Raw genomic sequence first — 57,671 nt, 5'->3', positions numbered from 1 at the left:
ATCTGCACCTGCAGGTGTAGCCCAGGCACTTTCATGAGTATATGGTCTCAACACGGCAGATTGTACCTCTATTTTATTCGTAAAAAATTTCCCTGCGTCAATCTGATCGTAAGATTTTTCATCAAGTTTGGTACATGCACTGCTTAAACCTAAGACTGCGATACCTGTATATATAATTGATTTGTTCATTGTTATTAATTTAGAATCCAACATTTAAACCGAGAACGAATGAGCGTGTGCTTGGGTATAAATCCCTGCTGTCCACACCTGCTGCTAAACCAGTATCCTGTATAAAATCAGGATCATTACCAGAGTAACCCGTTATTGTTGCCAGATTCTGACCTGTTGCATATACCCTTATACTGCGTGCCCATTTATTGTCCAGCTTCAAATTATAACCTAAAGTCAGCTCGTCAATTTTCAGGTTAGCACCATTTTCCAGGTAATAATCAGAATACATATACGTATCGTTCAGTTGCGCATTTTTTGTAAAAGTCTCTTTCAGCAGGTTACCACTCCAGGTTTTATTACCATAAGTCAGCGCTGTGGTGTTCAGGATTTTATAACCGAACTTACCACGAAGAAAGATGCGCAGATCCCAGTTTTTATAATTGAAACTGTTGGTCAGCGATGCATAGAATTTAGGAATTGCATTTCCTAAAGGCTGCAGATCCGTCACGTCCTTGTCTTTTGAATTGTTAATCTGGTCATTTCTTACCGCTTCGCCATTTCTGTTATAAAACAACCATTTACCATCATCAGTGAAACCTGCGAATTTTTTACCCCAGAATTCACCTAGCTTTCCGCCTTCAAAAGTGATTACCGCATCACCTAAATCACCCGCACCACCTATAGCAGCAAAAGTTTTATAAGGAACTTTATAAGTATCATTTGAATAGGAGTCCAGCGTGTTCTTCAGCGTACTCGCGGTTGCATCAATGTTCCAGCCGAAATCTGTCGATTTAACAGCTGCATAACTTACCGCCATTTCTATACCTTTCGAAGAAATTGAACCGACATTGGTGATGATCCTTGGCAATACGTTTGACGGTTGCTGCGAAGTATAAGTATCCAGTAAATCTTTTGTTGTACGTTTAAATACGTCAATTGATCCCGTTAACCTGTTGTCGAACATTTTATAGTCCACCCCAATATTGATCTCTCTTTTGGTTTCCCATTTCAGGTCCGGGTTTGGATTTTTATCCGGACCATAGGTCTGATAGTATTCACCATCAGGATATAAATAGGTACCACCCGGACTCATCAATACGCGGGAGGCATTATTAGCTACACCACTGTTACCCGTAATACCATAACCTACTCTTAGTTTCAGGTAATTGATAAATTTGATATCCTTCAGGAAGTCTTCTTCCGAAAGATTCCATCCGGCAGAGATTGCAGGGAAATTACCCCATTTATTATTGGCACCGAATTTAGTCGAGCCTTCACGACGGAAGATGACCTGGGCCAGATATTTGTTATTGAATGAATAATTGATCCTTCCGAAAAAAGCGATGAGTGTGTTATCGAATTTCCCACTCTGCATCAGGCCTTTTCCTTTTGCCAGCAGACTACCTGTTTCCAGCCCATTCTCCAGCAGCTGATCATTCAGAAAACCTCTGTTTTCCATTCTTGATGATTCTTCCAAATGGTAACGGTAACTGTAACCACCTATCGCCGTAAAGTTATGTTTTTCATTAAAAGTTGTTTTGTACTGTAAAGTAGGCTCTACTGCAAAATCCTGAGACAGGAAATTTTCCTTGAAACCGAATCCACCACCAGGTGAATCAGAGTTTTCCTGGGAGTCTTCACTTGCTTTCAGCCTGTATCCCGAATCATTCCTGTCATCCCTCGTTACCGATCCGAAAATAGCGGCCTTCAAACCTTCGGTGATATCCAGTTCCAGTTTACCATCAGCAGAAGTGGTTTGTTGTTTTCTTTCATTCGTCTCCTGGCGTAATCTTGCATATTGATTGGTGCTGGTCCGGTCGAAGCGATAAGTCCCGTCCTCATTAAAATTTGATAAGGTCGGATTTTTTGCCATCTCATCTTCCCATCCGCTCCCGCCCAACAGGTTTGCCGTGTTGAAATTACTCGCCAGATTAAACTGCGCCGTTAAACGGTCATTGAATCCTTTCTGATTTACATTCAAACGCATGGTGTACTCTTTCCTGCCATTTTCAGCAGCAATGCCTTGCAAATCCCTGTAGTTCACACTCGCACGGTAACTGGTTTTATCACCACCACCATTGATTGATAAATTGTGATTTTGGGAGAGGTTGTCATGGTTAATCAGCTGATCATAAAAATCCGTCTGATGTCCGAAATCTGTTTGTTTGATTTCTCCCGAGGCTACTTTCTGACTGAATTCTGCCGGAGAAAGGAAATCCTGCCTGTTCTGCACATACTCTTTCCTTAAGTACGTGGAGTAGTTGAACTGCGGCGGACCAGCCTTACCTTTTTTGGTGGTAATAATAATTACCCCTGCATTGGCACTTGTACCATAAATCGCAGCACCCGAACCATCCTTCAGAACATCAATTGAAGCGATATCGTCCTGTTGCAATAAATCCGGATTACCACCCGGGATACCATCAATTACATATAATGGACTGGAGTTACCCGTAACCGTAATCGCACCCCTTAACTGGGTACTGATTCCTGAGTTCGGATTGGAACCACCAGTTCTGGTCAGCTGTAATCCCGGTACTTTTCCCTGGATCAGATCCAGCGGGTTTCTTGAACCACCCTGTCTGAAATCTTCTGTTCCCACATGCGTAACCGCTGAGGTCACCTCTTTCGAAGAGATTGTTCCGTAACCGATGCCCACTACCTGTACATCTTTCAGGGTAGTCGCGCTTGGTGCCAGCTGGATGTTTAACATGGTCTGGGTGCCTACCGGTACTTCTTTTGGCGAATAGCCGATAAATGAAAATACCAGGATGGCTGTGGCGGAAGGCACTTTAATACTGAAGTTACCCTGACCGTCGGTAGAAACACCTGTCTCCAGCCCTTTGATTTTAACACTTACACCTGGCAGTGGTAAGTTTTTTTCGTCTTTAACTGTTCCTTTGATAATGATATCTTCATTCTGATATCTTTTTAGCTGATTAACGGGACTGATGATACTGTTCAGCCTGGCAGCATTTGCATTTTCTGCGTCGAAACCCAGACTTAATAGTGCAAAGCTGACCATCAACACCGGACCTGGCTTGATTAACTCGGTAATTTTTCTATTCATGATTGTTTGTTAAGGGTAGATGATGCAGCAACAGCTGATAAACAGGTTTTTTCTCCCGTAAAAAGGGCGCCTGCAGGGTATTTATGAGTACATTATTTCTTTTCGCCATTTGGTTAGCTAACAAATACAAATAATACTTTTGTGTAAATTATTACACTCGTAGGGATAGTTATTCCAAACGATTACCTAGATAGTTAATGTAATAGGAACGCTGCATTAGGTAAAATGTTTTAGCAAGGTAAATTTGCGCTATAGAAATAAACAGGGACACGTATAACAATAGTTAAATCTCCTGCACAAATAATCAATAAATATTTTTATTGATATAATTTACTATTCACTATCAGACAGTGACTTATAGTAGGTAATATTTAAATTGCAAATTGTCTGCTCAACCAAATCTGCGGAAAGAAAATAAGGTGATTTTTTATGCAAAAAAAAGCCAGGATCATCATATTTTATGGTGATCCTGGCGCTGATAAGCGCTAACAATTCCGCAAATCTGTGTGTAAATTCTTATTCAGCCGGGAGCTGAGGCGGGAACATCTTTTGCACACTGGTACTAATCGATTTAAGGAATGCCTCTAACTGCTGTCTTTCTGTTAGCGTCAGGTTGAGCTTACGGAGTAAAGGTGATGCCGGGTTACGTAATGAATCCGGCACTACAGCGCTTCTCGATATCCTGATCTGATTGCCGAGGTTATACAATTCAATTACATCTCTTAAAGAAGGAAAGTTCCCGTTGTGCATCCAGGGACCTGTAATGTTGGTCTCTCTTAAAGATGGAGTCCTGAAAGCACCAATATCTTTTAAATTATGGGTCAGGTTATACAATCCGCGGTCTTCCATTTTGGAACCCATCAAAGCCTGCCCGTCATTATGAAACCGGTTATCACTAAATAGCGGCGTATTGTGGCAATTGATACATCTCGCTTTGGTACGGAACAAATGTAAACCCATCAGTTCATCATCTTTCAAGGCGGTTTTATTGCCTTTTACAAAGGCATCAAAACGGGTGGAGCGACTCACCACGCCGCGCTCGAAGGTGGCGATGGCCTGCTGGATTTTATCCAGTGTAACGGTAGCATCGCCAAAGGCCGACTGGAAAAGGGGCTGGTATCCTTTGATACTTTTGATATTTTTCACCATCACCGTCAGGTCCTGGTTCATCTCCACATGATCCTGCACAGGAAAGGCCGCCTGTGCTTCCAACGAGGATGCGCGGCCATCCCAGAATAACTTTTCATAAAAAGCAGTATTCAGAATCGTCATCGCATTGCGCTTACCATTTTGCCGGTCATGACCATAAGCCACCCTCCTGCCATCTCCCCAGCCTAACTCAGGATCATGACAAGAAGCACAGGCAATCTGTTTGGAGAGCGACATTCTTGGATCAAAAAACAGGATTTTCCCCAGCTTTTCCTTTTCCTTCGAATAAGGGTTTGCCGCTGGATATTCCGGTTTACCCAAGGCACCAATATCCCTGAACCCCACTCTTGCCGCCGCATCCAGATGTGCTTCCGGCCATTTTGCAGGATCTCCACTATACAAGTCGCGCAACCGGGCAATTGTATATTCTTTATCCTGCAGAAAACCTGTAGATAAGATAAATGCACAACATACAGCGCTGATCAATAACAATCTCTTCATTCGCTTAGTTCAGGGTTAATGCAACAGTACTGATCTTGAACTTCACTGTCTGACCAGTCCCGCCTATGTCTGTTTCATCATAAACGACCTCCAGATCTATGAGTTTAGCCGTTTCGTCATAGGTGCCACCCCCGCTGATGCCGATCCGGAACGTTCCTGCATTGGCGGTTTTCGTGAGTACAACATCCTGCTTGCGAATCCTGACGATACCCGTTTTTGCGCCATCAAAATCCGGAAAAAACTGCAGCACTTTATCTGCATTGATTCTGGCAGTTTTGATATTCGTTCCGCCCAACTGGCCTGCATATAATCTTACCATATCAAACAGCGGCACTCCACTGTCGGCTACATAAGGATTGGTAAAGCCCATGTAGCTGCTGTCATCTGCTGCTATTGTAGGGTAATGTCCAACAATTCTGCTGGTCCATTTCAACGTAACAGGATCATAACGATAAATGAACAATTGATAAAATGCCGTGTTCTGGTAAAAGGTCGCAATTGCCGAAGATGAGGGGACCGTTACCGGCACATCAGGATACAAATCTTCTTTAGCAGCCGGTTCTTCTTTTTTGCAGCTGGTCAACAGCACCAGTGCACATAATAACATATATAGTGTTTTCATATTACGTTTCATATCAATTAATATCCTGCATTCTGAGCGACGTTTCTGTTTGCGCTGACCGTGATAAATGGCAATGGCATTACCAGACGATAGTCGTCAGGCAATAAATTACAATTTGGTCCCACGCAATCTACCCGGGTTACCCCAAGCTTCTTCCGCGTCAGGTCATACAACAGATTTCCTTCAAAGGCCAGCTCTTTTCTGCGTTCCAGCATAATTGCATTGATCAATAGAGACTTATCAGTAAAATTCAAAGTTGTGGCCGCCGGGTTTGCTCTTTTTGCAATTGTATTCAAATCAGCATTCGCTACTGTAAAATCAGGTGTGCCCTTCTCTGCAGCAGCTTCTGCCCTGATCAGGTAAATCTCCGCTAACCTTAACAGTTTAACCGGCGCAGCACTTCCACCAGTGGCGCTATATTTTTTCGTATACCAATAATTGATTCCATTTGTCGCCAGTCTGTTAAACAATGAGGTACTCCCTCTTACATCCGTTGCAGCATACAAATTCAGTAAATCGTTTGTTGCGGCATAGGCGCGATAGGTATTGTCTTCAATACTGTAATACGATCCTAAACTAGTTCCGTTGTAGATGAGTTCCAGTGGCACCTCAAAAATAGATTCTGATGAGGGCACACGACCAGTCCAGCTGGCTACATAATTCGCATTGGTGAGCAAAGTATATTGATTACTTTTGATGATCTCATCGGCCAGTGTGAACGCTTTCTCCCAATTATTGGCATACAGATATACCTTTGATAATAAAGCCTTTGCCGAATTTGCTGTGAAGTAATTTTGCACATAACCAGAGGACAACACACCGCTGTTAGCCCCGTCAAAAGCAGCAATTGCCTCTTCCAGATCGTTGATTACCGCCTGAAAAGATTGGGCAACTGTCAGCCTTTCCGCAGAAAGGTCGCCCAGCAGTCGCGGTTTCAGGTTAATCACAATTCCCGGGTGCCCCGCAGCTGGGGTATAATTGTAAGGCCTTGCAAAAATCCGCAGCAGATCAAAATGCGCCAGTGCGCGCAAACATTTAGCTTCCGCAATGATCTTGATCTTATCAGCACTCTTCCCTTCCGCTGAAGGGGTATATTGTAAAATATTATTGATATTGTTCACATCCTCATATAACTCGGCATAAGTCGTATTCATTTGCGAGTCGGACGCTGTCTGTATCCCGTTGTAAATACCCTCAAGCCTGATATTTGTGAGCTGACTATATTTGATATTTCCACCATGAAGGTCCTGGTAAACCATCGTGTTCAGCTGATAACGCTCACTCGCCAATAAGGAGCTATATGCCCCTGCAAGGGCAGTTTTTGCACCTGCTACATCCTTGAACAAATCTTCGATGGAAATTTTATCAGTAGGATCTTTGTCGAGCAGTTTTTCGCAGCTAGTTAAGCTTAGCAATGCGAAAAGGAATAATAGTGTTGTATACAATTTCATCTTATTTCAATTAAAGTCCAATTTTGATTCCGGCAATAAATGCCATTGTTTCAGGATAAACAAACCTTCTTTCGGCTACACCATTCCTGCCTTTCGTGCCGCCATCCTTATAAATGTATAACAGGTTATTGGCATTCGTAAAGATGCTGGCACGTGATAAATGGAGTTTTGCAGCTAATTTTTCAGGAAGCTGATAGCTGAAAGCAATATTAGACAGCTTCAGGTAACTCGTGTCATACACAAAACGTGAAGAGTTTGTTACTACATTTCGGTTGACCATCAGTTGCGGAATGTCAGTGACATCACCCGGTTTCTGCCATCTGTCCAGCAGGTTAGCACTCTGGTTCCTGTTAGAAAGATTACGGCCATCACTTTCATCGGCTATATTGAACAATTCGGATGCACCGTAGCTATAAATAAGATTGAAAGTGAAAGTGTAATTTTTGAAGGTGAAACTGTTCACCATCCCCCCTTGAAAATCAGGAAGTCTGTCGCCTAACACGGTTGTACTGGTCAGGGGAAGCGCCTGAATTTCTTTGGCAGACAGTAACGTTCCATCCGGACCATAAAATTGTTCCTGTCCATTATCAGGATTAACTCCTGCTCTTTGGTAACCATATATTGCATTTACACTGTTTCCAACCTTGAAGCCCATTCCGGTATCTGCCGTGCCAAATAAGGAGCCCATATCATTGTTGTAAGCCAGTAAGGTATTTTCATTTGCACCCAGGTTCCATGCAATATTCCAGGCGAAATTACCGCGCTGCAGGGCATTCGCATTTATTGTCAGTTCAAAACCTTTGTTACGCATCTTGCTGGTATTCGCAGAGATCCTGCTGAAGCCGGTTTCCAGGGGCACATAAACCGAAGAAATCAGGTCATGCACCGTATTGCTGTAATATTCAGCTGTTACCTGCACCTTGTCATACAAAGTAAAGTCCAGTCCAAAATTGAGCTTCAAGTTCCTCTCCCATCCCAGATCAGGGTTGGGCGCACCGTTAAGGTCGGGCGTAGAGATCACATTTCCATTATAGGTAGAACCAGAATTGGTACCAAAGCTGTATAAACCACGTGCAGAGTAATTACCTATCCGCGAATTTCCTGTTGCGCCATAAGTAGCCCTGGCTCTCAAAAAGGTCAGTGTTTTATTGTCTTTTAAGAAGTCTTCTTTGGACAGGATATATCCAAAACCGGCAGAACCATTTAAGGCTACCTGTTTATCTCCACCAAAAATGGATGATTTATCTGCCCTGATATTAAATGTTGCATAATACTTTTTGTCAAAGTCGTACCCCAGTTGCGAATAATAAGATACTGTTGCATTCGAAGACTTAGACGAAGACGATGTCCTTACTGAAGCAGTGCTGAGTGTACGCAGCCTGTCGAATGTAAATCCATTACCTCCCCCTCTCAGCAGTTCTGTATTTGTATCCTCTGCCTGGCTGCCTACCAGGAAATTGATGCTATGTTTGTCAAATGTCTTATCATAAGTTGCCTGCAAAAAGCCGATATAAGAAAGGTAATTCCTGTCATAAATGCTTAATCGCCCGTTCACGGTAGCACCAGTTGCATTCAGCGCAGAATTGTACTGTGTTTGTTTGTTTTGGTATGACTCTGCACCCAGCGTACCAGAAATGGTGATGTCTGGCGTAATCTTATAACTGGCATTAGCCCTTGCCATCATCTGCAGCCCCTTATTACTGTTTTCATTCTGTGCAGTTACAGCCAGCGGATTTGCCAATCCTAAAAACTGTGAATAGGTCCCGTCAGTGTAGGGTTCCAGATTGGGTGGCATGATGATAGAGCCGTAACTCGACATCGTATTGCTATTGGTATAAGTCGGACTAAAGTTAAAGCCTATTTTAAATTTGTCATTCACTTTATGGTCCACATTCAGGCGCAGGTAAAACTTTTTTAAATCATTACCCATAGCACTGGTCTGCTGATTTCTGTAACCGGTAGAAAACCTGAAAGTTGTTTTATCAGAACCTCCGGAGATGTCCATATTCGCATTATTGTACACCGCATTTCTTGTGGTCAGATCCAGCCAGTCTGTATCAGTCGTTCTGCTGCCCGACACCTGTGCTGCCTGTGTGGCGGACATCCCGCCGTTGATCAGCGTTTCTCTCAATAAACTGTAATATTCAGGCCCGCTCAGCCATTGATATTTATTGATAAAAGTATTTACCCCGGTATCATAATTAAAGTTAAACCTGGTTTTTCCGGCATCGCCTTTTTTAGTAGTAATGATCACCACACCATTCGCCGCATTGGCTCCATATAAACCTGAAGCCGTGGCATCTTTTAAAATAGAGATACTTTTGATATCATCAGGATTGATATTAGATAAAGGATTCAGGTAATCTTCTCCATTAAATTCGGAACTTTCATTTCCGCGCTGCTGTTCGTACACCGGCACGCCGTCCACTACAAATAGTGGTTGAGAAGAAGTGGTGCGCGATGCGCCAATCGTAGGCAATGAGCCCATTCCCCGGATGTTAATTTTCACAGGAGTATTCAGTGTAGTATTCGTTTCTACCTGCACACCCGCTACCAATCCTTCCAGTAATTTATCAAAACTTTCTATTGGACGGTCTACTTGTAAGGCTTTTGCAGAGACAGAAGAAATACTTCCCACTACTTCCTCACGACGTTTATCTGCCGTATAAGAACCGGTAACGACTACCTCGTCCATACCAAACACATCATTTTCAAGGATGACATTGATGAAAGTCTGACGCCCGAGTATCACTTCTTTGCTTTTCATACCAATATAACTGAATACGAGAACGTTGTCATCAATCTGATCGCCATTTAGTTTTAAGGTGAACTCGCCTTCACGGTTGGTCACCACTGCTTGTCTGGTACCTTTTCTGATCACGTTTACACCAGGAATTGGGTTCCCGGATGCTGCTTCTGTCACTACTCCTGTCACCATCCTGAATGGTCGCAGGCCGGCGGCAGATTTACGTACAGCAATGTATTGTCCGTCTACCTTAAATTCAATACCCAGTTTATCAGATAAAGCTTTTAATAAGGCATCTAACGTCGATGAAGAGCTGATGGTAATACGGTCATTGATATTGATCTGTTTTTCGTCGTAATTGAAATGATAACCTGTCTGGCTTTCTATATCTTTTAATACGTTGCCGAGACTGATCCCTTTTACATTTACTTTTGCCCGGGTTTGCCGGGGACTTTTCAATTGTGCTGAGCTACTATAAGGAAGAGCTAATAAAATAAGGAGGAGGTAGAATAAAAATGGATGGTAAGGTTGCTTCATTATTTATCTGTAAGAATTATGGTGTGATTTGTTTGTTTGTATCCGAGATTTTTAGCAAAACAGATACTTTTGATGATCGTCAGGTAATCTGATTTAGTGAATTGTCCGGAATAGTTCCAGTCCTGTGCGCGGCTATGGTCTTTCAATTCTATGCCATAGCTGTTTTTGAATTTTGAGGCGATGTCTGCAAAGGATGCATGCCGGAACAATACGGTGCCCGATTTCCAGGCGGTGGTCTCTTCTGCGTTAAAGATGCTGCGCTGAACGCGATGGCTGGTTTTTGAATAGGTAAGCATCTCTGAAGGCTTCAATAAAACCCTGTCAGCTTTCGGATCTGCTGCAAATGCAACACTGCCTTCAACCAGTGCCACAGCTGTTTGTTGCGTGGTATAAGCGTTAATGTTGAATTTCGTTCCCAGTACGGTGGTTTTTGTACCGTTGGCCATTACGGTGAAGGGCCGGGTTTTGTCTTTGGCGACTTCAAAGAATGCTTCTCCCGTCAAACTCACGTCCCTCCTGTCTTTTTCAAAATGTTCAGGATAGCTGAGCGTACTGTTTGCATTGAGTGAAACGATGGTACCATCTGCGAGTGAGATGATTTTTATCTTTCCATAATCATTATGGATGCTGACGTATTCAGATTTGATACTTTTGACCGGTTGTTTATAAAAGTATAAACCGCCTAAGGTCAGCATCAACACCATACTCGCCGCTACAGCAGCAAAGATCCAGTTAAATGCTTTTAGGGTCGGCCGCTCTTCACTCGAATCATCTGGATGTACTCCGAGGTGATGATCAGGATGGATCTGTACCGCTTCATGAGCATAGCGCTCATCATCAGCTACCGCCTCCAGAAAATCATCGAACCTGCTAAACGCAATTTCCTGTTCCTGCACGGTAGGTCTCAAATGCGCAACGGCTAGTAAACGTTCTGCAGTTAATACTTCATCCAGTTTTTCCGGATGGCGACTAATCCAGTTGGTCCAGTAAGCAACAGCTTTTTCATCTTTTTTCAAATAATAATTGATGAAAGACTCATCAGCGGCAAACTCTTCTGCGTTAAATAATTGATGATCCATATTCCTGCATTTGTTAAATTGATCCGGCCCTTTATTTGGATCAATTATTAACTAGAGTCAGAAAGCTGAGTTTTTTACCAGTTTTTTTGAAGAAATATTTAAAAATTAGTGATTTAATCGCAAAACCGCCCTGCATATCAATACAGGGCGGTTTCTGTGCTATACTATTATAATCTACCTCTTGCTTTTCCTGACTACCTCAGTGCAGTTCTCAGTGTACTCAACGCGATAAAGATATGATTGTATACTGTTCTCGGTTTCAGTTTCAGCGTAGTTGCAATCTGCTCATAACTCAGCCCATCATAAAACTTCATTTTAACGATGCTGCGCTGCATTTTAGTCAGCTGATCTAATGCTGCACCAATCTTTATCCGGCGCTCCTCACCTTCCTGCGACTGGATCAGGAGAAACTCGTAGGACTGGTCGCCCTCCATCTCTCTGGTCTGCTCCTCATCCCATGCTTCCAGGTTTTTGCTCTCGGCAATTTCTTTGAACAGCCTGTTTCTGACACAAATCTTCAGGTAACTCTTGATATACACCACCTCAGTGATCGTTTTACGCCTGAGCCAGATTTCACAAAATACCTCATGCAAACAATCCTTCACCAGATCTTTATCCGCTATAATCCTGAAACCATAAGCATACAATTCCTGAAAGGATTGCTGATACAACATTTTCATGGCATCAGCATCCCCATTACGTATGTTACGCCATATATCAGGATCCATGAAAGTGCATATGTTTTACTATCATATCAGACAACTATGCAATAATAGCAATTTCATTTACAAATAAACGCCAGCTCTCATTTTCAGGAATGCCTGGTTTACGCTTTCCAAAAAACTGAACAATGATTGCTCCTGTTTCGTCGAACACTTCTATGCTCGTAATAATACCATCGTCGGTTGGCTTTTTAACCAGCCATACAGAGGCGATTGCGTCTTCACGCAAATGCATATTGAAGTCGGGATCCAGTACATTGAACCATGGACCGGTCTGCAATAACTTTTTGATCAGCCCTGTGTGAATCTGGATACAACCGGCACTGCCTGTAAAGACCATGATCTCCAGATCAGTTTCTGCAGCTTTATGCAAAATAGATTTGAGCGAATCCGTAGTGATTTTTACTGCATGCCCTTCCGGTGCCAGTCTTAAACCCTGTGTCCGCGTTACGCCGAACTTTCTCAGCATGCCGTGGAAATCATGCGTATCTTTCAGCGTCATCCAGTTTTCTTTAAAACCTGCAGCATCGATTTCAGTATCTGCTTTCTCTACCATCTCTTTTTTGCTGAGGTCAATCAGTAAAGGTGTCTGCTGATCTTCGGCCCTGAAGAAATCAACCAACACCTCATAAGCCGCCACATCACTTTCTTCCAGCAGGTAGATCTTATGCACCGCTTCACCGTCTTTCGCAAAAAACTGCAGACTTTTACGGCCGTTTTCATCTACTGCGAAGGCAGAAGACCACACGCTCATAAACAATCTCAGGTCAATATCCGGATTCACTGCAAGGCCCATCGGACCAGTAAAGGTTACGTTTTTATACACACCTTTACGCTCATGCACGCAATAGTCGTTGCGCGTCAGTGCCATCACCTTACCTAAAGCTTCCACCCCTTGTAAAATCCCCTGAAAATTGTCCGTTAAACGCGTAACTGTTTCACCCAGACCAGTAGCCAGTAATTCTGCTTCAGTACTTCCCAATGTTTTGGCAGCATCTCTTATTCTTAATTTTGGTTGTTCCGCCCTCAGCGTTTCCCATTGTTTTTTCAATTCTACTATCTTTTCCATGTTATCAATTTATGTTTGATGTCGCCGGAATAACCAGCGGACAACTATAACCTTCACAAGGCATCAACTTCACGTTAATACTAAAGGTCTCATGTATATTTTCACAGTTAATTACTTCAACAGGCGCACCCATCGCCACTTTCCGGCCCTCTTTCAGCATCAGGATTTTATCCGCAAAGCGTGAGGCAAAATTGATATCATGCAGAATACAGATCACGCAATATCCGCGGTCTGCCAAACTCCTGGCCAGCTCCATGACCTGTTGCTGGTAACGCAGATCCAATCCGTTTGTCGGCTCATCCAAAAACAGACAGGCATCTTTGCAATCGTAAATCTGTGCCAGCACCCGCGCCAGCTGTACACGCTGCTGCTCACCGCCGGAAAGGGTATTGTAATCACGACCCGAAAGATGTGTAATGCCCGTTTCTACCATCACCTGTCTGACAATCACCACATCTGCTTCCGAAGGATACTGGTCAAAATGCGGATACCTGCCCATCATTACCAGTTCATGCACTAAAAAAGAGATGGAGATGGTATTCTGCTGCGAAAGTACGGCGCGCTGTTTTGCCAGTTCGGGCAATTTGTAAGATTGCAGATCGCAGCCGCGGAAGTAAATCCGGCCACTTGTCGGATTAATCTCCCGGCACAGCAATTTCATCAGCGTACTCTTGCCTGCACCATTTGCACCAAGGACTGCCAGAAGCTCGCCCGACTTCACTTCAAAACTCAAGTCATGCAGCAATTCTTTTTTTCCAATACGGTATGTCAGTTCCCGGATTCCTATCATCATATCTGTTCATTTATCACAATTGTCTGTCAGGTGATGAAAAATCATCCGCTGCATCCTCATGATGCCCGTTAAGCTTATTATATCTTTGTTTTATTTCGCTCTGTAATAATGATATACAAAAATACAGGTGTTCCAATCAATGCCGTTAAAATTCCGATGGGCAGCTCCGCAGGTACTACCATTGTCCTGGCCAGTAAATCCGCGAGCGATAACAACGCGGCACCCAGTAATGCAGATCCCGGGATTACCAGCCGGTGATCCGAGCTGAAAGTCATCCTCAAGATATGCGGAATAATCAGCCCGATAAAACCGATTACGCCCGCAACAGCTACCGAGGCACCCACAGCAATCGTTGCCAGTACCATAATGATCCGCTTCACCATCACTACATCCACTCCCATGTGTAATGCCTGTGCATCACCCAGGGACAGTGCATTCAGTGATTTAGCTAAAAAAGGAAGGCCAAATACCGGAATCAGGATGAAGGGCAATATCCCCGTCACCGTTTCCCAGCTTGCCCCGCCCAGGCTACCTAAACTCCAGAAGGTAATGGTCCGCAGCTGCTCATCATTCGCCAGGTAAGTCAGCAGTCCGGTAAAAGCTCCGGCTAAAGCATTGATTGCTATACCAGACAGTAACAAGGTAGTAATTATAGTTTTACCATTTCTCATCGACAAACGGTAAACGATGACTGTAGTTAAACAGGCACCCACAAATGCCGCCACTGAAAGCGCGTAAAAACCCAGCATCCCCGTCAGCTTTTTGAAAATACTGATCTCCATCACAATCATGGAGACCGCGAATAAGGTTGCGCCGGATGAGATTCCGATCAGTCCGGGTTCCGCAAGCGGATTCCTAAATAATCCCTGGATTCCTGCACCGGAAACACCCAGTCCTGCGCCGATCAGCATGCCCAGCATCACCCTCGGCAACCGGATGTTCAGCAATACCGCTGCCTGTTGTGATTTGAAACCGGTACCATCTCCCAAGCCTGCCTGGTTTTCCAAAATGGCCAGCAGTTCCGGTAAGCTGATTTTTACCGCCCCTGTGCAGGACGATAATACCATTACCGCTACCATCAGCAGCAGGAGAAACAACAATGTTACACCTGTTTTTTTATTCACTATAACTTACCCGCTAACTCTTTAATTGCAATTCCTAACCTGGGACCAAAGCTGCTCAGCAACTCGCCATCCATTTCAATAATCTTTTTGTTCTTGCCTGCACTGGTTTCTTTAACACCCTGTACTTTAGCCAGTCCCTCTGCCCCACCTAAACTTTGTAATCCGCTGCTGAATAACAGAATCACATCCGGATTCGCTTTTACCAATGCTTCGGCAGTCAGCGGTTTATAGTCGGCAAATTCAGTAATCGCATTGCGGCCACCTGCCAGCTCAATTGCTTTTGCTACCTGTGTGCCTGTGCCGCCCACCATCATTGTGCCCGTACCACGCGCATAAATAAACAGTACTTTTGGCTTCCTTACCTGGTCGCTCGCCGCCGGCACTTTTGCGAAATCAGCGTTTAAAATTTTCACCAGTGAATCCCCTTTGGCCGATTGGTGCAGGCTGTCTGCCAGGGTATGAATTAAAGTTTTTGTTCCCTCAATCGAGTATTCCTGATCCAGCAACAATAATTTAACCCCGGCAGCTTTAAACTGTGCTGCCAAAGCTGGTGTAACTTCTTTTTTCAATCCCACAACAAGATCCGGCTGCAGTGCCATCACCCCTTCAGCGTTGATGTTTTTGTTATGTCCAACCTTAGGTTTCGCTTTCAGGCTTTCCGGATAACTGCTGGTCACGTCAGTACCCACAATATTTTTCTCAAGGCCGATTGCCGCAATCACTTCACTCAGTGCACCGTTCAGGGAAACGATTTTCGTGCTGTCCGGCAAAGCTGCAGATTCAGCGGTTTTGTTTTTGGTATTACAGGCAGATAGTCCCATGACGAGGGCTGTTGCTGCTAATAGGTTCAATTTCATGTTTCGTATTTATTTATATCATTCAGGCAGCGATTGTCTTGCTGGCAGCGATCATCCTGCTCCGATGAGCAAATCCGGGCTATCGCCGGTACGCGGATGATCATTGCATTCAGCCGGCAGGGTTTGAAATTTAAAAGGCGACTCCCAAGAGCAATTGGAAGCCGACCTTTTTCACAACAAAAAAACCAGGTTTTATGCTTTTTTAACTAATTTGTACTCAATAACCGGTTTACCACGCACACCCCCATCAGTGTTGGTGTAGCTCACAAACTTCAGTTTGTATACATTTCCGGAACCATCTTTCACTACGTAAAAACGATCAGATAATACAGTTCCAACGGTAGTTGATGGTGGCGCACCGCCAGTCACTCTCCATTTACTGCCAATTGCTTCTCTTGTATTCAGGAAGGTCAGACCAGCAAGGTTTGCCTCTTTGAAATCGGCATAAGTAGTACCCGAAGCCACCAGTACTTCCGCAGCAGTTACGCCACCAGCAAAGTTGATCAGCACTAAATCTGAGTATGGATATGGTGTTGTTGCATTTGCTTTGTAGGTTGACATTCCCCATACAATGTCCCATTCTGCTTTTACCGGCTCTACATTTAATGCACCGGTCACAAATGAAGCATATTTGAAGTTGTAGTTTGCATCTTTAGCGATGCTTAACGTTTTGAAAGTTGTTTCATTGATTTTAGCATACTGTAAAGTGTATCCGTTTCCGTTTGCACTGCGCAATACGCGGATTTTCTGCCATCCCCTGTTTTCCCCAGCAGCTAAACCAGCAGTACCACGGTTTACGATATAGACTTTGTTTTCTGCCTCTGTAGCTGATATAGGTGCAATCACCGTTCCGCCCAGATAAGTAGATAAACTGCCATCCACGGCATCAACGGCAGTCATTGTGCCCTGACCCTGACCCAGCAATAATGGGGCAATCAAACTTACTGTGTCTGCAGCCGTAACTGTTGTCAGATCTGTTTTGTTCAATACGATAGCCGTGGCACCCACGCTATGGTTCAGGATCACTCTCCAGTCCGCACCACCGTAAAAACCAAGATCCCATGAGCCACGTGCAACAGCAGTCTGTTTGTCCACACTAAAATCTACAAAAACACTATTTCCTGCACTGGATCCTGCTTCAGCACCTATCAGGCCATTTAAAGTAAGCGTATTTCCGTCAGATGCCGGAATTTCAACGATAGGATCGCTATCTTTTTTACACGCGGTGAAAGCAGTAGCGATGCATAACAGGGCGATCAGTTTAGTAAATTTGTTCATGGTTTTTATAATCTATGTTTGTTAATTTATATCCTATATGATTTGTCTTCAATCTCTAAAATTTACCAGTTAATCTTTAGACCAGTTGAAGCTCAGGCCAAGCACGAAGGAACGACCATAACTGGTGGGCACCGGACCAGAGCTACTGTGCGCGGCGCCTGTCGCAACCGCTGTATTGTTGAGCGTAGTTACGTCGAACAGGTTTTTTACGCCCCCGTTTAAAGTGAGCGACTTCATCAGCTTTTGCGTCAACATCAAATCGGCCATATGAAATGACGAGGTCGTACCCAGTCTGACTACTTCCGTACCATCACTCAGCGTCTGTAACTCGTACAGCTGTTTCCTGCCGCTAAATTTGTAAGCAAGGTTCAGCGTTGTGCCCGACTTTCCGAAGGTATAGGTCAGGTTCGTATTCAGTTCCGGCGACCAGACAAATTCATCCGATTCCCCGTATAAAGCTGCCTCAGTACTATATTTATTATAGGTACCGATATAAGACAGACCGACCGATGCCTGAAAGGCGCCCAGGAAAAATGTATTTTCGAATGTCCCCCCAGTAGTTTTATACTTTTCTATATTCATCGGCCTGGTGACCGACGGGTCGGCCGCATCCACCTCAAACATGATCCTGTTCCTGAAATTGTTGTAAAAACCACTCAGTACAGACTTAAACCTTGCACGTTCCTCCTGCTGATCGAACAGGCTCAGCGATGCCGAGAAGCTGTCCGACTGTTCTGCCTTTAAATCCGGATTGCCCAGAATCTTGTGATTGGCATCCACAAAGTCATAATACAGTTCACGTAACGCCGGCGAGCGGAAACCGTTTGCATAACCGAAGCGCAGATCAAGATGATCATTTAACCTGATTTTAGTATTAATGGAAGGGATTACAGGTGGCGCATCATATTTAGAGTTGCTGATGAAACGTAATCCCGGCCTGATCACCACGTCTTTGAGCAGCTTTAGTTCTGAGGAAACAAAAAATGCATAGTCATTGATCGACTGATCGCCCAGAATCCTTGCGCCACTGGAATTGTCCAGGTTGATTTCAACTCCCGGCTGGAAGGAAATCAGGTCCGATAATTTATATTGTAAAGTCGTGCGTAAGGAGGTCGACCGGAATTTAGAAATATCCTGTTCTCCCGCACCGGTCGTCAGCCTATCCGCACCAGTGGCATAATCGTGTAATTTACTTAGGGTACTCCTTTTCAGGTTTGAATAACCTAATAAAGTATTTAGAGACAGGCGATCACTCAGTTTGAAAGCGCCCTGTAATTGTTGTGTATATCTGTCAGTAATATATTGCTGATTAAAAGAGGTATTTGAACCCGGACTATAAGCTCCTTTGGCCAGGATATCTTCATTGACGTAATCCAGTCTGTATACTACATCCAGGTCCTTAGTCCGATAACCCAGTTTTGTATTTGCCAGCCATTGTTCTTTCGGCCTCCAGCGGTTCGGATCTGTGGCGACCTCCACTGCGGTCATTAAAGGCGCAGGCACATTAAATCCGTTAAAGTCATTGTGCGTCAGACCAGCAAGAACACTAAATCCTTTTTTCTGCCAGCCCCCGCCAAGATGTTGCAGATGATTTCCGGATTTGGAAAATGGCGAGTATTCATCCCCCACAGTTTCTTCCTGTAGCCTCGCATTGATAGTTAAACTTTCCTTAGCCGGCTTTTTAGTGATGATGTTAATCACCCCTGCCAGTGCATCCGAACCGTAAGAAACTGATAAAGGTCCTTCTACGATCTCAATGCGTTCTACCGTATTGATGTCGATCTGATTTAAACTCTCCCGCGTATCACTTCTGTCCACCATCGGAACACCATCCAGCAGGATTTTGACATTACGGCCGGTCATGCCCATCAGCTGCACATCGCTTGTTCCCAAAGTCATGTCATTCTGGAAGCGGAAACCCAGTTCAGTGCTTAATACCTGCTGGATAGTTGTGGCAGCCCTGAGGCGGATTCTTTCTGCACTGATTACCCTGGTCTGGTAGACAGAATTGCGGATAGACTGAGGTGCATACTGACCAGTAACTACTACTTCTTTCAGACGGTTGATCGTGGTATCAGCTTTGCGTTTGGGATTAACATTTTTATCCTGCGCATAAGACCTTCCACCAAGAGCAAACACCGTAATCAATAGTAAACCAGCTTTCATCAAACAATCTATTTAGAATCACTTTAAATAACTCTGCAAGTATACAGAGTTATCTAGACTTAATCCAAATAATATTGAATATAAATTGTATTTAGCTGATTTATAGGTAAATCTGCCCTTATGAATTCGCAAAAAAATGGAAGAATTGGATTAAAAATTTTAAACATCCAGATCAGCATCGGTGATGCGGGTCTCATAATCTCCCCCTGCGATGCGTTTGGCCATCTTTTCGATCACGTCAATCTGCTTTTTCGTTTCCTGTTCTTTTCTCACCAGGTCTTCCTGCAGTTTTGCTGCATATTGCGCATCTTTATTCACCCTGTTGAAGAATACAAGCGTTATGATCAGCGCGATTAACGAAGCGATCACGACCAGGATTGGCGTGTAGACGACATATTTATTTAACCTGTCCGTCCTGCTGTGCATCAGCTTCAGCTCACGATTTTTCATCAGCTTCACATGCGCACGCAAACTGTCCATCATTTCTTTGCCTTTGCGCATATCTGCTACGGAGACCATGCCTCCTCCCCGGTTGGTCAGGATGTTCCTGTCCATGTACTGTATGTTTTTGTTTACCAGTGTGCTTAATAGCAGAAAGTCATTTTGCTGAGCCGCATTATCTATAGTTTTTCTTTTTGCCGAGTCGATCGCCGCCTCTACTGCGGTTTGCGCACCATTAAAAGGTTGCAAAAAGACAGTGTCTTTTGTCAGCAGATACCCGCGTTCTCCGGTTTCCGCATCTTTCATGCGCGAAATAATAAAGTCGAGCTGACTGATTACTTTCACCGTGTGGTTTACCCACTTTTCGCTGTCAAGCAAATTTTGGATACTGAACCAGGAAGCAGCTGAACTTAAGATTAATACGATTAAGGAAACTCCGAAACTGAGTAAGATGTTGCGTTTGTAGGCTCGTTTTGTCATGTTTTTCAAAATAGAGCCCAAAAATAGTTTAAATATTGCTCTTTTATTAAAAATATTTAAGCAGACACGCAGCTGCTGTGATCACAATTCCAACTCAAAACCGGTAGCCGATTTCCCTGATATTTATGCAACCAGCCTTCTGCCAGTTATAAAATCAATAATCATTTTTTACGGAACCTCATTATAACAATTCTATTACTTATTTTTGGCCAGCTGATCTGTTCGTTTAAGCGACGAACAAGCCTTATTTCCCGATATATAAAATGATAAACAACAATACTTTTATCCTGTATTCCCGTAAGACGGTCCTTTTTTCACTATTAACCCTATGTGGTTTTACCGCATTTGCGCAAAAGAACAATCCCGTTGAAAAAGGTCCGGATATGACTTTCCTGGCAGATTCGAACATCTTAACTAAAAGTGATTACCTGTTCAGCCTGGAAAAAGTATTTGAGGTGGTCAATAAAGTGCCGGTTACCGTGGCTTCCTTTACGAAATTACCACCAATTACCACTCACCTGGCACAGGATGAAGCGGCACTGGCACTATTAAAAAGTCGCTTAAGTCAGCCCAACAGAGCGCTCAACCTGCAAAACCTGCAGATGAACCAGACTTTACTGGACGAACTCGAGAGCAATAATAAAGAATGCCTGGGCGATCTTAAAGAATATGAGCAAACGCTCAATGAACTCAAAACAAAGATCCTGAACCTCAGAAAGGATTCTATCCTGGTGAAGATCTTTACCACTCCATCCCTGCGCGTACAGTTTAAGGAGCAGTTTGTGGAGTTGAAAAAGAAACGTATTGTCATGGACAGCCTCATTAAAGGCACGACACTGCAGATCAATAACCTGCAGGCGAGAACCTCCTCCAACCTGATCAATATCAAAGAGCTGATGTACCTGACCGATACGCAGATGAAGTCGGTCAGCATCAAGGCTTTTGGCAAAGAGCGCAGATACCTCTGGGAAACCGTGAATCAAAAAGCCAACGGTGCAGTCGGTTTCCGTAAGTTCATCAACAGTGAGCAGCAGATCTCCGGTTATTACTTTGTTTATACCCGCAGCAGCAGGGCCTTACTCCTGTTCACCAGTCTTGTCTTTTTCTTCTGGGTCTTCTTTAATTACAGAAGCCTGAAATTACGCGACAAACTTGATTCGGTAGAAGAATTCAACTTCACTTATATCAGGCCAACGCCTTACCTGATTACCCTGATCTTTATTTTCACACTTGCTCCGGTATTCGATTTACGCGCACCGGCTTTATATATAGAAGGTGTACATGCCATACTCGCGATCCTACTGACCAACTTATTTTACAGGCGATTGTCGAGAAAGCTGTTTACCCAGTGGTGCATCTTCGTGCTGTTCCTCTTCGCGCCGGCTATCCTGCGCTTACTTGGTATGCCACCGCGCTTCCAGCGCTGGTTGTTATTCTTCCTCAGCATTGGCGCTACAGGTTATGGTATACTCGTCTTAAAAACACTGGATGAGAAAGTGAAACGCTACCGGGTGCTGATCACTGTCGGCATTACCGTAGTGGTATTTTCACTGGTTTCGGTATTGTGTAACTTATTCGGCAGGTTCACGTTAACACAGATCTTCTACACTACAGGTGTAAGTGCATTCCTGCATGCGGTGTCGCTCACTATACTGGCGACCATGATCGTGGAAGCCTTCCTGTTACAAATGAAAAGCAGCCGGATCCGCAAGGGATATCCGGAATATTTCGACTGGAAACCGGTCATCAATGGGGTGAAAAGAATTACCGGGATCGGCGCGATTGTCATCTGGGTGGTCATGTTCACGACCAACCTAAATATCTTTAACGGCATTTATGAATCCATCATGGAACTGCTTACCGAAAAAAGAGTAATCGGCAGTTTCTCCTTCACCTTTGGTGGTATTGTGCTCTTCCTGGGGATCATCTGGATGGCCAACTTCCTGCAGAAATATATCGCTTACTTTTTTGGAGATACCGGCGAAGATACGCTGGATGACAATAAAGGAGAACGCTCCAAACTGCTTGTGACGCGACTGGTGTTACTGATTGGTGGTTTTCTGATCGCGGTTGCCGCTTCCGGACTGCCTATTGATAAGATCACCGTCATCCTCGGTGCTTTAGGTGTAGGTATCGGATTGGGCTTGCAAAACATTGTCAGCAATTTTGTATCCGGTATCATCCTGATTTTTGATAAAACCATACGCATTGGCGACGTAGTCGAGTTAAGCAATAAAAAAGGCAGGGTGAAAGAAATCGGTGTCCGTTCCAGTACTTTGCTGAGCGATGACGGTGCGGAGATTATCATTCCTAACGGCACGATCTTATCTAATAATATTATCAACTGGACGCTGAGCAATAACCATATGCGGATAGATATGGTATTTACTATCGCCAAGCCCTTTAATGGCCCCGAAGTCATCACCATGATCAAGGAAGTGATCAAGACCAATGAGAACATATTCGTTAATAAAGAGCCTATAGTTATCATTAGTCCGGTCAACAAAGTCAACAGTACCATCAAAATATACTTCTGGTGTAAGGACATCTCCCAGGCGGAAACCACAAGGAGCGACGTCAATGAACAAATATTTGACCTTTTAGAGGAAAAGGGCATTGAAATTTTATAATTTGCGCAATCAATTGACAACATATTTAACACCATAGATGAGAACAATCATACCGGTAAAATCCAAAAAAGAGCTGAGTGCCTTTATTGATTTTCCACACGACTTGTATGCACATGATCCGAACTACGTGCCGGAACTGTGGATCGCACAAAAAGACCTGCTCACTACCCACCCCTTCCATAAACACTCTTCACTGCAGACTTTCCTGCTGTATGACGGGGACAAGATTATCGGTCGGATTGCAGCCATCTTAAATAACAGTCACAATACGATGAACAATGCCAATGACGGTTTTTTTGGCTTCTTCGATTGTATCAATGACCAGTCCGCAGCCGATCTGCTTATAGATACTGCAGTGAAATGGTTAAAGGAAAAAGGCGTGACGGGTAAATTAATGGGTCCGGTGAATTTCTCTACCAATGAATCATGCGGCCTGCTCATTGAAGGATTTGATTCTCCACCAGTGGTGATGATGCCTTATAACGCGACTTACTATCCTGCCTTGCTGGAAGCGACGGGTTTATACAAACAGGTAGATCTGATCGCCTGGATCTTCCGCGGTGATAACTATGATGACCGTTCCGTGAAACTGATGGACAGACTGGAGGAACGTTTAACCCGCCAGAACATCACGATCCGTAAGATCAACATGAAAAACTTCAAACAGGAAGCTGAAAGCTTAAGGGAAGTTTATAACAAGGCTTGGGATAAAAACACAGGTTTTGTGCCTTTGAATGATGAGGAATTTGATTACCAGGCGAAAGACCTGAAACTGGTACTCGATCCTGATTTCTGTTTCGTTGCGGAGCAGGATGGTAAGATTGTCGGTTTTGGTGCAGCCATTCCGGACATGAACCAGATCCAGATCAAAATCAAGAAAGGACGTTTACTGCCGACCGGTATCTTCAAATTGTTATTGGGCAAGAAGAAGGTAAAGGGAATCAGGATCCTGTTACTCGGTGTAATTGACGGTTACCGTAAGATGGGCATCGAAGCCTGCCTGTATGGAAGCATCATTAAATCTTACCGCAGGAAAGGATTTGAATATGCAGAAGCGGGATGGACTTTAGAACATAATGACCTCGTGAATAATGCAATTATCGCCATTAAAGGTGAGCCGTACAAGAAATACAGGATCTACGAGAAACCGATTTAGGTCAGAAAAACCTCTTGAACTCAAATCACACAACCAGTTGTGATAAAGCAATTTATGACAACTGGTTTAAAACGTTAATTCAGCCCGAAGCTCAGGAAAAAGGTAGTCCCGGATCCCTCTTCGCTTTCAAACCAGATCTTACCATTCTGCAGTTCCACATAGTTCTTCGACAAGACCAGACCCAGCCCCACACCTTTCTCATTGTTCGTTCCGTAGGTCGACTGACTCTTTAAGGAGAAAACCTGTTCATGGTTCTCTTTCGCTATGCCAATCCCGTTATCACTGATGATGATATAACATTCTTTTTCGCGCTCCTCGTAACTCACGCTGATCTTTCCTCCTGCAGGTGTAAACTTGATCGCATTGCTGATGATATTCCGTACCACCAGCTGCAGCATATCCGGATCTGCGGTGACGATCATCTCACTGGGCTCCGGACAAATCAGCTCGATCCCTTTTTCTTTCGCCATGTGCTGCTGCAAGGCTACGGTAGGGTTTAGCGAGCGTTCCAGGTTGACCTTCACAAAATTGAGCGACATCCCGTCCATCTGTGCCTTAGACCAGGAAAGGATATTCGTTAACATCTCTGAAGTATGTTTCGTAGAATTGAGGAGGTTGTCCTGTATATGCGATTTCTCTTCTTCGGTCAGATAAACCTGCTTCAGCAATTCCAGGTAATTCTGTACCGATGCCAATGGTGCACGCAGATCGTGCGCAACGATAGAGAACAGCTTGTTTTTCGCTTCATTTGATTTGATCAGTTCCAGCTCCCGCAGGTCCGCCAGCCGCTTTTCCGTATAATAATTGCTTTTGATCAGCATAATGATGATTACCAGCAGCACAAAAAAGATCAGGTAAGACTGCGCCTGGTCCATCAGCCGGATAGCCGGATCATCATATAGCGGGACCACCCATTCCGGATGCAGGTATTCTGCGAAGATCAATCCGACAAGAATGGCGCAGTTCAGCGGAATCCAAACTTTCAGTTGCTTTTTAGGTGCTACTGCCAGCAGGATAAACGTTATAGCTGTCAACATCAGTAAATTATCGCCGTTGGATCCGCCAGTTAAAAAATACACACCGATGCATTCCGCATTGCCTAAGGCCCCTAAAATGATAATACTTAAACCCGGTTTACCTTTATAGCGCGACAAATAATACATCAGCCACAAGACCGGGATAAACGCGAAGGCATAAACAGATTCGGCTGCCATACCGATGATACAGGTCGTTAAACCATTGATCGTCAACAGCACGGTCGCAATAATTACGATTGCGTGGAAGATTCTTGCCTCAATATCAAAACTATCCGAATCACCCGTAAAGGTATTCCATAGTTTTGCGATATGTTTATAGAGCGGTTTCAAGGTCAAGGGTGACACAAATATAACAATTAAACTGAATTGTATAAGGTTGAATAACAGGTAAAATCACCCGTTTTCACAGAAAATAAAGCAAATCGTTAACTATTCTTCGTAGCCCATGCTATACCAACTCAACTCTCCCGCACCGCTAACTGTAATACCTGTACCGCTTCTTCCAGTTCTGCGGTCGTCAGGTTCCCAAATCCCAGTCGCATCGCGGTGAAACTATCTGTCTGGTATAACAATTCCTGCGGCAGATACAGGTTTCTTTTCAAACAATTTTTACTGATCCGCATCAGGTTGAGTTTAGGATTCCATTTGGTCCATACCGATAATCCGCCCGGAGGAGAAATAAACGAAACCTCCTCACCCAGATGCTGTTGCAGTAATCCAGTAAAAGTATCCCTTCGCTCCTGGTAGATCTTTACCGCCTTCTTTAAATGACGCTGAATTTCCTTTTCCTCCAGCAGTTCCGCTAAGGCCTGCTCCATCAGCATGTCGCCCTGGCGGTCGACCAGTCTTCGGAACTTCGCCATTTCCCGGATCAGGTTTTCGGGTGCAACCAGGTAACCCGAGCGGAACCCCGGTGCCAGCGATTTGCAAAAAGAACCGATATAGACCACCATACCATCCGTATCTGCACTTGCCAGCGGCAAAACCGAATTCCCGTTATAATGGAAATCGTAATCATAATCATCCTCCAGGATAATAAAACCATAAGTCGAAGCCAATTGCAGCAGCTCCATGCGGCGTTCGGCAGACAAGGTTACCGTCGTGGGATAATGGTGATGCGGCGTCAGGTACAGTAACCTGATCTTTTTCTTTTTACACAGCTCCCTGATTGCCTCCACAGAAATGCCCTCTGCATCTACCGGTACGGAGATGATTTTCCCACCGCATTGCTGGAAACACATGTTCGCCAGGTAGTAACTTAAGTCGCCCACAATCACATGATCTCCCGGCGCAATCAACATGCTTGACGCCAAGTAAATACTCATATGTATTCCCCTCGTAGTTAATACATTAGACTTATTGATATGAAGTCCCCGTGTATTATTCAAATACGCAGCCAGCGTCTCCCGGAAGAACTCATTTCCTTCCACATGCGAGTAACCAAAATGCCGGTAATTCGTCTTGCTCTTCAGGATGCCCCCATACACCTTCGATAAGCGGTCCAGCGGCAACAGCCGGATATCCGGCAGTCCGTCGTTGAACTCCAGACCGGTCCCGCTGTGTACATTCGCTGCATCCAGCAACATACTCTGCCTGAAACTATAGCCCGTTTGCGCCGGATAACTCGTCAGGAAGCCCTGATCGTATTCCTTGAGTGCTGTGCTATCCTCAGGCGTGTTCTGCCGCACAAAGGTGCCCTTATTCGGCCTGATCTCTGTCCATCCCTGCGCGTCCAGCTCATCATAAGCCGCGATGATGGTTTTGCGGTGGACTTCCAGTTCATCCGCCAGACTCCTCGTGCCTGGCAACTGTATGCCCGCGACCAGCACGCCGCGCTGAATCGCATTGATCACCTGGTGTGCCACCTGCAGGTAAACCGGCCTGTCGAGCCCCCTGTCTATTGCTATAACTGTTTTAAAAGGAATTTTAACCGGACTACTCATAAACTGAAAACTGGTACCATTGAACTATCCGGCAAGGTAATACTTTTGGCGAAATATCAGACCAATGGAGCTCACACAACTTTTAAAACGTATCGTTGACAATAACGATTTTCATGCCCGCTTTCTCAATACGCTCTCCCTTCAGGAAAATATCGGCGCCAGGAAAATATCTGCCAGCGAGCAGCCCGAGACCACTTCTTTCATGGTACTGAAACATGCTGCCGAAGAACACCGCCATGCCTTTTACCTGAAAAAACAAATCCATAAAATTGCGGCAGAGGCTTGCCCCACTTATGCACCTCAATACCTGCTCGCGCCGCACCGCAGCAAGTATTACCTCAACAAATTAGACCTGGAGACGAGCCGCTACCTAAAATACACCCTGGGTCTTTCCGGAGCCGGATTAAAGTACGGCTGCTACCTCTTTGTTACCTATGCTATCGAAGTACGTGCAGATATTTTATACCCTGTCTACCAGCAGGTTCTGAATGAATCAAAAAGCAAGGTCAGTGTCAAAAATATCATCATTGAAGAACAGGGACACCTGGAAGAAATGATTGCGCAGCTGAACTTATTTTCCCCACAATGGGAAATTCACGCCCAATCCATCACTACTATAGAGCAAAGATTATATGACAGCTGGATCCAGGATCTGGCGAATGCATTATAAGCAGCAAACAGAAATAATCCACCTAAACTAAAAACACCTGCTGATGAATTCCTCTATCCAATTAATGCTTGCCCGTCTCCAAAAACGTCACGAAGAAAATGCCTACCGAAGTCTGAAAGTAACCGAAGGCATGGCCGATTTCTGTTCTAATGATTACCTCGGATTATCCCGTTCCACGCTGCTTAACTTAGTCATTAAAACGACTATCTCCTGTAATACTTTAAGTGTACTGGGCTCTACCGGTTCAAGGCTACTCAGCGGAAACTCTGGTTATGCAGAGCGTCTGGAGCAGGATATTGCCCTCTACCATGAAGCAGAGAGCGGACTGATCTTTAATTCCGGATATGATGCCAATCTTTCCCTGTTCTCTTCCCTGCCGCGCAAGGGCGATACGGTGCTGATGGATGAATATATCCATGCCTCGGTGATTGACGGCGCGCGATTAAGCTTTGCCCATCGCATGAAGTTCAGACACAATGACCTGGAAGACCTGGAAAAGAAACTGAAACGTGCCAGAGGCATTTGTTATGTGGCGATAGAGAGTGTGTATTCCATGGATGGGGACATTTCAGATATCGTGGGTATCGGACAGCTCTGTGCCCGATATGGCGCCAACCTGATCGTCGATGAGGCCCATGCTTTTGGTGTGCTCGGTATGGGGCTGGTTTGTGAGCTGGAGGCGACTGACCTGGTCTTTGCACGTGTGGTGACCTTCAGTAAAGCCCTGGGTTTACAGGGAGGAATCGTTCTGGGGCCGAAACTGCTTAAAGATTACCTGGTCAACTTCGCCAGACCCTTTATCTACAGCACTGCGCTATCGCTCCACTCCCTGGTATCTATCCGGCTGGCCTATGATCATCTCCTGGAAAATACCGACCTCGTTGCCCAGCTGGCAGAGAAATCTATCCTCTGGGTACAACATATGCCCCCACAAAGCATGCTGCAAAGCACCCAGAACCCGACCGCTATTCAGTGTGTATTTGTCAACGATAATTCCAAAGCCATTGCCTATAGCAAATACTTACAGGAACGCGGTTTTGATGTCAGGCCCATACTCAGTCCCACAGTACCTAAAGGCACAGAAAGGCTTCGGATCTCTTTACATATTCACAACACTGATAGAGAGATACAAAATCTATGTAGAGTTTTTCATCAACTGGTAAACGACTTTAGTCCCGTGCAATAATGTCCAATAAACCACTTTTTGTTACGGGTATAGGCACCGATGTGGGGAAGACGATTGTCTCTGCCGTATTGGTAGAACAGCTGAAGGCCGACTATTGGAAACCTGTGCAGGCGGGCGACCTCCACCATACCGACAGCCATAAAATCCAGCAGCTCATTGTCAATATGGAAACCGTGGTCCACCCCGAAAGGTATCGCCTCAAAATGGCCGCATCACCACATAAAGCCGCCAGGGCAGAGGGGATTCACATCAGTTCCGCCGATTTTAGCCTTCCAAATAGTCGCAGGCCCTTGCTGATCGAAGGTGCAGGCGGACTCTTCGTCCCCTTATCAGATACCTTTCTCATGATTGATCTTATGGAGCAATTTGATGCAGAGATCGTTTTGGTGGCGCGCAATTACCTCGGCTGCATTAACCATACTTTGCTCAGTATCGATGCCCTGACCAGTCGCGGTTTGAAGCTCAAACATATTGTTTTTAACGGAGAATTTGATCCGGACACGCTCGAGGTCATCATTAGTCATATCCCCCTTAAAACCACCTTCAGCGAGTTGCCAGAATTTCAAGCATGTACCCGCTATGCCATTGCAACGGCTCCTGTTCAGCTAACTAGTCTATCATAATCAATACTTTATCATCACCAACTCAACAATCACATGACCGAACAAATAGAATTACGTAACGACTGGACCATTTCCGAAATTAAGGCGATTTATGATCTCCCTCTGCTCGAATTGGTCTACCAAGCAGCCACCGTTCACCGCCTCTACCACAAGGCCGGCGAAGTGCAGGTATGCACCCTGCTTTCCGTAAAAACCGGAGGCTGTCCCGAAGACTGCTCCTATTGCGGACAAGCCGCACGTTACCACACCGGGATCACCGTCAAATCATTGATGTCCAAACAAGACGTAGTCGCCATTGCCCAACGCGCAAAAGATGCCGGCTCATCCAGGTTCTGTATGGCTGCCGCCTGGCGCGAAGTAAGAGATAACCGCGACTTCGATACCATCCTCGAAATGGTCGCCGGTGTAAACGAGATCGGACTGGAAGTTTGCTGTACACTCGGCATGATCACCGAATCACAGGCAGCACGTTTACAAGCAGCCGGACTCTATGCCTATAACCATAACCTCGATACTTCCGCAGAGCATTACGAAGAAATTATCACCACCCGTACTTTCGACGACCGACTCTCTACCATCAACAATGTCCGGAAAGCGGGGATTTCCGTTTGTTCCGGCGGCATTATTGGTCTCGGTGAAACCCATGAGGACAGGATCAATATGCTCCATACCCTTTCCACTATGCCACAACATCCCGAATCCGTGCCTGTCAATGCACTGGCCAGGGTCAAAGGAACACCATTAGCAGATTTACCTAAAGTAGACAGCTGGGAAATGGTAAGGATGATTGCCACTGCAAGGATCCTGATGCCAAGAGCCATGGTCAGGTTAAGCGCTGGTCGTGCTGAAATGACTACCGACCAGCAATCCTGGTGTTTCATGGCCGGTGCCAATTCCATCTTCACCAGCGAAAGCGAAGAGCTGCTCGTCACCCCAAATCCAAGATTAGACGACGATAAAAAGATGTTCGAGCTGCTGGGACTGAAACCAATGGTTAAAACAAGATGAGCTTAGCAGAAAGAGATGCCCAAATCATCTGGCATCCCTATACCCAGATGCAAACTGCTGTCATGCCGACCGGGATCACCAGCGCTAAAGGAGCCTGCCTCTACGATGAAGAAGGGAACGAGATCATCGATGCGATCTCCTCCTGGTGGGTAATTACCCATGGGCATTGCCATCCCTATATCACCTCCCGCGTTAATGCCCAGATGCAAAAACTCGATCAGGTGATCTTTGCCGGTTTTACCCATGAACCCGCAGTCGTTCTCGCAGAAAAACTGCTCCGCATTTTGCCCGGCAATCAGCAGAAAGTGTTTTATAGCGACAACGGATCTACCGCGGTGGAAGTCGCCCTCAAGATGTGCCTCCAGTTCTGGTTCAATTCCGGCGCCCCGCGTAAAAAGATATTGGCCTTTGAAAATGGTTACCATGGCGATACTTTCGGCGCCATGTCCGTCAGCAGCCGCAGTGCCTGGACTGCTCCTTTTGACCAGCTCCTGTTTGAAACCATGTTCATTCCGCTGCCCACTGCCGGCAATATTCATTTGCTGAAGGCTAAGATCCAGGAATACGAAGACGAGCTCGCCTGTTTTATCTACGAGCCCCTCATCCAGGGCTCTGCCGGGATGATTATGTATGAGGCTAGCGCACTTGATCAACTGCTCGAATTTTGTAAAGGCAACCAGATTTTATTGATACAAGATGAAGTGTTTACTGGTTTCGGCAGGACCGGCAAACACTTCGCCGCAGATCATTTGATTCAGCAAGCCGATATCATGTGTTTCAGCAAGGGCCTTACAGGCGGTCTAATGCCCTTAGGTGTTACTACCTGCACAGATGATATCTATAACGCTTTTTTGTCGCAGGACAAGCTAAAAACGCTTTTCCACGGCCATTCTTTCACTGCCAATCCATTGGCTTGTACTGCTGCCGCTGCCAGTATAGATTTATTGCTCCAACAAAATACTCAGGATAACATAGCAAGGATTTGTCAGCAGCATAGGTTATTCCGGGAAAAATTAGCAGGACGTCAAGGCGTTAAAGACATCCGGCAAACCGGAACTATCCTCGCCATCGAATTTTATACAGCGGAAAGCAGCGGTTATTTCAGTAATTTGAGAGATGCTTTGTATAGCTATTTTCTGGAACGCCAGATCCTGCTCAGGCCTTTAGGGAATATCATTTATATCCTGCCGCCCTATTGTATCGACAACCAGCAGCTTCAATACGTATATGATGCCATTGAAAGCGCTTTGGCCGAATTCTCTCCCCACCATCGCTGATCAAATGATAAAAACAAAACCCCGGGTTTCCCGAAGAAACACCGGGGTTTGAATCCCATAGGCAGGATAAACTATTTGAGGTCAGTACTCGGGCCGTTTATACTAAACAAAAATAACACTTTTGCTTCAAATAACAAATTTATAATCAACTGAATTACAATAACTTTAGCTAAATCATTTTAATCAAAAATCAGCCCGTAAGGAAATTAATCCAGAATAATTTCCTTCAGTTTAGTGTACAAATTCCGCTCATGCCGGTAGATCTCCCGGTTCACATGCGAGCGTTCTGCCGGACGTTTAATGATCTCCCTGATGTCATCTATGATCGTTGGGCTGTCCAGGTTAATCGTCCTGAAAAAACGTTCATCATAAATATCCCCTACATTCGGCGCACCATTGTAAATCGGGATCGTATTACACATTGCACAGTCCACAAATTTCTCCGTCACATAGTTTTTCTCATTGCAGTTCTCCAGCGCAATTGAATATTGGTATGGCAGCAAACCTGTGTATTTAAAATCCAGCTGTCCCCTAAATCTTTTGTCCTCGATCTCTAACCTGCGACCATAAATATCGATCTCCAGATCTGAATCCAGGATCTTCTCCAGTAAAGCGATCCGCTTCCGGTAATTCCCCTGCTCGCGATTGATATGCGAAACGATGATCGATAACTTCTTTGGTTTATCCACCGCCTGTACAAAGTCCCAGAAAGGATTCATCACCCTGTCATGGTAAAACATGTAAGACGGGCATTCAATTACTTCCCCCCCCAGCTCTATGCCCAGTTTCTCCCGGAACAAACTCGCATCGTGCACCAGCAGGTAATCGCTGCCCGTTAAAAAATCCGTACGCTCAAATGCCGGGCTCCAGGAAGGTTCCTGCACCACCGTGATAATTCCCGCTGTTTTCTTGATCGGATCATTCGTCCGGTTAAACACTACTGCAAAATCATAATCCCGCCGCGTTGTAAAGGTAATCTGCTTGTCGTTCACCGTATAATTTGCAAGAAAACGGCCCAGGAGTCCGTCTGAGGAGTCATAGTTGGAGAAAAATCTTACCTTCATGATAGCGGGATTAATGGTTCACCCTAAGTTAAGCATAGGCCATTCGCCTTCATATACACAATTAATTATGAGACAATTGACCTTAAATATGATACCGATCTTATAAAACCGAAAAATCCGCAGCCTTTTACGGTCTACGGATTCTCTAATCATGTTTTAACAGTCTTATCAGATATAAAGTACGATTCGTTGATGAAATCTTGTATGACTATCAATTAATGATCCCACCAGTAAAAAAGAAAGGCCGCATTTATTGAGAGATAAGATGGCGGCCTTTCAGGAAACTGGCAATTGGTACTGCTGTTTTAAAAATACAGATATAAGTTGTCCCTCCCATTCTGTCATTAGTATAGTATATTGTTTTTCATCAGTCTCCCATTTTAAAGGGAAATATTTTAAAGAGAGATCAGCAATTCAAATTAAAGGGAATAAAAGGAGCATCAACTAAAACTCAGCCGGGGCTTGGCAAACCCGTAGTATCCGCTTCCTTTTTCTATTCCCAGTTATAAGAAAAGTGCGATATTTTGTGGTACTCTCCCAATTCGACATAAAAATAATTTCAAATGATGCTATGGCGTTACCGGAGTAAGGATCGCAGTATATCCGCCACCCGCAGCCATTTCCATTGACAGCACATCAGCAGCCGAGAGTTCCTTGTTAATGATCTCATAGTCGGCAGCATGTTTAGCTACATTTATTCCATCTTTTAATATCTCCACCTTATACTTTTTGCCATCCAGGAATTTCAACGGAATAGAAAATGTTCTGGATTCCCAGTTTGTCATACCAGCGATATACCATTTATTTCCATTCTTCCTCGCTACGGCTGCATATTCTCCAATCTTTCCTTCCAATGCAATGGTTTTGTCCCATACCGTCGGAATGCGGGAGATGTAGCGCGTGTAGACCGGCTCTCTTTTATAATTTGAAGGGTTATCACAAAACATTTGTAACGGAGAATCGTACATCACATACATCGCTGTCTGATGTGCTCTTGTTCCCCTGCTCATTGGCGAACCAAAATTCACATAAAACTCATCTTTGTTGGTATTGATCATGGCACCCGGTGTATAATCCATAGGCCCCGCTACCATCCTCGTAAATGGCAAGGTCGTATTGTGGACCGGTGTGATCGTTGCTTCCCATTTGTTATTTTCCATTCCCCTTACCCCTTCATAGTTGATCAGGTTAGGGTATTCGCGGTTCAAACCCACAGGTTTATAAGCACCATGCATATCCAGTAATAATTTACGCGCAGCCGTAGCTTTAGCCGCCCGCTCGTAGAAATTTACCATATACTGATCTGCTCTTGCCATAAAATCTACTTTTACGCCTTTTACACCCCATTTCACATATTGATCCAGGATTTGATCCATGTTCAGATCCAATGGCTTCCATAAGGCCCATAAAATGACGCCGATTTTTTTGCTGCTGGCATAGCTGATCAGTGACTCCAGATCCAGCTCTTTATTAGGCGCCATCAGATCAGTGGTGGTGCGCGACCAGCCCTCATCTAATATGATATATTCCAAGCCATATTCAGCGGCAAAGTCTACATAATACTTGTAGGTTGCTGTATTGACACCCGACTTAAAATTCACCCCATACACATTGTTGTCATTCCACCAGTCCCAGGCTACTTTGCCTGGTTGGATCCATTTCGTATCTTCTAATACATTTGGTTTGGCCAGCTTATAGACCAGTTCATTTTCCAGTAATCCCTTATCGTCCGGACTAATGACCATAACCCTCCAGGGATAAGACCTATTGCCGCTGGTCTTCGCATGGTAATCTGCTTTTTTGACAATGACCTCTGCCCGATCAGAATTCTCTTTTGGTTTGGCTTCCAGAATCACCTTAGGGAAACGTCCGGTCAAATTATTCCCCTCCGTTCCAAAAAGAAATAAGTTAGGGTAGTCTGTCAGATCAGATTCCGTGATCACCATTTTAGTTCCCTCATTTGTAGCCACATACAGCGGCAGATAACCATAAGTTTCAGCGGGAATTTCTGCCAGTTTGGTTACCTTAAAATCAGCCTCATAATGCGACTGCAATTCGGCATTATCCTCTTTTGGCCAATAAATGTTACAATTTTCATTAAAATTGAATGCAACCTTTTCGTTATTGACTTCGACAGGCTCTTTACCAAAACTTGTCACGAATCGGTAAGCCACACCATCATTATAAGCACGAAACTCAACTGCGTAATTTCCTTGGAAAGTCAGCTTTATTTCATTGTAATTATTTGTAATCATTCGGTTCTTTACCGGAACTATTGCTATAATGTTTTCATTGACAGATTTCACCTCAGATTTTAAAGCCTCGGGAGAAATCCCTGCATTTTTCCCGTCACTTAAACTCAGACTCATCTGACTGGGCTTAATCAATAATTCCGCCCCTCTGCTGACCGACCAGCTGATCGTTTTGTCGATCGTAATCCTGATCGTGTTTTTTTTATCAGGCGAAGTCAGCGTATAATCTTTTGCGTATACAGCCGTGCAGCTTGCGAAGGCAATTAAAAAGATTTTAATCGTTTTGTTTATCATAAATTTATATCTGGTTTCAATCTTGTATTGGCCTAACAAAAAAAAGTGCAAAGCTTCCCAGCTTTGCACAAACAATCACAATAACCAATTTTTATTTAAAAAATCTAAACAGCACACCTCACCAGGTAAAATCAAGTTTTTCGAACACCTTTGGAATTCCCATTCTTTCAGGCAGATCTATCACATTGATAAAGAAATTTTTCTCATCCAGATAGATGGGTATCTGGAATTCTGACAAATCCTCTTTCGCATTAGTTTTCTTACACTGTGTCACATCGAAGGTGATTCTCCCATAAGTCAGCTGAAATAATAATTTACTATGCCCGTATTCTACTGCCACTCCCTCTATTTCGCGCATCACCTCCGCTAAATTGGGGAGCACCCAGCGAATGGGATTGAAATAAATCAGGTAAAACTTCTCCGGTATATACCTGAACTGACAGTTGAAGAATTTACTCAGCGATTTACCAATTGGCAGTCGCCTGGGCATAAAATAAATATATTCAGGAATGGCTGCTTCAGTAAGGTGGTACATCACTATACCGTCTAAAGTTTTCAGCACAAGATTCTGCGCTTCAGCATACGCTAAAAATGAATTCAAACTGCTCATAGTTGAGGATTGGAGTTAATTGGACTTCTTGAACAGAAACAAGTTACAAAGATTATAAACGGAGATATTAGCAAGTTATAATTTGGGTCATCTGCCCCGTGGCTTACAACTTATATCTACCTGAATAATGAAGATTGTGGCCTTCGTAAATAACTTCATTTCACGTAAATTTAATCAAAAGGGAGAAGTCGAAAACCCTGAAACGAGTAGATGTCACCTAAAGTTTTTGATTTTTTTTGATTTACAAAAAAATCTTTGATATGGCACTAGCATGGTATGCATATATAGGCGGAAATCCAAATGCTCCTGCAAGTTATGCACTATTACTTGCACAACCAGGATGCGTTAATGGACCTATTCTATGCGCAATTCTGGCACCCTCAGCAGGAGGACCGATTCCAACATCTATTCCTGTAGCTTTACAAGGAGAAATTGCAAACGCGTTAGCCACCGGACTGGCTCAACCAAACCCACGGCCACCGTTTGTACCTGAAGTATTAATGAGACCATAAATAAATGTAATTAACATTAAGTCAAGACATTATTCATATGGTGGCTTGACTTAATCGTATAATATTAATCCATCTATGCACAAACCCATCCTCCACCAAGCCGCATGTTCCATTTTTTCTCCAGATAAAAAAACTCATTTGATGTGATGGCTCTATTATGATCGTCGGTTCTCATATCAATTGTACGGTTTTCCAAATGGTCTACTACAGATGAAGAAACTAAAGCATGTCTGATACCCAATACATCCAATGTGTTCGCATAATCATTGTCAGCGCACCAGAATTGGTAGTTTTCATCTAGCTTCCCAGTAATCCTGAGTACATCACGTTTTAAAAACAAACACCAGCCAGCAACTTCATAACGAATCCGGTAACCTTCGTAAATTCCGTTGTTGTATTCAAAACCCATTTTAGGATGATGTCTGGAGCAAAAAGGAGAAACACTGCTCAGGTCATGATATCGGCTGAAAGCTTTTAATAATTCAGTTGCCCATTTAGGATGGAAGCGGATGTCATTATTGCAAAGACAAATATATTTAGAAGAAGAGTTGGCAATCCCCAGATTCATAAACCGGTGATAACCGAACTCCTCCTCAGGGTAAATAGTTTCGGTTTGTTCATATTGGAATGGCGCTAAACTCTTTTCAGATTCCATCACAATCACATTAAACTTGATCTTCGTTTCATCCTCAGAAATCATCAGAGAACTCAGACAATGCTGAGTGATCAGTTGCAATTCCTCATTCTTCGCATAGCTTAAAATGATGATATCAATTTCTGTTCTGCCTTCCATAGCTAATTTATAAAATGTATCAATACAATCCTAATGTAATTTCAATTTGATTGTTATCAATTAAATCCAGCTTTTCGAGCTGTTGAGCCATATAGATACTGGTAAGCCTGCCATTTCCTTCTACCGCAACATAGGGACCGATTTTATCCACAGCAAGTAATGTAATCCCTTCCAGCTTCACTTCTTTTTTTTGCAGGGAATCATAAATTGCGGCAACGCGTTTATCAAGATAGGGGACTTTCTGAATTTTACGTGCGGCGTCGGCGATCAGGTAGGAACCGCCGGTATTTCGTTCCCAACCGGGCAGCTGCAGTGTATATACCATATCCAGATCAGACTTGTTAATCTCCAGAATGGCCTTGTACCATTTAATGTATTTCGATAAGGAGTCTACCAGCGACTGTTTTACTTCCAATACCTGGTCAATTCCTTCCCGTTCCAGATAATGATTGCCGGAAAGCAACATGTCCAATGTTTTCTCCCGCTGTGATTCATATAAAGGAATAAAAAATTCAGAATAGACTTCGCCTATCGCCCATCTTTTCAGCACCTCATGCCGGTCAATTTGTTCAATCAGTTTCATAAGCTCGTTTAGGTAAATGGAACACCATATTTGGTCATTCAATTTACAAAGAATATGAGCTGAAGTCTGGCCAGCCGGCATTATGAGACTTTTGACCGCTATCTTTAAGCAGAAGGTAATCAGGCAAGCTGAAATTTTAACGGGCTATCTTTTAGACGGCGGATAAATTAACTTTTAGGTTTTATTTTCAGGATTTTAGATCCACCCTTCCAAATTACTTTTATGGTCACGGGCGTGCTGGCGTGAATCCTGATGACCGGCTTGTCTGTAGTACTCTTTCTTCTACCACACCAGAAATCTACCAATCCACTTCCCGCAACCGGATAGTTTTTCAAACCAAATTCATCCGTTAAACGAATATCCCAAACGATCATCCCTTCATCCTTATCTGCCGAAATCCCAAATACGTATTCAAAGAGTATAGATATCGGTGTCAGGCCAGACCATCCTACCATGTCCTTTCTGTACTTCCCCTCTGTCACGTCAGGCGCATAATTCTCCCAGAGCGTACCCGTCTTTTCATATACCTTCACCACATTATCCAGGTGGTTCCGTGCAATTTCGTATGCAAGACTATCCTTTCCGCAAAGAGACAAACCACGCAAGACCATATAATTCGTTGGTGCCCAGACACCACCCTGCCAGTAATTGCCATCCGGTTTGTAATCTTTATTATCCGCAGACAATGCAGGTATGCGATGCTGGCGCTTAAACTCTCTGGGATTTTCCAGATGGGCAATAAATCTTTCCAGACCATTAGCCGGCACTACTTCAGCTAACAGCGCCCAATAAGAGCCTATACTTTTCACATCAGACAAGGTGCCATCACGAAAACGGTCGTATAAATACCCGGTTTCATTATCCCACATTCGTGTCTGAACATAATTACTTAGTTCCGTCACTTCTCTGTGTAAATCTGTAACCTCAGTTTCCCTGTGCAGTACTTTCGCCATTTTCAGGAGCAGCTTAGCCGCAAATACCTGCTGTAAGGTTGCATCAACCCATGACATCATTCCAGTCGAAAACTCGAGATGATATCCTTTTGGCACGCGGGGCTGATTGTCCATGCCACAACTCCAGCCACTGGCAAAGTAAGAACCGTCCTGCCAGGTCCTGTTTTGCTGAAGCCATTCGTAATAAGCCAGCAACACCGGAAATACCTTAGCTAGACGTTGCTGATCGCGGTAAAACTGATAGTAATCCCATTCTGCCCAGGGCATCAGGTTGGGGCCTGTGCTTGAAGGATCAAATTTCTCGAAAATCGGAGCGCCGTTCAGCTCAGAGATCTCTCTCGTGATATAGCCGTCTTTATGCTGATTGCTGTAAAAGTTATCAAGACTGCCCTGAAAGTTGAATGCATTCCGGCCATAGCGGCCAAACATGACCATAAAACTCGTATCCCACATAAAAATATGATCATTAAAAGCCGGACTGATATAAGGCTGTACAAAACGATTTGCTGCCGTTGCTTTCTTCACATTCCGGAAAGCCAGTTCCCAGGCTTTCCAGTAACAATCAATTACCTCTTTTCTGCCCGACCAAAATGGAACTGGCAACTTGGATTTTACCAGCTGATAGTCCGGCACCTCATCCAGTGAGGGTTTTTGTTTAACAAATCCATTTTGCTGGTATAAAGGATTAGGAATGGAGGTATCGTAATATACCTGCGCAGCTGCCTGATTCACCGCAGTTGAGAAAACAAGCGCAATCAGACAGATAGAAATTCTTGTCTTCATATATAGAACTTAAAAAGGCGTATGATAGTACTTATTGGGTTTCAGAAAAATTTTGTGGTTGGGATAGTCAATGATCACATTAAATCGCCTGATGATGTCAAGCCCTAGTAAACCCAGGTAGCCATCCTTTTTTTCTGCCTGATCATCCACAGCCAGACTAATGCCCATCTGACCAAAATGAAAGCCGTAAAAATGCATAGATTTGATTGTAGCTTTCTGATCTGTTGTGCTCTCGTTGAGTCCTCTCCCTTTCACCAGTTTTGAGGGACCAATTTCAGTATTCAGGTGGTGGAAATTCTTGAATGGTGCACTGATGAATAACGTGAGTGAAGCACCCGAATCAAACATCACCCTGCCCGTAAACTGCTTATTCCCTTGTGTGGTAATCGTCACAGGAAACCGGGGGATCTGAATGCCTTTACTAAATTCAAAAGGAATACCGGTGTAACCAGTAGTGTCCACTTCCTGTATCTGATGAAACAGCGAGATACATTTGCGGTCAAAATCAAAACTCGTGACATATTTACTCAGCAGGTCATAACCTATAATCCCCTTCATTTTCTTTCCGGTGGCCGACTCCAGCTTCGAAAAGTTCATGAGGATCACATCTATGCCGGACAAACGGATGTGTTGCGGCAGCTGCAATTCCTGCTGCGTAGCCATCAGATAATTGCGCGACCCTCCGGAGCCCACAGTCTCTACTACCTGCCGGTTTTCTTTACCAATCCCAAACTGCTCTGCAGTCAGCGAATCAATCAGCGTAGCTGTAGACCCGGTATCAAATATCAGGTCCAGACTATCACTGTTATTGACCTTTGCTTTGATCAGTATATTTTTATCCTTCAGCTGAAAAGGAAAAGTCGCCAGCTGCGCATACCCCGACAAGCTGCTGCATAAACAGAACCCACTAAGGAAAAAGAAGTTAAACATTACCTTGCTCATTCAATCGTGAACCAGTTATAACTTTCAGCAGCAATCGTGAATGTAAGTGGGATACTGTAATCACGCTTCAACTGGTAAACCCGCGGTTTACCCTCCTTTTCCCTGACCGTAGCAGATGTTGTGAGTCCCGTATAGTATAGCGGAAGATTGATCGTTCGCGTGATACTCTTTTTTGTGGGATTATACACCATGACCAGCCCCTTGGTTTTCAGTCCCGGGTTAACATGCAGGATCCCGTCCCAGTCTCTGCCATCTGCTCTCCGGAGATGGATGATATCAGAATTGAGGATCTCACGGTACTTTTTGTACCAGTCTATCACCTTAATTACCAATCCCTTCGTTTTTTCTGTATCATATAACCTTGGTCCACGGTAACAAGCCTGAATCCCTGCTCCATAATATTGCATCATCAATTGTTCATAATCATTGAGATGATCAGACAAGGGCTCCAGTGTTGCTTCCGGACCTCCTCCTCCATATTCAATCAGCGGTACGAAACCCCAGCTCATCGACGGTGTTTTTTCCCAGGTCGCATCATAAATATTCTGACGGTTCAGGATTTTCTGCTGTGCTCTTGGCAGTTTGAAATTACCTTCCCTGTAACCCAGTGCAATTTTATTGGTACCGTCCAGGAAATACCAGTCCGGCGCATTGATATAGATTCCCCTCCGGTTTAACCAGTGGTACAAATCCTTTTGTATTTCCATCTGTCGCCATTGCGAGTCCTCCAGTCCTTTATGCCCCGGATGCGTCGTAGAGGCACACTGATCTCCCGGATATGGTCCGTCATTCTCCCAGATATCAAACCCGGTTTCCGTAAAAAACGTTTTGATCGCGCCGCTGTACCACAAACCCCATTCACTGCCAAAACATGGCGCATTCCCAAAAAAGGCACCGCCCGGTTTTCCCGTCTTCGGATTAATCACGTCATTTTCAGGATTGATGCTCCTGGAGCTGAATAAAGAATATGAGCCAATGCGCACATTTTTACGATGTGCGTAATCAGCTATAGCTTTCCATTTCGCCAGATATTTTTCCTCTATATTTTCCATGTGCAGGTGACTTCCGAAACTCAATATCAGCGCTTCATAGCCCGTTGCCGCGCACTGATCAATAGCTGTCTTCACCTCATCGTCAGTGCGACTTACCAGGTGCATAAAAATCGGATTAGCGGCAGTCCACGGTGCCACGGCCTGGTACATCTTTCGTACAGCCAGACCTCTTCTTTCCCTGTCGTAACTGTCCATCAGCATTTCATGTGTCCTTACCGAATTGAAGGTTTCTCCCGGTTTCAGCGCGATTCCCGGTGCTTTATCCGCATAGATTTCCAGTACTACAGGCGTTTGAAATTTAGGATTCACCTGTGACGTGTAGGTCGTATCCGTTTTCCAGTGCGTAGTCTGGTCACTCAATCTGTACTGCATGGAATTATTAAACGCATAGTTCGTTTCAAAATAGACACCCTGCGGTTTTTTCATCTTTTCGAAAGTGCCGTCTACAGCACTTTCCTCTTCCACCATGCCCAATACTTCATTCACTACACTGTCTAATTGCAGCACTTCACTGCCATTGTTCTTGATCTCCATTGATTTGACCAGCAAAGGCATACCATCAAACAGTTCGTAATTGACACGGACATCTACTCCCTTAAGCAAATTCGCATCAGACCTGAATAAAAAGGAGATCATCTTCCCTGAACCTCCTTTGGCGTTGAGCATCCAAAAGTTGCTCTTCCATTTCAGCTGAGGTTTTATCGGTGAAACTTCGTAATTGATATATTTAAAGTCTTCCTTTCCGGCCGTCAGCTGGTCCACCCACTCCGGCAGCAGGTAGGCTTTTTCCTGCTGACCATTCAAGCCACCGACAAAATATTTTTTCCCGTTGATCGCAATCCTGGCTTCTTCCCTGATGGCCCTGACTAGCTGCTGTCCTGTTTTTACATTCGTGAAATCAATACAGGCCAGGTTCGGGGTAATCGTAAACGTTCTTTTTAGCAGGCCGTTATATAAAATAATTTGTTTACCATCATTGCTCCGCCACATCTCTGCTTTGCTGTTTACAGGAGCAACGAGCCAGTCGGCTGCTGCGGGTAATTGCTGTTTGTCATTCCATATGGGTAATTGCTGAGCGGCACAGTAGTTAAAAGTTTGAAGCAGGATTGATCCTGCCAGCAGGCATTTTTTAAAAATCATCAGGTATCCAGTTTATCCTTATAGTGAGCAATCCAACATTGATGTCCTAACGCATGCCAATATAATGCCTTCACAAGTGCGGGAAAGATCACGAAAGCTTTTGGGACATCTGTCCCTACACCCGAAAAGTCCTTTAAGTAACTTACAGGAAAATCCTCAAGATGAATCTACCCTTAGTTTCCTGTATCATGCCTACGGCCAACAGGGAAAAATACATTCCCTATGCGATCCGGTATTTCCTGGATCAGAACTATCCCAATAAGGAACTGGTCATTGTCGATGACGGGCATACATCCGTTGCCCCCTTTATTCCCGAAAAAGACACGATCAGCTATTTTTACAGCGCTCCCATCGGTACTATCGGTTTAAAAAGAAACTATGCCTGTGAAAAAGCCAAAGGAGAGATCATTATCAATTGGGACGATGATGACTGGTATGCGCCGGACTGGATCAGCTTCCAGGTGAACACCCTTTTCGAGACCGGCGCTGATATCTGCGGCATCAGGCACATCCATCACTACTCTCCCATCGTCAATATATTCTGGCAAGGCGATGCCCATAACAGGAATAACCCAAATTCAAGGGTCTGGCTTGCCGGTGCGACCATGGCGTACTGGAAATCATTCTGGAAAAAACATCCTTTTAAAGACCTGCAAAAGGGTGAAGATGAGGATTTTGTACAGAATCCCGGCGCAAAAGTTTATGCCCATGATTATATCGACGGTTTTGTTGCTATTCTTCATCCCAATAATACCACATTCAAATCCTTCGAAAACCGCAGACATAAGAAAAAACACTTTGATTAATCATCAATGAAATAACACCTTCACTACAGTTCAGGGCAGCGAACGCGCCCTCCAAACCGCTCAAAAAGAAAAGCAGTATGCAGAAAGTCAGAATCATCGAAGCAGGAAATGAATTAGGCCTGGGCGGTACAGAATATACGATCCAGTTGTTCAGTAAGTACCTCAATCCTGACCTGTTCACCGTGCAGGTGGTTGGTCTGCACAAAGGCGGAGAGCGTGCTGAACTGATTCGTCAGCTGGGCATCACGGTACATCTTCTAGAGGGCGATTATACCCGGCTCGGTCAGTTGCTCGATGAAACTGACGTGATTCACTGGCATGGCGACGGTACCATGCATCCTTCATTAGTCACCACCCTGACTGCACACAGGCCAAAAATGATTATACAAACCAATATATTCGGCAGTTATGATTACTCTCCCTTTTATAACCTGATTGACTATGATCTCTATGTATCCCAAATGATCCTGATCCGCAGAATGTGGTACGATCGAGATCTTGGCATTGATTTCAAAGCCAAAAGAAAAGTTTTACCCAATCCTGTTGATATACAGCAGATCAGAAAGCAGCTGCCATCAGCTGCAGCAATTGCAGCATTTAAAATCAAACATCAGCTCCGCGATGCTTTCATCGTTGGCAGGGTTGGTCGCGCAGACGATGCCAAATTCGATCTGATTACCTTAGATGCCTTTGCGCTCTTCTCCGCACAACATCCGAAGGCCAGATTCCTGCTTGTGGGCGCGACCACCAGAATGCTCCGCCATGCCCGAGCTTTGGGTATTTATCATAAAGTGATTGTCTGCGAAAATACACCCGACCTGCATCAATTGCTTATCTATTATCAATCCATCAGTATCTTTCTCGCAGCCAGTGCCATGGGGGAAAGTTTTGGGATGGTCATGGCCGAAGCCATGGCAGCCGGCACACCAGTCATCACCATCAGTACTGAAGACCGGGACAATGCCCAGGTGGAAGTCGTGGATAACGAGGTGACTGGTCTTGTTGTTGCCCCCCGGGCAGATCAACTCGCTGCAGCCCTCCATTTCCTCTTTGAAAATCCTCAGCTGAGGGCCGGACTCTCCGCTGCCTCACAGGAAAAATCCACCGTAGCCTATGATGCCAAAAAGGTTGCCCAAAGCCTGAGCAACCTGATATTTAAACATTTAGCTATTCCATTGCACTATCCTGAAGGCAATTTGATCACTGATTACAGTGAGCAGATGGTGAACGATTACCATTACAGGTGTACCCATTTGTGGGAGCCGTCCTCACCTAATCCTTCAAAATGATCTCTTTCAGCTTCTGATATAAATTATACTTTTCCTGATAAATCCGTTTATTCGGACCAGCACCAGGTGCCGGTAAGGCAATAATTTTCCTGATGTCTTCCACTATATCCTCACTATCCAGGTCTATCGTGCTGAAATAGTTCGGATCATAGACCTCTGCAATATTCGGTGCACCATTATATATGGGTGTAGTATTACATAAAACACAATCCACGAATTTTTCTGTGATGTAATTTTTTTCATTAGAGTTCTCAATCGCAATCGAATACTCATAAGGCAGTATTCCCCTATACTTTTCCTCCAGCGGCCCTTTATACCGCCTGTCTTCAATATTTAATTTCCTGCCATACACATCAATATCCAGATCAGACTTTAAAATATTGACGAGTACTTCAACCCTTTTCCTGTAATTTGCACGGTTAAAATATAAACCAGATACTACCATAGACAATTTTTTCTCCTTTTTTACCAGCTCCTTCCCCTCAAAAAAACTATGGTCCACATGGTCATGAAAGAACATGAAAGCAGGAGATTCTATAACCTTTCCACCTAATTTCACGCCGTTGGCCTTTTCGAAGCGCTCCGGATCGTGCACAATCAGGTAATCACTTCCGGTCAGAAACTTCTTGTTCTCGTGCGCGTCGCTCCAGGATGGTTCCTGGATCACTGTAATGATTTTTGCATTCTGCCTGATTTCCTCATCAGCCCGGTTAAATACAATTGCAAAATCATAGTCATCCGTCGTCGTAAAAGATATATCATTATCATTTATACTGTAATTAGACCTGAACCTTTTCAACAAGTTTTCAGATCCTTCATAATCGGAGAAAAATTTAATCTTCATACTTTTATTATTAGCTGAACTAAGTTAAAAATTAGCCTATGAATCAACCATAAATCCTGCTTTATGCGTCAACTGGCCCTGTTATAAACTTATTATCCTCTTTAAATTGCTTTCCTAAATCAGAGCAGATGAAGCCTTCACAACCTTTAGTTTCCTGCATTATGCCTACAGCAAACCGGGAGCAATACATTCCCTTTGCCATTTTTTACTTCCTTCACCAAACTTATCAGCATAGGGAATTGATTATCATTGATGATGGAAAATACTCCGTCCGGGACCTGATTCCTCAGCATCCCGCTATACATTATTATTACACAGCTCCTGTAGGTACTATAGGAATGAAACGTAACTATGCCTGTGAAAAAGCTAAAGGTGAAATTATCATGCATTGGGATGATGATGACTGGTATGCTGCCGACTGGATCAGCAGGCAGGTCGATTTCCTTACCCAATCCGGCGCCGACATGTGCGGGATACAGCATGTACACTATTATACTGCGTTGCAGGATAAATTTTTTACAGTTGTGCGCAAGTATGAGGGTATGCCTAACCCCAACAACTGGGTTACCGGTGCTTCATTAGCCTACTGGAGATCATTCTGGCAGGCCCATCCTTTCCAGGATCTGCAGAAGGGCGAAGACGACAATTTCATTCAGCAGTCCGGCGCCAAACTTTTCATACATGACTATATCGACGGTTTTGTCTGCCTGCTGCATCCCCATAATACTACCATTAAAAATTTCGAAAATCCCAAGCATAAAGTTATCAGACCATGAAGATCAAAATTACCCATCCACTTATTTCCTGCATTTGCGTTACCGCCAAGCGTCCGGATGATCTACTCAAATCTATCATCTCCTTTGACAGGCAGAATTATCCCAACCGGGAAATCGTCATTTCCTATCCCGAAGATGACCAGATCAGTGCTGCACTTGTTGAAAATATCATACAACTTTCAGAGATCAGGATTGTCACACTCACCAGACCTGCAACACTATCTATAGGTATGGCGAGAAACCAGGCCATACAGGCCAGTAAAGGAGATTATATCTGCCTGTGGGATGACGATGACTGGTACCATGAAAAACGCCTGGCCCATCAGTACAATACCATGAAAATGAAGGCCAGCTTTAAAGAAGCCAGTATGCTCAGTCATGTACTGTTATTTGATGCGCTCAGACAGCGCGCCTTCATGTCCCTTGATTATCCCTGGGCAGGCACGCTCCTCTGCAGAAAAGACATCCTCCTGGAGCATCCATTTTCCGATACCAATGCGGCAGAAGATGCGCCTGTGTTCAGTTTCCTGCAGAGCAAAAAACTGGTGCATTTTGTCGCCGACAGTGCTTTTCTCTACGTATACGCCTACCACGGGCAGAATGCAGGCGATTACTACCACTTTAACTACTTCACCAGGAAAAGCGAGCTGCTGGATAAGGAAAGTACCGCCTGGGTAAAAAGTCTGTTTGAGTCCAAAGTATCACTTGCGCCATCCTGAGCTGGCCTGAGTTTACCTTAGCCTGGTCGCCCATAATGGATATAACTGCCCTTCCCGTACAAAATCCAGGAAATATGTTTCATCCGGGATCACAATAGAGCCGAACTTTTTACGGATGATACTGAAAATGCTCTGGTCATGCCGATGATCGATAAATGCAGCAGCCTGTCCCTGTTCATCCATTTCATCAGTAAACAGTTCGCGGTGTTTGACCAGAGTATTGTACCAAATGTCGACCAGCATCTGCGTATGCGCACATTTTTTCAGTATCACAATAGTGGCCATCAATTGATTCGTATTCTCCAGTTCAGCCTGACCACCGAAATAATCAAACACTTCCTTTTTCGTATACGCTGCTTCCAGGTGAGGCAGTTCAAAACTGATGATGCCCAGTTCCGATTCCTCCACCATCCTGACGTATTCCTTAAATCTTTCGTGACCTCTGCTATTGATCATGCAGCCCCCGTCACAATAAATTACCACGTCCCCCTCTTCTATTTCTTCCAGCTTCCTTTTAATAAAATAAGGTTTCCAGATCCAGTAACCACCTCCACGCCTCAGATTCAGTACATCCTTGAATTTACGGTAAAAGTCCGGACCTATATCTGCCGCACTATAAGCGTCTATCTGGTCAAAGAAACCCGCATGAACTGCTGTTTCTTTAAAAAAGCGGAGCTGCGCGTTATACTTCGCGTCGCCATAAGTAATTAAATGTGTTTTCATAGCTAACTGGTATTAGAGGTGATCAATGCCTCACTAATTTACATAAAATTGCCCTGTTGCCTCTTATGCGCCGCAAAATGAGGCATTTGTCCCAATTAGCAGCATATATCTTTTTTAAATTAGTTATGATCAAATTCTATGCTATGAAACAGCCAAAAGTATCCTGTATTATGCCAACCGCGAACCGGGAAAAATATATTCCTTTTGCCATCAATCATTATCTAAATCAGGATTATCCTGAGAGAGAACTGATTATTGTTGACGATGGCAAAACATCCATTCAGGACCTCATTCCAAAAGATGACACCATCAAATACTATTACACTGAGCCTATAGGTACTGTAGGTTTAAAAAGAAATTACGCCTGTGAACGCGCACAAGGTGAAATCATCATGCATTGGGATGATGATGACTTTTATGCCAGTGACTGGATCAGCCGGCAGGTGGAGTTCCTCCAAACCAGCGGTGCTGACATTTGCGGCATAGAACATACCCATTTCTTCTCCGTAGTGACCGATACGCTCTGGACCGGAACTGCCCTGAACCGGAACAACCCCTCCAATCCGTCACAGTGGCTTAATGGTGCAACATTAGCCTATAAAAAGGAACTCTGGGAAAAACATCCCTTTAAAGATTTGCAGACCGGGGAAGACGATGACTTTATCAAATCTTCCGGCGGAGAAGTATTCGCCCACGACTATATAGATGGTTTTGTCGCTATTCTCCATCCCAGGAATACCACAGTGAAGTACTTTGAGCAGCACCACCACAAAAGGGTATCGCCATGATTACATGGCGATCCAGTTTTCCTTATCCCGGTGTTTCCATTTTTTATCGTAATAAATACATTCCTGCTCAGTCAGTTCCAGTTGCCTTTCCGGCGTCTGGCTGTGTAATGTCTTATTCTCTAAATGATCCACAATAGCGCTTGTTACCAATACATGGTTCAGTTTCAGTGTCCATAAGGTATTTGCATAATCATTGTCCGCGCACCAGAAGATATAATTTTCATCCAGCATGCCCGTCAATTTTAAAATATCCCTTTTGAAAAAGATGCACCAGCCAGCCAGTTCTTTTCTGATCCGGTAACCCAGTTTAATTCCATCATTCACCTTAAACCCTTCAGCCGGGTGATTGATCGAGCAAATCGGCGAAGCACTCGACACGTCACTGAATTGGGTAAATGGCTTTAATATTTCTGTTGCCCATTCTTTGTGAAATATTAAATCGTTGTTGCAGATACAGACATAATCAGCAGTTCCCATTTTTATACCGATGTTCATATACCTATGGTATCCGAAAGGCTGATCCGGATATATGGTTTTGCTATGCGGGTATTGATAAGGCGCGATTACTTTTTCAGATTCAATTACGATCGTTTTGAAATAAATGTGCTTTCCTTCCGATTCTGCGAGGGAATTCAGGCAATTGATCGTCATTTGTTTTAATGCTTCCGTTTGGGCATAGCTCAGCATTATCACATCAATGGTTACTCTATCTTCCATCTTATCAGGGTTAGGTGCCCAATTTACAAAGAATAGAAAAACGTCTTTTACTGCGGTTTGCTTTTGGGACAGATGACCCTAGGCCCATCTTACCTTTTACCTAATTTTAGTCCACAAATAATAGAGTTATGTCAAAATCATGGTATGCTTTTATATGGGGAGATGATCCCACTGATGTTCAACATTATCATAAAATTGAACTTAAACACGACTGCCTCTGTGGCGATAAAATTTGCGCTATTTACGCCGATACGGGAGAGGCATCCCATCCCAGCAACCCTTTATCCAGAAACTTGCTCCAGTATATCAATCAGGCACTCCTTACAGGTCAGTTGCAACCTGCCTTTCCCGAGGGTACTAAAAAATACGTGTACCTGAAATCATCTCATTAAATAAATATCAGCACGATGAATAGATATCCACTGATTTCGTGTATTTGTATCACGAATAACCGGCCTCAGCATCTTAAAAAGGCAATACGCTGTTTTGAGACGCAAAACTACCCTAATAAAGAACTGGTTATTTCTCACCCAAAAGAAGACAAAATTACGGAAAAAGTTATCCGCGAATTCAATCCCGATGACAGCTTAAAAATCATTCGCATTGAACGAGATAATGATGAGTCACTGGGAAACGCCAGGAATACCGCAATAGCCAAAAGTTCAGGTGATTATGTTTGTTTATGGGATGATGATGACTGGTATCATATGAGCAGACTCTCCTATCAGTTTAACAGCATGCAGGTTGTTGGAGAACATTTTCAGGCCAGTGTCTTATCCAGAATCCTGCTATACGATACCACTACCGGGAAAGCCTATCTCTCTTTTTCTTATACCTGGGATGGCACTATCTTGTGTCGCAGGGAAATGTTAATGCAGAACCAATATGCAAATGCCAATAAGGGAGAAGACACTCATGTGATCACATTTTTGGCCAACAAGAAGCTACTCCATAAGATCACCGACACCCCTTTTTTATACATCTACGTTTATCACGGCGGAAACACATGGAATTATGCACATTTCGAATATTTTATCAATAAAAGCGATTTACTCGATATGGAAGCAACAAATAAAATAAAAGAATTAGTTGGAGACGCTTTATAGGTCAACTGGCCTGCCTACTATTTTCTTCTTTAACTAATTTTAATCAAAGATGGGGTAATGTCGAAAACCCGGAAAAGAGTAGACAATAACATTAAAGTTTTTTTACGCTTTTTGATTTAAAAAGTAAAATATTATGGCAGAATGGACCAGTTATGAAAACAAGGCATGGTATGTCTATAATGGAATAGGCGACCCTTATCATCCTACCAGCTACCGCAGGGTAAACTCTAAACCTAAGTGTGAACAAGGCAAGCGTATTTGTGCAATTTACACAGGATCAGGGGATATCTTTCCAGATTCGCCTCTTTCCGGCAATATCACTCAATACATTGCAGAAGCTATGGTGACCAATTCTACACAACCCCCATGTATTAAAAAGCGTACTAAAATATTTGTTTATCTGAAAGACTAATACAATCATTTCTATCTTATGAACCAGCCACTTGTATCCTGTATCACACCTACTGCCAACAGACAAAAGTATCTGCCCCTGGCAATTGATTATTTCTTAAAACAAGATTACCCAAACAAAGAACTGATCATTGTAGATGATGGTATAAAAACATCAGCACCCATTATTCCTGATCATCCTCAGATTAAATATTTTTTTACTGATCCCCTGGGCACAATCGGTATCAAAAGAAATTTCGCCTGTGATCAAGCGAGTGGAGAGATCATTTTGCATTGGGATGATGATGACTGGTACGCAGGTGACTGGATCAGCAGACAAGTTGAGGCACAACAGAGTTCCGGTGCTGACATCACCGGATTGAACAGAGTAATCTTCTATTCTCCCTCAGTAGATAAAAAATGGATGTACGAAGATACAGAAGAAGATAAGCCATGGTTATGCGGAGCAACAATGGCTTATAAAAAATCATTCTGGCAAGCCCATCCCTTCATAGATTTACAAGTCGGGGAAGACTATGACTTCGTTTGGAATTCCGGAGCTAAGATCTTTGCATTAAATTACTTACAGGGTTTTATCGCGATCCTGCATGCACATAATACCAGTATCAAACCTGTAGAAGATCCAAGACATAAAAAACATGCTACAGGGTGGAAAGAACCTAAACCAGCAGCAGAAAATGAATAAACATCTGGTATCCTGTATTATGCCTACAGCAAACCGCCCAAATTTCGTTGAGCTTGCTGTTGAAAACTTTCTTAATCAGGATTTCAGAGATGCAGAACTGATTATCATAGACGATGGTAAAGTCTCAGTACAATCGGTTATCCCAGACCATCACCGCGTGAAATACACTTACACGGCACCTATTGGCACAATTGGTATGAAACGCAATTATGCAATTGAAAAATCATGCGGTGAAATTATTATGCATTGGGATGACGATGACTGGTACGCCCATGATTGGATGACCAGACAGCTGAAAGTGATACAAAACAATCAGGCTGACATTATCGGATTAAATGAAATTCTATTCTTCTCCCCTGCTCAGGGAAAATATTGGAAGTACGCTGACAAAAATACAGACAGACCATGGCTCTCGGGAGCAACGATGGCCTATAGAAGAAAATTCTGGGAGCAACATCCTTTCAATGATCTGCAGATCGGTGAAGACTATGACTATATCTGGAATACAGGAGCAACTATTTATGCTCATGACTATTACGATGGTTTTGTCGCGACCTTACATAATGGTAATACCACTTTAAAACCATTTGAAAATCCAAGATTAAAAAAACATGCCGTCAGCTGGATGGATGTACAATATAAGGGAAAAGCCGAAAACCCTAAACAGAGTAGGTACAATTCTTAAATACACTATTATGCCTTGGTATCAATTTATAAATAATGATCTGGATATTTGCGATCCGGACAGCTATCTTGTTTTAGACAAAGCACCAGACACTGTAGACGGCCCCTACCTTACGGCTATTTTTGCCGATGAAATTCCTGAAGATCCCGAAAGACGGCCTGATCTGGAAGGGACACCAGGATTGTTGTTTTATATTATTCGTGCGTTAGCCAAACAAAAAGGTCAGCCGTATTCTGAATTTCCGCCGGTTCCGCTGGAAGTGAGGATGTCTGCGACGCCGGCGAATGGAATTCCAAGAGTGAATCCATTATTGGAGCGTATGCCGCAGGAATAAGTTAGTATTTGCATCGTCTGGCCTACCCATTTTGTTTGATTAGCATTAACTTTATAATAGTAAAGGGAATGCCGAAAACCTTTAACAGAGTAGGCCGAATTAAGTTTTTGTTGCTTTTTGATTTTATAAAAGCGTTTAATTGTATGGCTAGATCTTGGTATTCTTATGGAGCAGGCGATGTTAGAGTTGCAAGTTCCTATTATTTGTCTCTCGCTAAACCAACATGCGTGAATGGCCCAAATATCTGTGCAATATATGCGTTTGGTTTATCAGAACAACCACTGGATCCATTGAGTGCTAACCTTCAACGTTATATTAATGCAGCTTCGATTATTAAAATCGCCCAGCCACAAGGATTGGGTGTTAAGAGATATATTTATTTGAGAGAGTAATAAGAAGAAATCTCTAAAAATTCTACATTCTATTGTCCGACAGATAGAGTGCTGGTGATTTAAATAAATATCTGCAGATATTCTATTTCTTTCGCTATTCCTCAATCAGAGGAAGGGGAAGCCGAAAACCTAAACAGAGTAGGCACAAACTAAAGTTTTTAATACTTTTTGATTTATAAAAGTACTGAATAAAATGGCAAGATTTTGGTATTCGTACGTTGCTGGAGATGCTAGGGAAGCGAGTTCTTATAGTCTCGCATTAACTACACCAACGTGTATTAATGGACCTGTAATGTGTGCAATTTATGCTGGTAGTGGTGGAGAAAACCCTGATGGGCCACTTAGTCAAAACCTCCAAAGGTACATTGCTGCTGCATTAATAACAAAAATAGCACAACCGCAAGACGCTAGCGCATTTAAAAAATATGTTTATGTTAAAAGTTAGTTAAGTGTAAATAAAACTAATCTGCCTTTGATGGCAGATTAGTTTTATACTATTTTTTAAATAAAGTATTAAATACTTTAAAAACGTTCACTATTCCTCCCGAAAGACTTAATTCATCGAAACTAATTGATTCACCAGCAGCATTTACATTTTGGTCTAACTTAATGACTGATTCTAACATCAATTTTTTAACAGCTACTGCTCCCATAGTCGAATTATAAGCCATTATTAACGCAGCTGCACCAGAAACAACGGGTGCCGCCATACTTGTGCCATTTAAGAATTTATATCGGTTATTTGGAAATGTTGAGTATATATCCACGCCAGGAGCAAATACATCCACTATCTGTTTACTATAGTTTGAAAACCATGGTAAAACTTCGTTACTTTTTTTTGGGCCCGATGCGCCAACTTCAATCCAAGCTTGGGCCAATCCGCCCTTTTGATAATAGCGATTAGGGAATACTGTTTGCTGCTCTATTTTAATACCAGCATTTCCAGCTGCATGTACGATCAGTACATCCTTCGACATTGCATACCTTACAGCATCATCAACTGCCTCTTTGTTCATTGATAAAGATTTACCAGTACTCATATTTATTATCCTGGCACCATTATCTACTGCATAACGTATCGAAGAGGCTACATCCTGATCTAATGGATCACCATCGGGTATAGTTCTGATTATCATCAGCTTCGCATTTTTACATACACTTGGAATTATCCCGGCAACGTGAGTTCCGTGACTTGGTTCGAGCCCTTTAACATTATTATTACCATATTTTTTTTTAGAAAATGCTGTATTTCCACGTCTAGGATCGTAGCTAACGTTAAAATAGTAGTCAATTTGATTTTTATAGGTGTTTCGCTTATCCGTAAAGTTTTCTATATATTCCGGATCAGATTGCAGTCCTCTGACCAGATGAACTAATGCAATCTCCTGAAATTCACTTTTATATTTAAAGGAACGCAGCTTTTCTAAAGTTGGCTCTTTACTGCCAAGTTCTTTTAGAATTTCCATTAGCGCATCATACTCAGGTGAAATAAGCGCAAATTGACTTTTTAACGCAGCTACCTTATTGCCAATTTCAGACTTAAGTGTTCTCGTTTCAAGTGAATTTGAATCAGCTTTATAAGCAGCCCTAAATTTCCTGACGATTTCCTTGTTATCGTAATGAAAAGTATATTTGCCGTCTCCCAGAAAGTTCCATCCGTGAATATCATCGACAAACCCATTATGGTCATCATCTATGCCATTTCCTGGAATCTCTCTCTTATTGGTCCATAGATAAGGTGAGATGCCGGGATGATCAATATCTACCCCCCCATCAATGATAGCCACAACTATCGGAACCGCAGTCTTTCCATTTAATAGTGTTTTTTCAGCTTTATAAGTACTGATTCCTAAATAGCCATCCTGTTCTAAATCTAAATTTTGCCAACCTTTTGTAGGCTTCGCATCCTGTGCGAAACTAGGAAGGCTAAGGAATAAAAGTAATGTTAAGAGATTTATTATTTTGGATGTATTCTTCATTTTGATTTTGTTGATGACAGAATTTGTAATAATTCAATTTCGAAAATAAGTGTACTATTAGGAGGTACCATGCCACCGGCAGTATGATCTGCATATGCCAAATTTGCAGGAATATAAAGTATCCATTTAGAACCAGCTGGCATCAATTTTAACGCGTCCTGCCAACCTGCAATAACGTCTGCAAATTTAAGAACAGCAGGTTTTCCGTTTTCCAATGAACTATCGAAGATGCGACCATTCACCAGCATACCAGTGTAATTTACACTTACACGGCTGATGGAATCTGCTATGCTCCCATTTCCCATTTTGATGATCTTATATTGAAGCCCTGATGGTAAAGTATAGACATCAGCATTTAATTTATTGCGATTAAGGAAGTTTAAATTATCAGCAGATTCCGGATTGTGCAGATCTTTCTGGGCATCTTTTCTCTTTTTAATTTCTGCCTGCATTTTTGGATCTATTAATAATCCCCCATCAACTTCAGTGAAGACTAATTTATCAACCAGTTTCTTTTCTTTTTTTAATTCATATCCAATCAGATTCAGCTGACGCTGTATTTCAGGAATATTAGTCCAGTCACTGATATTGATATCAATTTCTTTTTCACCTTCCTTTGTCTCATCAAATATATAGGGGTTACTTGCATATTGATTTAATTCATACACCAAATTTGACCGACGTATTTTGGTTCCGGTGATTTTATCACTGTGCTCTATTGTTTCTTTTTTCGTCAAAATCAGCACATCCAGATCACGCTTCTCCCAGCGTACGTTTAAGCCGAGGAGCCCATTCATGTCATTTATAATCGACCGGTAAACCTGCTGATCTGTTTGCCCTTTATCCACCTGTACAGATTCAAAGCAGATACCATGTTCCCTGATCCAATTTTGCTGGTAGCCAAATTCCTTTTCATGGGTATACCATGACCGGTCAGCAACCTCCCAGATAATCTGGTTTGGGCTGAATAAAATTTGTGGTTTAACTAGGGAATCTGGTTTAACAGTATAATTTAGTAATGTCAGGTACGAATTAAAGATTGGCTGATTAAGAAAGTAGGCACGTATCGTTTTATTTACCTCATTTTTATTTATACCCATTCCTCCACTTAAGCCTTCAGAATTTACGCCTTCTTTGTAATCTGATATCGCTGAATAGCTAAAATCGGTAGTACTGGTATCTATTTGCTTTTCATCCAGTTTGAATAAAGATTTAGATCTATCAAATACATAATAATCATATTTTACTGGCCAATCTATTTCATCACCACTGATCACTTTTTCAATGTTATGTTGATCAACATAATCTGCTGTCGTGACAGCTATTGTCTTACCCTTATATATCCAAACTTCGTGAGGCATGCTCGCATGTTTAAAATAATTATGCAAGATTTTGTCGTTGACAACTGAGGCTATTGCCAGATTTTTCGTGTATTTATTATTTTTTAGAAACGGACTTACAATTGAAGCCGATTCAAATGTAACCGGCAAAATTTTCAATTTCTGACCAAATTTCTTTTGCAGTTCCTCCATTTTTGGGAGTGCTGCCACACATCCGCTACAGGTCGTTGCCCAGAAATCAAGTATTAACAGTCTGTCTTTATAAATATCCAGATTTAACTTTGGCGATTTCCCATTTAATAAATTTAACGCTTTAAAATCAGGTATCTTGATTCCAATTTTACTCTCCATTCTCGCACGGTCCTGGCCTTCAGCTATGTTTATAAAAAAACACAGCAGGATTATATATATATATCTCATTTATTATAGCTCCTTAATAACTAACATTTGTATTTCTCGCTTTTCTTCTACTAAATCTAGGTCATACTTTTTTAGGGCCTGCCGGAAACTGGTCAAATTCTTAACTGAATTTAGTCTAAGATCCAAATCAACTGGGCCTTTATAGTTGGTTTCATCAATAAAAGGAGGAAAGTCTGACCGATATAATAAATCTCCAATACGATCAAGTGTTATATTATTAAAATACCCCTGCTGATCATATCTTGGTTCTCCCTCTCCTTTTGATTTAATTTTATCACGACTAGATGTTCTGACTAAAATCAGGGCATTTACAAGACGTTTTTCGTAACTCCAACTCAGATTTAAGATTCGTGACAATTCAGCTCTGATAATTTCATTTTTATCTGTACGGCCAATTGGTAAAACCAATTCAAAACAATGCCCATTCTTCCTCATCCACTCTAATTTAGAACCTTTAGCAGAATCATAACGATATTGTTCAGGATGCGCTACTTCAAAAAACACTTTACTTGACCTGTCCAATCCCTTAGTAAACATGTCCTCAACAGACAAATTATACATGTAGATTCTTCTTGTACCATTTAATTTGTTATCCGTAACAGCAAAGTTAACCCCAAACTGTCCTTGAATAGGATCAACTCCCTCCCTATAACCAGTGAACAGGCTATACCGCAACATTCTGTGGGAATTTTCTTTTTGTTCTTTTACGAATTCAAATGTTGGTTTTGAGGGTTCAAAATCAAATAATGGCTTTCGGTAAGCTACTTTGGACGTGTCAGAAACCTGACTATAAGCTGCTTCTGCAAAAAAAACGAAAATTAGATTTAATAATACAATTAATCTTCTGAGGCTCTGATGTTTCATGTATGAGTAGCTTTAAATTTTATGGATTA

At 43.3% G+C, this 57,671-nt stretch carries 51 protein-coding genes (1 of these 51 running past the window's edge); 20 read left to right on the top strand and 31 right to left on the bottom strand.

Translation table 11 applies throughout. From position 1 onward, the window contains the following. The 15 genes from OQX62_RS07995 to OQX62_RS07925 all read right to left on the bottom strand — a co-directional run. Nucleotides 1-189, bottom strand: the 5' end (the start) of a protein-coding gene (locus tag OQX62_RS07995) for a RagB/SusD family nutrient uptake outer membrane protein (RefSeq protein WP_265830942.1). Its footprint begins 1,440 nt before the window's first position; 189 of the gene's 1,629 nt are visible here — the first part of the coding sequence; the start codon lies at nt 187-189; the stop codon falls past the left edge of the window. Nucleotides 190-199: 10 nt separating this feature from the next. Continuing rightward, complete coding sequence (locus OQX62_RS07990) at nt 200-3,241, bottom strand: SusC/RagA family TonB-linked outer membrane protein (RefSeq protein WP_265830941.1); 3,042 nt, start codon at nt 3,239-3,241, stop codon at nt 200-202. A gap of 516 nt (nt 3,242-3,757) precedes the next feature. Continuing rightward, the gene (locus OQX62_RS07985; protein ID WP_265830940.1) at nt 3,758-4,891 is read right to left on the bottom strand and encodes a cytochrome-c peroxidase; all 1,134 of its coding nucleotides are present in this window, start codon (nt 4,889-4,891) and stop codon (nt 3,758-3,760) included. Between the two features lie 4 nt (nt 4,892-4,895). Further along, a complete protein-coding gene (locus tag OQX62_RS07980; protein ID WP_265830939.1) occupies nt 4,896-5,513 on the bottom strand; it encodes a hypothetical protein in 618 nt (205 codons plus the stop codon). Nucleotides 5,514-5,530: 17 nt separating this feature from the next. Then, the gene (locus OQX62_RS07975; protein ID WP_265830938.1) at nt 5,531-6,964 is read right to left on the bottom strand and encodes a RagB/SusD family nutrient uptake outer membrane protein; all 1,434 of its coding nucleotides are present in this window, start codon (nt 6,962-6,964) and stop codon (nt 5,531-5,533) included. A gap of 10 nt (nt 6,965-6,974) precedes the next feature. Continuing rightward, nucleotides 6,975-10,247, bottom strand: a complete 3,273-nt coding sequence (locus OQX62_RS07970; protein ID WP_265830937.1) for a SusC/RagA family TonB-linked outer membrane protein — start codon at nt 10,245-10,247, stop codon at nt 6,975-6,977. After that, complete coding sequence (locus OQX62_RS07965) at nt 10,247-11,326, bottom strand: FecR family protein (protein WP_265830936.1); 1,080 nt, start codon at nt 11,324-11,326, stop codon at nt 10,247-10,249. The genes OQX62_RS07970 and OQX62_RS07965 overlap by 1 nt, the downstream gene beginning before the upstream one ends. Before the next feature lie 194 nt (nt 11,327-11,520). Further along, a complete protein-coding gene (locus OQX62_RS07960) occupies nt 11,521-12,054 on the bottom strand; it encodes an RNA polymerase sigma factor (RefSeq protein WP_265830935.1) in 534 nt (177 codons plus the stop codon). A gap of 34 nt (nt 12,055-12,088) precedes the next feature. Continuing rightward, on the bottom strand, nt 12,089-13,117 hold the full coding sequence (locus OQX62_RS07955; RefSeq protein WP_265830934.1) for a hemin-degrading factor: 1,029 nt from the start codon (nt 13,115-13,117) through the stop codon (nt 12,089-12,091). 4 nt (nt 13,118-13,121) lie between these two features. Continuing rightward, nucleotides 13,122-13,910 carry a heme ABC transporter ATP-binding protein gene (locus OQX62_RS07950; protein WP_265830933.1) on the bottom strand — a complete coding sequence of 263 codons (789 nt, stop codon included), beginning with the start codon at nt 13,908-13,910 and terminating at the stop codon, nt 13,122-13,124. 77 nt (nt 13,911-13,987) lie between these two features. Further along, nucleotides 13,988-15,034, bottom strand: coding sequence for a FecCD family ABC transporter permease (locus OQX62_RS07945; protein ID WP_265830931.1), 1,047 nt, complete (start codon nt 15,032-15,034; stop codon nt 13,988-13,990). Beyond that, complete coding sequence (locus tag OQX62_RS07940; protein ID WP_265830930.1) at nt 15,034-15,891, bottom strand: heme/hemin ABC transporter substrate-binding protein; 858 nt, start codon at nt 15,889-15,891, stop codon at nt 15,034-15,036. The genes OQX62_RS07945 and OQX62_RS07940 overlap by 1 nt, the downstream gene beginning before the upstream one ends. A 192-nt stretch (nt 15,892-16,083) precedes the next feature. Then, nucleotides 16,084-17,169 carry an HmuY family protein gene (locus OQX62_RS07935; protein WP_265830929.1) on the bottom strand — a complete coding sequence of 362 codons (1,086 nt, stop codon included), beginning with the start codon at nt 17,167-17,169 and terminating at the stop codon, nt 16,084-16,086. A 69-nt stretch (nt 17,170-17,238) separates the two neighbouring features. After that, nucleotides 17,239-19,335, bottom strand: coding sequence for a TonB-dependent receptor plug domain-containing protein (locus OQX62_RS07930; protein ID WP_265830928.1), 2,097 nt, complete (start codon nt 19,333-19,335; stop codon nt 17,239-17,241). A 159-nt stretch (nt 19,336-19,494) separates the two neighbouring features. Then, entirely contained in the window at nt 19,495-20,256 is a 762-nt protein-coding gene (locus OQX62_RS07925) for a CHASE3 domain-containing protein (RefSeq protein ID WP_265830927.1), read from the bottom strand. A gap of 263 nt (nt 20,257-20,519) precedes the next feature. On the opposite strand from OQX62_RS07925, the gene OQX62_RS07920 reads away from it, so the two are divergent. Together OQX62_RS07920 and OQX62_RS07915 are read left to right on the top strand one after the other, a co-directional pair. After that, on the top strand, nt 20,520-22,886 hold the full coding sequence (locus tag OQX62_RS07920) for a mechanosensitive ion channel family protein (protein WP_265830925.1): 2,367 nt from the start codon (nt 20,520-20,522) through the stop codon (nt 22,884-22,886). A gap of 37 nt (nt 22,887-22,923) precedes the next feature. Then, nucleotides 22,924-24,042, top strand: a complete 1,119-nt coding sequence (locus OQX62_RS07915; protein WP_265830924.1) for a GNAT family N-acetyltransferase — start codon at nt 22,924-22,926, stop codon at nt 24,040-24,042. A gap of 74 nt (nt 24,043-24,116) precedes the next feature. Here the strand turns inward: OQX62_RS07915 and OQX62_RS07910 are convergent, their stop codons facing one another. Together OQX62_RS07910 and OQX62_RS07905 are read right to left on the bottom strand one after the other, a co-directional pair. Continuing rightward, entirely contained in the window at nt 24,117-25,424 is a 1,308-nt protein-coding gene (locus OQX62_RS07910) for a sensor histidine kinase (protein ID WP_265830923.1), read from the bottom strand. Nucleotides 25,425-25,537: 113 nt separating this feature from the next. After that, complete coding sequence (locus OQX62_RS07905; RefSeq protein ID WP_265830922.1) at nt 25,538-27,022, bottom strand: PLP-dependent aminotransferase family protein; 1,485 nt, start codon at nt 27,020-27,022, stop codon at nt 25,538-25,540. Nucleotides 27,023-27,086: 64 nt separating this feature from the next. On the opposite strand from OQX62_RS07905, the gene OQX62_RS07900 reads away from it, so the two are divergent. From OQX62_RS07900 to bioA, 5 genes are read left to right on the top strand one after another with little or no spacing between them, the layout of a single operon-like run. Next, nucleotides 27,087-27,692 (top strand): hypothetical protein, encoded by a 606-nt coding sequence (locus OQX62_RS07900; RefSeq protein ID WP_265830921.1) that lies wholly within the window; start codon nt 27,087-27,089, stop codon nt 27,690-27,692. Nucleotides 27,693-27,735: 43 nt separating this feature from the next. Next, nucleotides 27,736-28,878 (top strand): aminotransferase class I/II-fold pyridoxal phosphate-dependent enzyme, encoded by a 1,143-nt coding sequence (locus tag OQX62_RS07895; protein ID WP_265830920.1) that lies wholly within the window; start codon nt 27,736-27,738, stop codon nt 28,876-28,878. Next, a complete protein-coding gene (gene bioD, locus OQX62_RS07890; protein WP_265830919.1) occupies nt 28,878-29,501 on the top strand; it encodes a dethiobiotin synthase in 624 nt (207 codons plus the stop codon). Before OQX62_RS07895 ends, bioD begins: the two co-directional genes overlap by 1 nt. A gap of 33 nt (nt 29,502-29,534) precedes the next feature. Then, a complete protein-coding gene (bioB, locus tag OQX62_RS07885; RefSeq protein ID WP_265830918.1) occupies nt 29,535-30,509 on the top strand; it encodes a biotin synthase BioB in 975 nt (324 codons plus the stop codon). After that, on the top strand, nt 30,506-31,786 hold the full coding sequence (gene bioA, locus OQX62_RS07880) for an adenosylmethionine--8-amino-7-oxononanoate transaminase (RefSeq protein ID WP_265830916.1): 1,281 nt from the start codon (nt 30,506-30,508) through the stop codon (nt 31,784-31,786). The genes bioB and bioA overlap by 4 nt, the downstream gene beginning before the upstream one ends. Nucleotides 31,787-31,992: 206 nt before the next feature. On the opposite strand, the gene OQX62_RS07875 is transcribed toward bioA, so the two are convergent. From OQX62_RS07875 to OQX62_RS07865, 3 genes are all read right to left on the bottom strand, one after another. Continuing rightward, nucleotides 31,993-32,850, bottom strand: a complete 858-nt coding sequence (locus tag OQX62_RS07875) for a glycosyltransferase family 10 domain-containing protein (protein ID WP_265830915.1) — start codon at nt 32,848-32,850, stop codon at nt 31,993-31,995. A 569-nt stretch (nt 32,851-33,419) separates the two neighbouring features. Next, nucleotides 33,420-35,396, bottom strand: coding sequence for a glycoside hydrolase family 97 protein (locus OQX62_RS07870; protein WP_265830914.1), 1,977 nt, complete (start codon nt 35,394-35,396; stop codon nt 33,420-33,422). A gap of 118 nt (nt 35,397-35,514) precedes the next feature. Continuing rightward, a complete protein-coding gene (locus tag OQX62_RS07865) occupies nt 35,515-36,006 on the bottom strand; it encodes a hypothetical protein (RefSeq protein WP_265830913.1) in 492 nt (163 codons plus the stop codon). A 260-nt stretch (nt 36,007-36,266) separates the two neighbouring features. Between OQX62_RS07865 and OQX62_RS07860 the strand changes: the two genes are divergently transcribed. Further along, the gene (locus OQX62_RS07860; RefSeq protein ID WP_265830912.1) at nt 36,267-36,518 is read left to right on the top strand and encodes a hypothetical protein; all 252 of its coding nucleotides are present in this window, start codon (nt 36,267-36,269) and stop codon (nt 36,516-36,518) included. A 73-nt stretch (nt 36,519-36,591) separates the two neighbouring features. Here the strand turns inward: OQX62_RS07860 and OQX62_RS07855 are convergent, their stop codons facing one another. The 5 genes from OQX62_RS07855 to OQX62_RS07835 form a co-directional block, all read right to left on the bottom strand. Next, entirely contained in the window at nt 36,592-37,311 is a 720-nt protein-coding gene (locus OQX62_RS07855) for a glycosyltransferase family 2 protein (protein ID WP_265830911.1), read from the bottom strand. A 19-nt stretch (nt 37,312-37,330) separates the two neighbouring features. Beyond that, nucleotides 37,331-37,894 (bottom strand): hypothetical protein, encoded by a 564-nt coding sequence (locus OQX62_RS07850; RefSeq protein ID WP_265830910.1) that lies wholly within the window; start codon nt 37,892-37,894, stop codon nt 37,331-37,333. Between the two features lie 167 nt (nt 37,895-38,061). Beyond that, nucleotides 38,062-39,630, bottom strand: coding sequence for an MGH1-like glycoside hydrolase domain-containing protein (locus OQX62_RS07845; RefSeq protein WP_265830909.1), 1,569 nt, complete (start codon nt 39,628-39,630; stop codon nt 38,062-38,064). A gap of 9 nt (nt 39,631-39,639) precedes the next feature. Continuing rightward, nucleotides 39,640-40,572, bottom strand: a complete 933-nt coding sequence (locus OQX62_RS07840) for a retropepsin-like aspartic protease (protein ID WP_265830908.1) — start codon at nt 40,570-40,572, stop codon at nt 39,640-39,642. Beyond that, nucleotides 40,569-42,764 carry an alpha-galactosidase gene (locus OQX62_RS07835; RefSeq protein WP_265830907.1) on the bottom strand — a complete coding sequence of 732 codons (2,196 nt, stop codon included), beginning with the start codon at nt 42,762-42,764 and terminating at the stop codon, nt 40,569-40,571. The genes OQX62_RS07840 and OQX62_RS07835 overlap by 4 nt, the downstream gene beginning before the upstream one ends. A gap of 161 nt (nt 42,765-42,925) precedes the next feature. On the opposite strand from OQX62_RS07835, the gene OQX62_RS07830 reads away from it, so the two are divergent. Next, nucleotides 42,926-43,570 (top strand): glycosyltransferase family 2 protein, encoded by a 645-nt coding sequence (locus OQX62_RS07830; protein WP_265830906.1) that lies wholly within the window; start codon nt 42,926-42,928, stop codon nt 43,568-43,570. A gap of 77 nt (nt 43,571-43,647) precedes the next feature. Continuing rightward, complete coding sequence (locus tag OQX62_RS07825) at nt 43,648-44,859, top strand: glycosyltransferase family 4 protein (RefSeq protein ID WP_265830905.1); 1,212 nt, start codon at nt 43,648-43,650, stop codon at nt 44,857-44,859. Here the strand turns inward: OQX62_RS07825 and OQX62_RS07820 are convergent. Then, entirely contained in the window at nt 44,843-45,703 is an 861-nt protein-coding gene (locus OQX62_RS07820) for a glycosyltransferase family 10 domain-containing protein (protein ID WP_265830904.1), read from the bottom strand. The genes OQX62_RS07825 and OQX62_RS07820 overlap by 17 nt on opposite strands. Before the next feature lie 128 nt (nt 45,704-45,831). On the opposite strand from OQX62_RS07820, the gene OQX62_RS07815 reads away from it, so the two are divergent. Together OQX62_RS07815 and OQX62_RS07810 are read left to right on the top strand one after the other, a co-directional pair. Beyond that, nucleotides 45,832-46,479 (top strand): glycosyltransferase family 2 protein, encoded by a 648-nt coding sequence (locus OQX62_RS07815; RefSeq protein WP_265830903.1) that lies wholly within the window; start codon nt 45,832-45,834, stop codon nt 46,477-46,479. Next, nucleotides 46,476-47,198, top strand: a complete 723-nt coding sequence (locus OQX62_RS07810; protein ID WP_265830902.1) for a glycosyltransferase family 2 protein — start codon at nt 46,476-46,478, stop codon at nt 47,196-47,198. The genes OQX62_RS07815 and OQX62_RS07810 overlap by 4 nt, the downstream gene beginning before the upstream one ends. Nucleotides 47,199-47,210: 12 nt before the next feature. Here OQX62_RS07810 and OQX62_RS07805 read toward each other — a convergent pair whose 3' ends face one another. After that, complete coding sequence (locus tag OQX62_RS07805) at nt 47,211-47,921, bottom strand: hypothetical protein (protein ID WP_265830901.1); 711 nt, start codon at nt 47,919-47,921, stop codon at nt 47,211-47,213. A gap of 143 nt (nt 47,922-48,064) precedes the next feature. Between OQX62_RS07805 and OQX62_RS07800 the strand changes: the two genes are divergently transcribed. Beyond that, the gene (locus OQX62_RS07800; RefSeq protein WP_265830900.1) at nt 48,065-48,709 is read left to right on the top strand and encodes a glycosyltransferase family 2 protein; all 645 of its coding nucleotides are present in this window, start codon (nt 48,065-48,067) and stop codon (nt 48,707-48,709) included. Here OQX62_RS07800 and OQX62_RS07795 read toward each other — a convergent pair whose 3' ends face one another. Continuing rightward, on the bottom strand, nt 48,710-49,426 hold the full coding sequence (locus OQX62_RS07795; RefSeq protein WP_265830899.1) for a glycosyltransferase family 2 protein: 717 nt from the start codon (nt 49,424-49,426) through the stop codon (nt 48,710-48,712). It lies immediately after the preceding gene. Nucleotides 49,427-49,554: 128 nt separating this feature from the next. Between OQX62_RS07795 and OQX62_RS07790 the strand changes: the two genes are divergently transcribed. The 7 genes from OQX62_RS07790 (at nt 49,555) to OQX62_RS07760 (ending at nt 53,039) form a co-directional block, all read left to right on the top strand. Then, complete coding sequence (locus OQX62_RS07790; RefSeq protein ID WP_265830898.1) at nt 49,555-49,818, top strand: hypothetical protein; 264 nt, start codon at nt 49,555-49,557, stop codon at nt 49,816-49,818. Between the two features lie 15 nt (nt 49,819-49,833). Then, nucleotides 49,834-50,532, top strand: coding sequence for a glycosyltransferase family 2 protein (locus OQX62_RS07785; RefSeq protein ID WP_265830897.1), 699 nt, complete (start codon nt 49,834-49,836; stop codon nt 50,530-50,532). A 133-nt stretch (nt 50,533-50,665) separates the two neighbouring features. After that, on the top strand, nt 50,666-50,944 hold the full coding sequence (locus OQX62_RS07780) for a hypothetical protein (protein WP_265830896.1): 279 nt from the start codon (nt 50,666-50,668) through the stop codon (nt 50,942-50,944). 18 nt (nt 50,945-50,962) lie between these two features. Further along, nucleotides 50,963-51,628, top strand: coding sequence for a glycosyltransferase family 2 protein (locus OQX62_RS07775; RefSeq protein WP_265830895.1), 666 nt, complete (start codon nt 50,963-50,965; stop codon nt 51,626-51,628). After that, nucleotides 51,621-52,313 carry a glycosyltransferase family 2 protein gene (locus OQX62_RS07770; protein ID WP_265830894.1) on the top strand — a complete coding sequence of 231 codons (693 nt, stop codon included), beginning with the start codon at nt 51,621-51,623 and terminating at the stop codon, nt 52,311-52,313. Before OQX62_RS07775 ends, OQX62_RS07770 begins: the two co-directional genes overlap by 8 nt. 10 nt (nt 52,314-52,323) lie before the next feature. Continuing rightward, on the top strand, nt 52,324-52,647 hold the full coding sequence (locus tag OQX62_RS07765; RefSeq protein WP_265830893.1) for a hypothetical protein: 324 nt from the start codon (nt 52,324-52,326) through the stop codon (nt 52,645-52,647). A 68-nt stretch (nt 52,648-52,715) separates the two neighbouring features. Next, nucleotides 52,716-53,039 (top strand): hypothetical protein, encoded by a 324-nt coding sequence (locus OQX62_RS07760; protein ID WP_265830892.1) that lies wholly within the window; start codon nt 52,716-52,718, stop codon nt 53,037-53,039. Nucleotides 53,040-53,533: 494 nt separating this feature from the next. Here the strand turns inward: OQX62_RS07760 and OQX62_RS07755 are convergent, their stop codons facing one another. From OQX62_RS07755 to OQX62_RS07745, 3 genes are all read right to left on the bottom strand, one after another. Continuing rightward, nucleotides 53,534-55,018, bottom strand: coding sequence for a S8 family serine peptidase (locus OQX62_RS07755; RefSeq protein ID WP_265830891.1), 1,485 nt, complete (start codon nt 55,016-55,018; stop codon nt 53,534-53,536). After that, entirely contained in the window at nt 55,015-56,709 is a 1,695-nt protein-coding gene (locus OQX62_RS07750) for an FKBP-type peptidyl-prolyl cis-trans isomerase (protein ID WP_265830890.1), read from the bottom strand. Before OQX62_RS07750 ends, OQX62_RS07755 begins: the two co-directional genes overlap by 4 nt. Before the next feature lie 72 nt (nt 56,710-56,781). Beyond that, nucleotides 56,782-57,642 (bottom strand): hypothetical protein, encoded by an 861-nt coding sequence (locus OQX62_RS07745; RefSeq protein WP_265830889.1) that lies wholly within the window; start codon nt 57,640-57,642, stop codon nt 56,782-56,784. Nucleotides 57,643-57,671: the final 29 nt, after the last annotated feature.

The sequence above is a fragment of the Pedobacter sp. MR2016-24 genome (assembly GCF_026239655.1).
Classification (GTDB): Bacteria; Bacteroidota; Bacteroidia; order Sphingobacteriales; family Sphingobacteriaceae; genus Pedobacter.
The sequence above is the reverse complement of the archived record's forward strand: the minus strand, read 5'-3'. Positions and strand labels throughout refer to the sequence as shown.

Excerpts from the sequence above, each read along its gene's own strand:
- OQX62_RS07935 (WP_265830929.1), bottom strand. The coding sequence starts at position 17,169 with ATGAACAAATTTACTAAACTGATCGCCCTGTTATGCATCGCTACTGCT.
- OQX62_RS07810 (WP_265830902.1), top strand. The coding sequence starts at position 46,476 with ATGAAGATCAAAATTACCCATCCACTTATTTCCTGCATTTGCGTTACC.
- bioD (WP_265830919.1), top strand. The coding sequence starts at position 28,878 with ATGTCCAATAAACCACTTTTTGTTACGGGTATAGGCACCGATGTGGGG.
- OQX62_RS07790 (WP_265830898.1), top strand. The coding sequence starts at position 49,555 with ATGTCAAAATCATGGTATGCTTTTATATGGGGAGATGATCCCACTGAT.
- OQX62_RS07830 (WP_265830906.1), top strand. The coding sequence starts at position 42,926 with ATGAATCTACCCTTAGTTTCCTGTATCATGCCTACGGCCAACAGGGAA.
- OQX62_RS07965 (WP_265830936.1), bottom strand. The coding sequence starts at position 11,326 with ATGGATCATCAATTATTTAACGCAGAAGAGTTTGCCGCTGATGAGTCT.
- OQX62_RS07770 (WP_265830894.1), top strand. The coding sequence starts at position 51,621 with ATGAATAAACATCTGGTATCCTGTATTATGCCTACAGCAAACCGCCCA.
- bioB (WP_265830918.1), top strand. The coding sequence starts at position 29,535 with ATGACCGAACAAATAGAATTACGTAACGACTGGACCATTTCCGAAATT.
- OQX62_RS07875 (WP_265830915.1), bottom strand. The coding sequence starts at position 32,850 with ATGAAGGTAAGATTTTTCTCCAACTATGACTCCTCAGACGGACTCCTG.
- OQX62_RS07955 (WP_265830934.1), bottom strand. The coding sequence starts at position 13,117 with ATGGAAAAGATAGTAGAATTGAAAAAACAATGGGAAACGCTGAGGGCG.
- OQX62_RS07920 (WP_265830925.1), top strand. The coding sequence starts at position 20,520 with ATGATAAACAACAATACTTTTATCCTGTATTCCCGTAAGACGGTCCTT.
- OQX62_RS07760 (WP_265830892.1), top strand. The coding sequence starts at position 52,716 with ATGCCGAAAACCTTTAACAGAGTAGGCCGAATTAAGTTTTTGTTGCTT.
- OQX62_RS07850 (WP_265830910.1), bottom strand. The coding sequence starts at position 37,894 with ATGAAACTGATTGAACAAATTGACCGGCATGAGGTGCTGAAAAGATGG.
- OQX62_RS07785 (WP_265830897.1), top strand. The coding sequence starts at position 49,834 with ATGAATAGATATCCACTGATTTCGTGTATTTGTATCACGAATAACCGG.
- OQX62_RS07900 (WP_265830921.1), top strand. The coding sequence starts at position 27,087 with ATGGAGCTCACACAACTTTTAAAACGTATCGTTGACAATAACGATTTT.
- OQX62_RS07975 (WP_265830938.1), bottom strand. The coding sequence starts at position 6,964 with ATGAAATTGTATACAACACTATTATTCCTTTTCGCATTGCTAAGCTTA.
- OQX62_RS07865 (WP_265830913.1), bottom strand. The coding sequence starts at position 36,006 with ATGAGCAGTTTGAATTCATTTTTAGCGTATGCTGAAGCGCAGAATCTT.
- OQX62_RS07800 (WP_265830900.1), top strand. The coding sequence starts at position 48,065 with ATGAAACAGCCAAAAGTATCCTGTATTATGCCAACCGCGAACCGGGAA.
- OQX62_RS07960 (WP_265830935.1), bottom strand. The coding sequence starts at position 12,054 with ATGGATCCTGATATATGGCGTAACATACGTAATGGGGATGCTGATGCC.
- OQX62_RS07805 (WP_265830901.1), bottom strand. The coding sequence starts at position 47,921 with ATGAAAACACATTTAATTACTTATGGCGACGCGAAGTATAACGCGCAG.
- OQX62_RS07845 (WP_265830909.1), bottom strand. The coding sequence starts at position 39,630 with ATGAAGACAAGAATTTCTATCTGTCTGATTGCGCTTGTTTTCTCAACT.
- OQX62_RS07930 (WP_265830928.1), bottom strand. The coding sequence starts at position 19,335 with ATGAAAGCTGGTTTACTATTGATTACGGTGTTTGCTCTTGGTGGAAGG.
- OQX62_RS07765 (WP_265830893.1), top strand. The coding sequence starts at position 52,324 with ATGCCTTGGTATCAATTTATAAATAATGATCTGGATATTTGCGATCCG.
- OQX62_RS07825 (WP_265830905.1), top strand. The coding sequence starts at position 43,648 with ATGCAGAAAGTCAGAATCATCGAAGCAGGAAATGAATTAGGCCTGGGC.
- OQX62_RS07780 (WP_265830896.1), top strand. The coding sequence starts at position 50,666 with ATGGCAGAATGGACCAGTTATGAAAACAAGGCATGGTATGTCTATAAT.
- OQX62_RS07940 (WP_265830930.1), bottom strand. The coding sequence starts at position 15,891 with ATGAAATTGAACCTATTAGCAGCAACAGCCCTCGTCATGGGACTATCT.
- OQX62_RS07950 (WP_265830933.1), bottom strand. The coding sequence starts at position 13,910 with ATGATGATAGGAATCCGGGAACTGACATACCGTATTGGAAAAAAAGAA.
- OQX62_RS07860 (WP_265830912.1), top strand. The coding sequence starts at position 36,267 with ATGGCACTAGCATGGTATGCATATATAGGCGGAAATCCAAATGCTCCT.
- OQX62_RS07815 (WP_265830903.1), top strand. The coding sequence starts at position 45,832 with ATGAAGCCTTCACAACCTTTAGTTTCCTGCATTATGCCTACAGCAAAC.
- OQX62_RS07745 (WP_265830889.1), bottom strand. The coding sequence starts at position 57,642 with ATGAAACATCAGAGCCTCAGAAGATTAATTGTATTATTAAATCTAATT.
- OQX62_RS07895 (WP_265830920.1), top strand. The coding sequence starts at position 27,736 with ATGAATTCCTCTATCCAATTAATGCTTGCCCGTCTCCAAAAACGTCAC.
- OQX62_RS07855 (WP_265830911.1), bottom strand. The coding sequence starts at position 37,311 with ATGGAAGGCAGAACAGAAATTGATATCATCATTTTAAGCTATGCGAAG.
- OQX62_RS07915 (WP_265830924.1), top strand. The coding sequence starts at position 22,924 with ATGAGAACAATCATACCGGTAAAATCCAAAAAAGAGCTGAGTGCCTTT.
- bioA (WP_265830916.1), top strand. The coding sequence starts at position 30,506 with ATGAGCTTAGCAGAAAGAGATGCCCAAATCATCTGGCATCCCTATACC.
- OQX62_RS07970 (WP_265830937.1), bottom strand. The coding sequence starts at position 10,247 with ATGAAGCAACCTTACCATCCATTTTTATTCTACCTCCTCCTTATTTTA.
- OQX62_RS07755 (WP_265830891.1), bottom strand. The coding sequence starts at position 55,018 with ATGAAGAATACATCCAAAATAATAAATCTCTTAACATTACTTTTATTC.
- OQX62_RS07840 (WP_265830908.1), bottom strand. The coding sequence starts at position 40,572 with ATGAGCAAGGTAATGTTTAACTTCTTTTTCCTTAGTGGGTTCTGTTTA.
- OQX62_RS07775 (WP_265830895.1), top strand. The coding sequence starts at position 50,963 with ATGAACCAGCCACTTGTATCCTGTATCACACCTACTGCCAACAGACAA.
- OQX62_RS07925 (WP_265830927.1), bottom strand. The coding sequence starts at position 20,256 with ATGACAAAACGAGCCTACAAACGCAACATCTTACTCAGTTTCGGAGTT.
- OQX62_RS07795 (WP_265830899.1), bottom strand. The coding sequence starts at position 49,426 with ATGGAAGATAGAGTAACCATTGATGTGATAATGCTGAGCTATGCCCAA.
- OQX62_RS07870 (WP_265830914.1), bottom strand. The coding sequence starts at position 35,396 with ATGATAAACAAAACGATTAAAATCTTTTTAATTGCCTTCGCAAGCTGC.
- OQX62_RS07820 (WP_265830904.1), bottom strand. The coding sequence starts at position 45,703 with ATGAAGATTAAATTTTTCTCCGATTATGAAGGATCTGAAAACTTGTTG.
- OQX62_RS07985 (WP_265830940.1), bottom strand. The coding sequence starts at position 4,891 with ATGAAGAGATTGTTATTGATCAGCGCTGTATGTTGTGCATTTATCTTA.
- OQX62_RS07750 (WP_265830890.1), bottom strand. The coding sequence starts at position 56,709 with ATGGAGAGTAAAATTGGAATCAAGATACCTGATTTTAAAGCGTTAAAT.
- OQX62_RS07905 (WP_265830922.1), bottom strand. The coding sequence starts at position 27,022 with ATGAGTAGTCCGGTTAAAATTCCTTTTAAAACAGTTATAGCAATAGAC.
- OQX62_RS07980 (WP_265830939.1), bottom strand. The coding sequence starts at position 5,513 with ATGAAAACACTATATATGTTATTATGTGCACTGGTGCTGTTGACCAGC.
- OQX62_RS07835 (WP_265830907.1), bottom strand. The coding sequence starts at position 42,764 with ATGATTTTTAAAAAATGCCTGCTGGCAGGATCAATCCTGCTTCAAACT.
- OQX62_RS07990 (WP_265830941.1), bottom strand. The coding sequence starts at position 3,241 with ATGAATAGAAAAATTACCGAGTTAATCAAGCCAGGTCCGGTGTTGATG.